Genomic DNA, 57,671 nt, shown 5'->3' with positions numbered 1-57,671 from the left:
TGGTTCAGCATGTAACCGATCAGGTCTGAACTCGCGAATTCCATCGCGTCCCGCGCAGCCTCGACCACCGAGATGCCTTCGTGCTCCAGCACGAGATGCCCCAACTCATGGGCCAGCGTCCGATCGCCGGCTGGAAGGCCTTTCTGCAGCAGAAAGACGTCACGGTCGGCATATTGGCGCCACTGGCCGCAGACACCCGCGGGCAGGTCGGCCATGGTTACCTCGATCGGCCGGCCGCGATCTTCACTGACCGCCTGGACCAGGCGCGCGAGCGAGACTTCCCCTCGTCGTGGAGCGAGATCGAGCACGGCGTTGACCGCACGCGTCACGCGTCGACTTGCGGACATGTCACTCCCCTTTCCACGAAACACTACGACGAATCGCGGTACGCCGCGCCGCATATCGTTCAACTCACAAAGCGAGCTGTGCCACGGCTGCGCACCGCGTGACCGGCTCTGGCCTGTCGATAACCCAGCAATCCCCCGGCCCCGGTCAATACCAGGATGCCGGTGAATCCTGGAACTGCCACAGCCGCGACCTCACCGAGCCCAGCGGTCCGCAGGTAGTCGCCATATCCGGCGCGGAAAGACGGCTCGATGCCGAGATCGTTCCCCGCGGCGAAAGTGTCCGGCGTACGCCGCAGCGGTGGCGGTGGCACCGCCGCGGGCGGCGCCACGCTGGTCGGGCTGTCCCCTGCGCGCTCACCCGTGACCTGCGATACGTCACCGGCCCGATGGTGGCGGTTGCCGACTGCGTCAGACACCCCGACACTCGCCAGCGCCAACCGCACAGCGGCCGTGGCCAATTCGGTGAGCATCTTGACCAGCGGGTCCAGCCGCGAGGCAAGGTCGGCAGGTACGGACGCGAGCTGCATCGGCACCGACTGCAGTCCTGCCGGTATCAACCCCGTCAACGTGACATTCAACGTGGTGATCGGCAGGTGATGCGACCGGATCGGCAACCCGAATCCCGGCTGGCGGTGCTTGTGGTTGCCGCTGCCCGACGAGCCGCAGGAGTCCGGGCCGTCACCGTCACCGTCGTGGTCGTGGTCATGGTGGGCCGGATCGTGCGCAAGACCATCAGGATCCGGTTCGGTCGCAGAGGCGAATGTGACCGGCCTATCATTCGATAAAAATTTGCTGGATCCCCGCTTGCCCGGGGCTACCGGCGCCGGCAACTGGCCAGAATGACGGCCCCGGGTGTTGCTGGTCGGATCGCGCCGGGAACCATTTCCGTGACTTTTCGACGAATCCGACCCAGGGGTGCTCGCGCCATTGTCAAGCGGACTGATACCACCTGATCGGGGCTGGTTTGACTGCGCACCACCGGACCCGATTCGACCACCCGAATGCCCGGCACCTGCACTGGGGCGCGAACCGCCCGGCGAACCGCCCCCTTCGGCACCCGATCGTCCGGTATCCGCAAACGCGGGTGCACTAGCAATACCAGCTGCTAACAGCCCCGATGCTGCAATTGATGCAGCCGCGGCTATTCGCTGACGGGGTATCACAGGGTTACTTTCCGTTGAATGGCACTGATCGCGTACGTCAATTGTTATGAATTGTCGCACAACTACGCATCTCCATTTGCTGGCAGTGCCCTACCTGTCACAAAAGATCCATTAGCCACCCCCTGCCCACGACGACCGCTCGGGCGATAGGGTGGCCTCACCGGCGCACACGACTGCGCCATCGTGCTGCGACGACTCGGAGGTCAGCCGGAATGGGCCTGTTCAAACCACGTAAGAGTCGGGCGACTAGGCGTGCCGAGGCCCGCGCGATCAAGTCGAAGGCCCGGCTCGAAGCTCGGTTGTCGGCGCGAAACGAGCGGCGGCGCGACAAAGCAGATGGCCGACGCCAGACGAAGGCCACCAAGGTCGGCACCAAGGCCCAGCAAGCGCATGACAAGGCCGCGCTGAAGATTGCTGAAACCCAATTGAAAGCCGCCCAGGAGGGCAAGCTGCTGTCCCCGACCAGCATTCGCCGGGTGATGACGGTTTCGCGCTTGCTCGCCCCGGTGGCCGTGCCGCTGGTGTACCGAGCGGCGATCGCCGCGCGCGGCCTGATCGACCAACGTAAGGCGGACCAGCTGGGGGTGCCGCTGAGCCAGATCGGTCAGTTCTCCGGCACGGGTGGAGCGTTGTCGGCGCGCATCGCTGGTGCCGAACGTTCGCTGCAGCAGGTCGCACAAGGCAAGCCGAAGGACGCCGAGACCAAGCAGTTCGTGATCGCCCTCTCTGACCGGCTCAGCGACCTCTCGGCCGCGATCACCGCCGCCGAGAACATGCCGGCTGCCCAACGCCGAACCGCACAGCAGGCGATCGGCCAGCAGCTCGACGGAATCGATGCCGACCTGATGGCCAGACTGAGCGTCGCCTGAACTGAGATAATCGGCCGGTGACCATCGAACCGCGCGCCACCGCCGACCTTGTTGACGAGATCTACCCCGATGTCCGCAGCTGCGATCTGCAATTGCAGAACTATGGGGGGCGGACCGTGTTCGCCGGCCGGATCACCACGGTGAAGTGCTTCCAGGACAACGCCCTGCTGAAGTCGATCCTCTCGACCCCAGGTGACGGTGGTGTGCTGGTGGTCGACGGCGGCGGGTCTCTGCACACCGCACTGGTCGGCGACATCATCGCCGGGCTGGCCCACGACAACGGTTGGTCGGGTGTGGTCGTGAACGGACCGGTTCGCGACGCCGTCACATTGCGCACCATCGACGTCGGCATCAAGGCCCTGGGCACCAATCCCCGCAAGGGCACCAAGACCGGCGAAGGCGAGCGTGACGTGCCGGTCGAGTTCGGTGGGGTGAGGTTCATCCCGGGCGAGATCGCCTACTGCGACGAAGACGGCATCGTGCTCGTTGCCCCGTAACTGCAAGCACACGCAAAACTGCCCCCTTTTCGCATGAAAAGGGGGCAGCTTGTGCCTGTTCGGCAGGAGAAGCTAAACCCCTACAGCCGCACGATGTTTGGTGAACTGCAGCGACTCCTCGTCGACCTTGCCGTACCGGATGGTGCGCATGTCGAAGAAATAGTTCTGCTTGAGCTTCCACGGTGCCTCCGAGCCCGACTTCGGCAGGCTTTCCATGGCACGCCGGAAGTAACCCGGGGTGAAGTCCATGAACGGCTGCTCGTCGACGGCGTCGCCGGGGTGCTGGGGCTCGACCCGGTCAAACCCGTTGTCGTCCATGTAGTTCAGCACGCGGCAGATGAACTCGGAGACCAGGTCGGCCTTCAGCGTCCACGACGCATTGGTGTAACCGAAGGTGATCGCCATGTTCGGCACGCCCGAGAGCATCAGACCCTTGTAGGTCATGCTCTTGGACAGGTCGATCTGCTCGCCATTGCGGTAGCCCACTGCGCCACCGAACAGCTGCATGTTCAAACCCGTTGCGGTGACGATGATGTCGGCCTGCAGTTCTTCGCCGGAGTGCAGCTTGATGCCGGTTGCGGTGAAGGTATCGATGGTGTCGGTGACCACGTCGGCCTTGCCCGAGCGGATCGCCTTGAACAGATCGCCGTTGGGCGCCAAGCAGACTCGCTCGTCCCACGGCTTGTAGCTCGGGCTGAAATGCTTGTCGTAGTCGAAGCCCTCGGGCAGTCGGCGGGTTGCCATCTGCCGCAGCGCCTTCTTGAACACCGCCGGGAACTTTCGGGCGATCTGGTACTGCCCGGTGCTGTAACCGATCTGCTTCCACCGGTTCACGAAGTGCGCCAGGTGCTTTGGCAGATACTTGTTCGCCTGCTTGGCCACCGCGTCCTCCAGCGGCAGCGCGCCGATGTAGGTGGGTGAGCGTTGCAGCATGGTCACGTGCCCGGCTCCACCGTCGACCAGCGACGGGATCAACGTGACAGCCGTTGCGCCGGAACCGATCACGACGATCTTCTTGCCGGCGTAATCCAGGTCCTCCGGCCAATGCTGCGGATGGATGATCTGACCCTTGAAGTCCGCCGCACCCGGGAACTGAGGCGTATAGCCCTCGTCATAGTTGTAGTAGCCGCTGCACACCGACAGGAAAGACGCGGTGATCTGCTCGGCCTGGCCGTTGCGCTCGACGTTGACGGTCCATCGATTGTCGGCGTCCGACCAGTCCACCGAGGTGACCCGGTGTCCGGTACGGATGTGCTTGTCGATGCCGTTCTCGGCAGCGGCCTCGTTGATGTAGTTCCAGATCGACTCACCGTCGGCGATCGACTTGGCCGACTCCCACGGCTTGAACCGGAAGCCCAACGTGAACATGTCGGAGTCCGAGCGGATACCGGGGTACTTGAACAGGTCCCAGGTGCCACCGATGTTCTCGCGCCGCTCCAGGATCACATAGCTCTTGGACGGGCAGCGGTCCTGCAGGTGCCATGCGGTACTGATGCCGGAGATGCCGGCGCCGACGATCACAACGTCGAAATGTTCGGTCATAGAACCGACGGTATCAACACCGTGTCGAGTTGGTCAACGGTGTGTCGATAAATTCGACAAGCTGTTAAGATTCGCCCATGACCACGACCAGCTCAGCCCGGCCGGCCCGCGGGCGTCGAGCTGCCCGGCCGTCAGGCGACGACCGCGAGGCCGCCATCCTGGCGACCGCCACCGATCTGCTGCAGCAGCGTGCCTTCTCCGAGATTTCGGTCGACGACCTGGCCAAAGGCGCCGGGATCTCGCGGCCCACGTTCTACTTCTACTTCCGCTCCAAAGAGGCGGTGCTGCTGTCGCTGCTCGATCCACTGATCAAGCGCGCCGACACCGGATTCGACAACGCACTGGAGGCCATGCCGGCCGATCCGCGCCGCGCCATCCGCCGCGGCATCGAGATCTTCTTCAGTTCCTTCGGATCCCATCCGGCAACCGCCCGCGCCGGCACCGAGGCGCTCAAGATCGTCCCCGAGTTCCGCGAATTCTGGGCCGGCCTGATGCACAAGTGGATCGGACTAACCGCGGCACTGATCACCGTCGAGCGCGACCGCGGCGCCGCGCCGGACACCATTCCCGCAATGGACCTGGCGATCTCGCTGAACCTGATGAACGAGCGCACCATGATGGCGACGCTTGCCGGCGAGCAGACCGCGGTCGACCACGGCGCCGTCGTCGACACCCTCACCCACATCTGGCACACCAGCATCTACGGCATGCCGTCCTGAGTCAGCACCCCAGGTGAGGGCTAACCGGCGGACGCACCGAACAACAGCCCGAGCAGGTAAGTGGTAGCGGCGGCGCCGTAGCCGATAAGCAGTTGGCGCCCAGCAGTTTTCGCCGGCGACACACCGGAAAGCAGGCCGACGATCAGGCCGGTGCCCAACAGCGCGATGCCGACCAGTACAGCGGCGACCACCACGGCGACCGTCCCCTGCAGCCCCAGTAGGTAAGGCAGGATCGGCACCAGCGCACCGGACGCGAAGAACGAAAAACTCGACACCGCAGCCTTTGCGCCGGTACCGACCGCCTCGTGCCCGTCATCGGCGGCTTCATCTACAGCCCCCATCAACCCGGCACCACTGGGGACACTGCCGCGCAGTACGCGGGATGCGCGAGCCGCCGCATCCGCCGCGTCCATCCCCCGGGCCCGGTACACCAGCGCCAGTTCGTTGGTGTCGATGTCCAGGTGCTCCACTGCATCACCTGCGTCGGGGCGGGGCGTGGAGGCGGCCAGCAGCTCGCGTTGGGACCGCACCGATACGTACTCCCCGGCACCCATCGACAGTGCCCCCGCCAACAGGCCGGCGACACCGGCGAGCAGCACGGTGTGGTTTGATACCCCGCTGGCGCTGATTCCGAGAACCAGCGACAAGTTGCTCACCAGGCCGTCGTTGGCGCCGAATACCGCGGCCCGGAACGTGCCCGACAGTCGGCTTCGACCGCGAGCAGCCAACGCACGCACCACTTCCTCGTGGATGTGCTCGTCGGCGGCCATCGCCTCAGTGGCATCGACGTCACGGTCATAGACCGAGCGAGCCTCAGCCCGCTGAGCCAGCGCCAGCACGAACACCGACCCGAAATGGCGCGCCAAGAACGCCAGCAGGCGGCTGCGCACGTCTGGACGGCGCGGTTTTCCAACCTGATCGCCGAGCAACTGCAGCCAGTGCCGTTGATGACGCTCCTCGGCCTGAGCCAAGGCCAGCAGAATGTCGCGGTCTTCACCTGTACGCTGCCCCGCCAAATCGTGGTACACCGCTGCTTCAGCGCGCTCGTCGGCCAAATGCTGACGCCACCGACGGAGGTCGGCAGGTGATGGCCTGCGCTGCTGCTCGCCACCAGCGCCTGGGCCGGCCTGATCCTCGTCGCCGTTCATCAGCAGATCATCGCGATCAATCTCGCCGGTGTCATCCCGAATGGTTGCCGGCGGACAAATGCGCATCGAACATCCGCCGCCGCTCAGCTGGGGTCGCCAGTACATACTGCCGATTTATGCGAACATATGTTCGTGTCGATTGGTGAGCTGGCCGCGATCATGCACGCTGACCTGGACTCCTTCTATGCGTCCGTAGAGCAGCGTGACGACCCAGGCCTGCGCGGACGGCCGGTCATCGTCGGCGGCGGGGTCGTGCTGGCGGCCAGCTACGAGGCCAAGGCCTACGGCGTACACACCGCCATGGGCGGGCACGAGGCCCGCAGCCGATGCCCCGAGGCCGTCGTCGTGCCGCCGCGGATGTCCGCATACTCGGCGGCCAGCAAGGCGGTGTTCGAGGTGTTCCGGGATACCACGCCGCTGGTCGAGCCGCTGTCGGTCGACGAGGCCTTTCTCGACGTCAGCGGGCTGGGCCGGGTCTCCGGAACGCCGGTGCAGATCGGCGCGCAACTGCGCGACGCGGTGCGTGAACGGGTCGGCCTGCCTATCACGGTCGGCATCGCCCGTACCAAGTTCCTGGCCAAGGTAGCCAGTCAGCAGGCCAAACCCGATGGCCTGCTGCTGGTTCCGCCAGATCGCGAATTGGCCTTCCTGCATCCACTGCCGGTACGACGGTTGTGGGGCGTCGGAGCCAAGACCGCCGAGAAGCTGCGCGAGCACGGCGTCGAGACGGTGTCCGACGTCGCCGAGTTGTCCGAATCGGCCTTGGCCGCCATGGTCGGTGAGGGCATGGGCCGCAAACTGTTCGCGTTGTCCCGCAATATCGACAGCCGTCGAGTGAGTACCGAGACCCGGCGTCGCTCGGTCGGTGCGCAGCGGGCCGTCGGCCGCCGCGGAAATACCATGTCCGACAACGAGATCGATGCGATGGTGATCAATCTGGTGGACCGGATCAGCCGGCGGATGCGGGCCGGCGGCAAGACCGGTCGGACGGTGGTGCTGCGGTTGCGGTTCGACGACTACAGCCGCGCCACCCGCTCGCACACCATGTCCCGGTCAACTGCATCAACCGCGGAAATCCTCGGCGCGGCAAGGGGCTTGGTGGCGGCTGCCGGTCCGATGATCGCCGAGCGTGGCCTGACTCTGATCGGGTTCTCGGTATCGGGCACCGACAACGGTGGCAGCGAGCAGCTGGAGTTGCCGTTCGACGGAGCGCCCGACAATGCCACCGTCGACTGCGCCATCGATCTGGTGCGGGAGCGGTTCGGAAACGCCTGCCTGACCCGAGGCGTACTGGTCGGCACGGACCCGGGGCTGGAGATGCCGATGCTGCCCGACTAGACCACGTCGACTCGATACACCCAACCCGCGTCGGCGGCGCACCCCTGGATCGGTACCTTGATGTCGTCGGTCGTGATCAGGTAGTGCTGGCAGTTCGAGTTGCCCGACCACGACAGGTGCAGGTCGCCGGTGTCGTGGAACTCCAGCCAGTGCCGCGGATCCTCGGGGTCCCGCCGCCATTCGACCAACCGGTCCACGGCGTGCACTTCCCGCGCCTCCACGTCCAGGCGCAGATGGACCTGGAAAGTCAGCACCACGGAAAGATCCTCGAGCACTTGCCGCCAATCCGGGTCGTCCGACTTCCACTGGGCGACCAGGTCCACTTCCTCGCCAGCACCGTCGCGGATCAGCCACGGGCGGGCTGGATTGTTCAATCCCAACAATCGATCTCTCAATTCCACGCGCTATCCCAGGTGGCCTGCGACGAAACCGGCGAACAGGACCAGGAACCCACCGACCTCACCGAGGATCAACGCCACCATGCCGGCGTGCAGTCCTGCCCCGGCATGGTCGAACTGGTTCACGGTGTCGCGCCGCAGCCCGTGCTGGATGTACGCCGCAATCGCGACAACGAAGAAGAACACCAAAACCATTGCTGCCGTGAGGTTCACCCACATCGGCCAGACGCTCAGCTGGACGAACACGGCTACCAGCAGCGTCGCAAACGAGTACAGAAGCGCCGCCCGATGTGCGATGTCAACGTAGGGGTGGGCCAGATGGTCGGGGTTGACAGCCATCTGCCGGTACTTCCATACCCCCAGGATCAGCGCCAGCAGGAAGATCAAGCCGGCCGCGAAAAGCGTGACGTTGGTGGCGGTGCTCAGAACCATGGCGGTGACGCTACGCGGCCGCCCACGACAGCAGCCGTGCCACCGGCCAAGTGTTCACGATCCGGTCCGTCGGCACGCCGGCGTCGAGCGCCCGCCCGGCACCATAGCCCAGGAAATCCAGCTGACCTGGCGCGTGCGCGTCGGTGTCGATGGAGAACAGGCAACCCATCTGTAGGGCCAAGTTCAGCAGCCGGGTCGGCGGATCGCGTCGCTCTGGCCGCGAATTGATCTCCACCGCAACACCATTGGCCTCACACGCAGCGAACACCTGTTCGGCATCGAAGGTGGACTCCGGCCGGGTGCCCCGCGATCCCTCGACCAGCCGGCCGGTGCAGTGCCCGAGCACATCGGCGTACCCACCTGACACGGCCCGGACCATCCGCCGCGTCATCGCCGACGCATCCATCGACAGTTTGGAATGCACGCTGGCCACCACCACATCGAGCCGCTCCAACAGCTCGGGCTCCTGATCGAGCGTGCCGTCCTCAAGAATGTCCACCTCGATGCCGGTCAGTATCCGCATGGGGGCGAACCGATCCCGTATCTCGTCGATGACATCGAGCTGCTGGCGCAGACGGTCCGCCGAAAGCCCGTTGGCCACGGTCAGCCGTGGCGAATGGTCGGTGAGCGCACAGTATTCGTGGCCGAGGCGTTGCGCCGTGGCCATCATCTCGCTGATCGGCGCGGAGCCGTCGGACCAGTTCGAGTGCAGGTGCAGGTCGCCCTTCAAGGCAGCGCGCACCGCGCCCCCGCCGAGATCCTTTGCAGCTGAACGTAGTTCGACCAAAGTTTCGGGTTCACGCCCAGCCCATGCCTGGGCGATCACCGCAGCAGTCTTGGGGCCCACGCCTGGCAACGACTGCCAGCCGTTGGCTCGGCCGAGCTTTTCCCGCTGCTCCGAGCTCAATGCCTCGACAACATCGGCGGCCTTGCGATAGGCCATGACCCGTCGGGAATCCTCGCGGGCACGATCCTTGTAGTAGGCGATCTCGCGTAGGGCGGCCACCGGGTCCATGAGACCCAGTCTGCCAAGACAATGAACCAAAAACTCGCAGGAATTATTCGGCCCTGATCAGTAGTTTGAGAAGTCGTGCGATTCGCCTTCAAAACCTCACCGCAGAACACCACCTGGTCGGACATGCTCGCCATCTGGCAGGCCGCCGACAAAATCGACGTCTTCGAGTCCGGCTGGACGTTCGATCACTTCTATCCGATCTTCTCCGACTCCAGCGGCCCCTGTCTGGAGGGCTGGATCACCCTGACTGCGCTGGCGCAGGCCACCCAGCGGTTGCGGGTGGGCGTGCTGGTCACCGGCATCCACTACCGGCACCCGGCGGTACTGGCCAACATGGCCTCCGCGCTGGACATCGTCTCGAACGGCCGTCTGGAACTGGGCATCGGCGCCGGCTGGAACGAGGAGGAGTCCGGTGCCTACGGCATCGAGCTGGGCAGCATCAAGGAGCGGTTCGACCGCTTCGAGGAGGCCTGCGCGGTGCTCAAGGGCTTACTCACCCAGGACACCACCACATTCGACGGTAAGTACTACCAACTCACAGACGCCCGGAATGAACCCAAGGGGCCTCAGCAGCCGCACCCGCCGTTCTGCATCGGCGGCAGCGGCGAAAAGAGGACGCTGAAGATCACCGCCAAGTACGCCGATCACTGGAACTTCGTCGGCGGCCCGCCGGAAGAGTTCGCCCGTAAGCGCGACGTGCTCGCCGCACACTGCGCCGACGTCGGCCGGGACCCCAAGGAGATCACCCTGTCGGCGCACGTGCGTCTGGGCCCAGATCGCAACTACCAGCAGGTGGTCGACGAAGCGGCCGGACTGGCCGCCGAGGGGCTGGATCTGGCGATCATCTACCTGCCGCCGCCGTACGACGTTGCGGTGCTCGAGCCGCTGGCCGAGGCGATCCGCGACTCGGGCCTGCAGACTGCCTGAGCCCGTGGCCGCTGCGGTGCCTCACCTCGCTTTTCTGGAGCCGTTCGTCCAGCCGTGAATCTCGCCGGACAAACGACAACCGCCCGGCCCCTTTAAGGGTCCGGGCGGTTCAGTTCTGCGGCCGCGTCATCAGATCACAATTTGATAACGGCTAGCAAATAATAAGAGCGTATTGACGGCAGCGTTACAAATCTGCCCGATTTTGTCGCTAGACGCCGAAGCGGACGAGCTCCGCAGCAGTGACCAGGCGTTCGTGCTTGGCGGGAAACTCACGGCTCTTGACTGGGTGGCGAAGCAGGGACCAGGCAATACGTCCCATGCGCGAGCGCGATAGCGAGTTGGTGTACATGTGATCACTCCTGCGGTCTGCGATCTGCCGGACCTTGGGGCCACACTATCGCACGACCCCCGCGCTTTCATTAGAACTCCAGGCACCGGCAAACTCCAGCAGGCGCGCCGAGCTAAAATCTGATGTTTCTGATGATGCAAAAGTGACGAATGTGGCGTACGACGCTCTTAATCCCCCCTTAGATTGCGGCCCGAGTCACAGCCGCGGGTGTGACCCACCAGACAATGTGAACTACGCCACCATCGGCGTCAGGCGGGGAGCTGCCCGGGCTTACGGAACACGTCGTTGAGCGTGACCGTCCGCAGCTCGCGGTCCCGGAGCAAATCCACCAACTGCCCGTACACATGCGTCACCGGCAGATGGTTCAGATGCCCGATGACCACGGTCTGCGCGGTGAAGTACTTGGTCGCCATCTTGACGATGTAGTCCTCGGCGACGATGTTCTGATCCTCGAGCGATCCGCTCCACATGGTCGGCATCGAGTAGCCCAACTCGGTGGCGATCGAGTCGACCACCGGATTGTGGCTACCGTAGGGCGGCCGGAAATACGGCCGCGCGTCCACCCCGAACGTCGACTGCAAGAACTTGTGGTTTCGCTCCAGCTGGTCGACCACCTGGTCCTTGGGCAGCGTCGCCAGATCGGGATGCGACCACGTGTGGTTGCCCAATTGGATCTGACCCGACTCGACCAATGGCCGCAGCAGGTCGCGATTCTCGGTCCACGAGCGGTACTTGCCGTTGACGAAGTAGGTCAGCCGCAGACCGGTGTCCTTGGCCAACTGGGTGTAGCCGCGGATGACGTCGGCATTGACCCCGTCATCGAGCGTCAGCGCCAGGGTGTTGCCCGCCGAATCAGGCAGGCTGCTCAGTGCGCCGCCACCGGGCAGGGGCAGCTGCATGCCGGCCGGCTTGGGCTTGATCGGCGGCGCCGCCGCTTGGACCGGAGAGCTGTCGACGGCACAGCGGGCCAAGCCGACGCCGGCCACCACGGAGGCCGACAGCGCAACCATGAAGCGTCGACGACTCAGGGCCGAGCCTGAGCTCAGCGGCGAGTGCAAGGTCGGGTAACGGTTCGTCATCGGGATACTGCCCGGGTAGATCCAACCCGAACCGATCTAGTGTGCAACTCCAGTCACACCAGCAACACCCGACACGCCATACCTAGCAGTGTTAACTATCCCACTCGGTCTATCGCCGTCATCGGCTCTTCGCGCAAGCACTCATCGCTGCGGCGCTGCCGTCGGCCTGATCGGTGCAGGCAGAGCGCTCTGCCCCATCAGGAAGCGGTCCACCCCGGCGGCCGCGGCACGACCCTCGGCGATGGCCCACACGATGAGCGACTGCCCGCGGCCCATGTCACCGGCCACGAACACGCCCGGCACCGTGGTCTGGAAGTCGTTGTCACGAGCCACGTTGCCGCGGTCGGTCAGCTCGACACCCAGCTCGGTAAGGAGTCCGTCGCGTTCTGGACCCACAAAGCCCATGGCCAGGAAGACGACGTCGGCGGGCAGTTCGAAGTCCGAACCTTCGACCCTCTCGAACTTGCCCGCGTTCATGACGACCTCGTGCACCTTCAGTGCCGATACCTTGCCGTCGGTCCCGATGAACTCCTCGGTGTTCACCGAGAACACGCGCTCGCCGCCCTCTTCGTGCGCCGAGGACACCCGGAACATCAGCGGGTAGGTCGGCCACGGGGTCGAGTCGGCGCGCTCCTCCGGCGGGCGCGGCATGATCTCGAACTGATGGATGCTCTCGGCACCCTGCCGGTGTGCGGTGCCCAGGCAGTCCGCGCCGGTGTCACCACCACCGATGATGACGACCTTCTTGCCCTTGGCCGTGATCGGCGGCTCACCGTCCGGTCCCAGCACATCGTCACCGAACTGAACCCGGTTGCCCCACGGCAGGTACTCCATGGCCTGATGGATGCCGTCGAGCTCGCGGCCCGGGATCGGCAGGTCACGCCAGGCGGTGGCACCGCCGGCCAGGACCACCGCGTCGAAGTCGTCCTGCAGCTGCTCGACGGTGATGTCCACGCCGACGTTCACACCGGCGCGGAACTGCGTGCCCTCGGCCGTCATCTGCTCCAGACGACGGTCGATGTGGCGCTTCTCCATCTTGAACTCGGGGATGCCGTAGCGCAGCAGGCCACCGATGCGGTCGGCCCGCTCGAAGACTGTGACGGTGTGGCCGGCACGGGTCAGTTGTTGTGCGGCAGCCAGTCCGGCCGGTCCGGAACCGACCACGGCGACGGTCTTGCCGGTCAGTTCCCCCGGCGGCAGCGGCTTGACCCAGCCCTGCTCGAAGGCGTTGTCGATGAGTTCGACCTCGACCTGCTTGATGGTCACCGCGTCCTGGTTGATGCCCAGCACGCACGACGCCTCACACGGCGCCGGGCACAGCCGCCCGGTGAACTCCGGGAAGTTGTTGGTGGCGTGCAGCCGCTCGATGCCGTCGCGCCAGCGGTCCCGATAGACCAGGTCGTTCCACTCGGGGATCAGGTTCCCCAGCGGACAACCGTTGTGGCAGAACGGGATACCGCAGTCCATGCAGCGCGAGGCCTGCACCTGCAGGGTGGCGTGATCGAAGTCCTCGTAGACCTCTTTCCAGTCCTTGAGGCGCAGGTCGACCGGCCGGCGGACCGGCCCCTGACGATGCGTGTGCTTGAGAAAGCCGTTCGGATCAGCCACGAGCGGCCGCCATGATCGCCTCGCCGACGTCCTCGCCGGCGGCCTCGGCCCCGGCGATCGCATCCAGCACCCGCTTGTAGTCGCGTGGCATCACCTTGATGAACTGCTCCTTCTCACTCTGCCAATCGCTGAGAATCCGCTGTCCCACAGCCGATTCCGTTGCATCGACATGGGCCGTGATCATCTCGTGCAGCCACAGTTCGTCGGTGGCATCCAGAGCATCGAGGTCGACCATATCGCCGTTGATATTGCCCGGCAGGGCATCCTGCGGGTCGTACACGTAGGCCATACCGCCGGACATGCCCGCGGCGAAGTTGCGCCCGGTGGACCCGAGAATGACGACCTTGCCGCCGGTCATGTACTCGCAGCCGTGGTCGCCGACTCCCTCGACAACCGCGTACGCACCCGAGTTACGGACGGCGAACCGTTCGCCCACCACACCGCGCAGGAAGGCCTGGCCACTGGTGGCACCGAACAGGATCACGTTGCCGCCGACGATGTTGTCCTCGGCCACGAAGTCGGCCGGGGCATCCTCCGACGGGCGCACCACGATGCGTCCACCCGAAAGGCCCTTGCCGACATAGTCATTGGCATCGCCGTTGACCCGCAGTGTGATGCCCTTGGGCAGGAAGGCACCGAAGCTGTTACCGGCCGAACCGTCGAACGTGATGTCGATGGTTCCGTCCGGAAGACCTTCACCGCCATGGGCTTTGGTGACCTCGTGGCCCAGCATGGTGCCGACGGTGCGGTTCACGTTGGTGATCTTCAGCGACAGCTGTACCGGGACCTTGGACTCGATGGCCTCACGACACTCGGTGATCAGCTGCTGATCGAGCGCCTTGTCCAGGCCGTGGTCCTGGCTGCTGGTGCAGTACAGGTCCTGCTTCATGAACGCCGACTCGGGCTCGTGCAGCACCGGCGCCAGGTCCAGCTTGTGGGCCTTCCAGTGCGCCGCCGCCTCCGTGCTGTCCAGTGCGCCGACCTGTCCGACCATCTCATTGACGGTGCGGAAACCCAACTGTGCCATGAGTTCCCGGACCTCTTCCGCGATGAAGAGGAAGAAGTTCTCGACGAACTCGGGCTTACCGGTGAACCGCTCACGCAGCACCGGGTTCTGGGTGGCCACACCCACCGGGCAGGTGTCGAGATGGCAGACCCGCATCATGATGCAGCCAGAGACCACCAGCGGTGCGGTGGCGAAGCCGAATTCCTCGGCACCGAGCAGCGCGGCGATCACCACGTCCCGGCCGGTCTTGAGCTGGCCGTCCACCTGCACCACGATGCGGTCCCGAAGACCGTTGAGCAGCAAGGTCTGCTGCGTCTCGGCCAGACCCAACTCCCACGGCGCGCCCGCATGCTTCTGCGAGGTCAGCGGGGTGGCGCCGGTACCGCCGTCGTGGCCGGAGATCAGCACGACGTCGGCGTGGGCCTTGGAAACTCCAGCGGCAACCGTCCCTACGCCGTTCTCCGACACCAGCTTCACGTGGACGCGGGCCTCGGGGTTGGCGTTCTTCAGATCGTGGATCAGCTGCGCCAGGTCCTCGATCGAGTAGATGTCGTGGTGCGGCGGCGGCGAGATCAGGCCGACACCCGGGGTCGAGTGCCGGACCTCGGCCACCCACGGGTACACCTTGTGCCCCGGAAGCTGGCCACCCTCGCCGGGTTTGGCGCCCTGAGCCATCTTGATCTGGATATCGGTGCAGTTCGTCAGGTAGTGCGACGTGACACCGAACCGGGCCGAGGCCACCTGCTTGACGGCACTACGGCGCCAGTCTCCGTTGGGATCCCGGTCGAACCGTTCGACGTTCTCGCCGCCCTCACCCGAGTTCGACCGTCCGCCAAGGCGGTTCATCGCCACGGCCAGGGTCTCGTGAGCTTCGGCCGAGATCGAGCCATAGCTCATCGCACCGGTGGAGAATCGCTTGACGATCTCGCTGGCCGACTCCACCTCGTCGATCGAAATCGACGGGCGCACACCGTCTTTGAACTTCAGCAGGCCACGCAGCGAAGCCATCCGCTCACTCTGGTCGTCGACCAGCTTGGTGTACTCCTTGAATACCGAGTACTGCCCGGTACGGGTGGAGTGCTGCAGCTTGAACACCGTGTCCGGGTTGAACAGGTGATACTCGCCCTCACGTCGCCACTGGTACTCACCACCGACCTCCAGCTCGCGGTGTGCCCACTCGTCGGGGCGGTCCAGGTAGGCCAGCTCATGGCGGGCCGCGACATCGGCGGCGATGTCATCGAGGTCGATACCGCCGGTCGGACAGGAGATTCCGGCGAAGTACTCGTCGAGCACCCGCTGGCTGATACCGACGGCCTGGAACAGCTGGGCACCGGTGTAGGAGGCCAGCGTCGAGATGCCCATCTTGGACATCACCTTCAGCACGCCCTTGCCGGCCGCCTTGACGTAGTTGGCCTTGGCCGCATCACTGCTCAGGCCGGTGATGATGCCGCGGTCGACCAGGTCCTCGACGGTCTCGAAGGCCATGTAGGGGTTGATCGCGGCGGCACCGAAGCCGACCAGCATCGCCATGTGATGCACCTCGCGGGCGTCACCGGTCTCGACCACCAGGCCGACCTGGGTACGGGTGCGTTCCCGGACCAGGTGGTGGTGGACCGCGGAGACGGACAGCAGAGACGGGATCGGCGCCAGCCATTCGGTGGACTCGCGGTCGGACAGCACGATGATCCGTGCGCCGTTGCGGATGGCCTGCGAAACCTTGTTGCGCACCTCTTCCAGCGCACGCTTGAGCCCATCACCGCCGTCGGCGACCGGGTACAGGCAGCGGACCACCGCGGCCCGCATACCGTGCTTACGGCCGCGGATCTCGTGATCGGGGTCGACACAGATCAGCTTGGACAGATCGGCGTTACGCAGGATCGGCTGCGGCAGCACGATCTGCCGGCAGGAGTTCTCGTCCGGGTTGAGCAGATCGCCCTCGGGGCCGACAACGCCCGAGAGGCTGGTGACCACCTCTTCCCGGATGGCATCCAGCGGCGGGTTGGTGACCTGCGCGAACAACTGCTGGAAGTAGTCGTAGAACATCCGCGGCCGCTGCGAGAGCACGGCGATCGGAGTGTCGGTACCCATCGAGCCCAGCGCCTCGGCGCCGGTTCGCGCCATCGGTGCGATCAGCTGGGTGACCTCTTCGTTGGTGTAACCGAAGGCCTGCTGTCGCAGCACCACGCGGTGGTGCGGCATCTTGACGTAGTCGCCCGGAGGCAGGTCATCGATGTGGAACTGACCGTTGTCGAGCCACTCCTGGTACGGGTGCTCGGCGGCCAGCGCGTCCTTGATCTCGCCGTCGTCGACGATCCGGCCCTGCTCCATGTCGACGAGGAACATGCGGCCGGGCTGCAGGCGCATCTTCTTGACCACGGTCGACGGGTCCAGGTCCAACACGCCGGCTTCGGAGGCCATGACGACCAGGCCGTCGTTGGTGATCCAGATACGGGAGGGACGCAGGCCGTTGCGGTCCAGTACAGCGCCGACCATGGTGCCATCGGTGAAGCAGATCGACGCCGGGCCGTCCCACGGCTCCATGAGCGCGGAGTGGTATTGGTAGAACGCCCGCCGGGCGGGGTCCATCGACTCGCTGCGCTCCCAGGCCTCGGGGATCATCATCAACACCGCGTGATGCAGCGGACGGCCACCCAGGTGGAGGAGTTCGAGAGCCTCGTCGAACCGGGCGGTGTCCGAGGCCCCCGGGGTACACACCGGGAAGATCTTGTTCAGGTCGTTGTGGTACCCGAAGACGTCGGTGTGGATGAGCGCCTCACGGGCCCGCATCCAGTTCTCGTTGCCGTTGACGGTGTTGATCTCACCGTTGTGCGCGACCCGGCGGAACGGGTGCGCCAGCGGCCAGGACGGGAACGTGTTGGTCGAGAACCGCGAGTGCACGATGCCCAGCGCACTGGTCATCCGCTCGTCCTGCAGGTCCAGGTAGAACGCCTTGAGCTGCGGGGTGGTGAGCATGCCCTTGTAGACGATGGTCTTGCCGGACAGGCTCGGGAAGTACACGGTCTCGCGGCCGGGGCCGTCCTGGCCCGGACCCTTGGTGCCCAGCTCGTGCTCGGCACGCTTGCGGATGACGAAGACCCGGCGCTCGAGGTCCATGTCGGAGGCGCCGCCGATGAAGATCTGACGCAGCGTCGGCATGGCGTCACGCGCCAGTGCGCCCAGCGAGGAGTCGTCGGAGGGCACATCGCGCCAGCCCAGGACCTGCAGGCCCTCGGCCTCGACGATCTTCTCCACCGCTTCGCAGGCCAGCTTGGCATCGCGGGAGGACTGCGGCAGGAACGCGATGCCGGTGGCGTAACTGCCCTCGGCGGGCAGCTCGAAGTCCACCACAGCACGCAGGAACGCGTCGGGAACCTGCAGCAGGATGCCCGCACCGTCGCCGGTGTTCGGCTCCGCACCTGCGGCTCCGCGGTGCTCCAGGTTCAGCAGTGCGGTGATCGCCTTATCGACGATGTCCCGGCTGCGACGTCCGTGGATATCCGCGACCATGGCGACGCCACAGGCGTCATGCTCGTACGCGGGGTTGTACAGCCCGACCTTGCTGGGCCCGCCGTGCTGCGGCGTCATTCGCACCTAACCCTTCACATCTTCATTACGAAGCATCGCCCTGACTGCCGCCTCAGCGACGTCAGCGGACCGAGCGACGAGCATGCCAGCGTGCAGCACTGAACGACGGGCTTTCCCGCTCGCCACAAGTTGAGACAAAACGATATGACAAACCCGGCCTGACATGCCAACTTAGGCAGACCTAAATGGGGTTGCTGCCGCACTGCCTCGCAACCCCATGGATACATCCGTTGGTGCGGCTAATTCTATTGAAGCCCTTGAGCTTTCGCCAATCGATTGGCCCCGCTACCCACAGATGCTCACCTGCACCACTGGCCACAACCAGGGTCAATCATTTGCCATGATACATATTCGCACACGTAACGGCGACTTTTTGATTTGCCGAAAGCTTGCTCAGATTCTTAAAGAAGTGCCGAACACCACCGATTCAGCCCCTCGATCGACGGTCCGATCTACGTCTCCACCACCGTCTCCGCCGCCGGATCCGGCCGCTTCGGACGCGGACCGTAACCCACTGCCTGGCAGAGTTTTTGACACATCGCGGCTGGCGTCGCCGACCCCGCCCTCGCCCGCGCTCGACCCGGTCGCCACCCCGGCCTCCGGTCGGGCAGCTTTTGCATACCCCTACTGGGTATATTCAGACCTCGCCATTGTCAGGCTGGGATGCGATGCGTCACCCGCTGAATTCCCCGATCGGCCGCTTCGGTATCGACACCCTCGATCTGTCCGACGAGCGGTGCGTCTCCAGCATCGCCGTCCACGGCCTGACCAACCCGCTGACCGGGATGCCCACGCTCGCCACCTTGACCGTGCTGGTCGACCACGCGTGCGGGCTGGTCAATCACCACCGCCGCGAGCCCGACGAGTGGACCGTCTCCACCGAGTTGGCCCTGGAATTGAGCCCTGAAGCGGCAGCGACCGTCGCCGCACGGCCCGATATCCGGGTGGTCGCCACCGCGTGGCCAACCGGAGAGAAGGGCGACACCGCACTCGGCCGCTGCCGGCTGAGCCACGGATCCACGGTGATCGGCGTCGGCACGGTCCGCTCAGTGCATCTGCACGCACCCGAAGCTGCTGCCCGCGACTTGAACAGGATGACCAACCCACCGACCGACCCGTCACCACACACCGGGCTCGCCGACCTGATGGCGGTCACCGTGCCGGCTCCCGGCAAGGCGGTGCTGCTGCAGCATCCCGATCCCGTGCTGAACAACACCCTGGGCATCATTCACGGCGGAATCGCCTCGGCCGGACTGGAATTGGTCGGGACCGCGGCGCTGAACGCGGATCGCGGCAGCGACCCGCTCAGCACCGCCTCGGTCCGCGTCAACTTTCTGCGCCAGTTCTTCGCGGGTAACGAATCGCATTACACCGCAACAGTTCTGCGCGCGGGACGGCGTAGTGGAGTGGCCGACGCCCAAGCCATCGGCAACGACGGCAAGGTCGCCCTGATCGCGCGCGTCACCGGATACCGCTGAATCACGCAACGTCTCTGTTGAGCAAACATTCGGCAACAACGGGCAAGCCTGTGAGTCAGCAGTGAGACGCTCGAACGGCATTGCCCCTGTCCGCTTTTCGTGATTCGAATGGAGGTTGCAGCAATGAGTGCTCCCAGCATGGGTCGTCGGCTCACGGCCGAGGCCATCGGTACATTTTGGCTGGTCCTCGGCGGATGTGGCGCCGCGGTGTTCGCAGCCAACCCCACTGAGCACAGTTCGGTGGGCATCGGATTCCTCGGCGTCGCAATAGCGTTCGGCCTGACTGTGCTGACCGGCGTCTATGCGTTCGGCAGCATTTCCGGCGGACACTTCAACCCGGCGGTGACCTTGGGCGCGGCGCTGGCCCGGCGGATCGAGTGGAAAGCACTGCCGGCCTATTGGGTGGCGCAGGTGATCGGCGGCCTGATCGCCGGTGGGCTGATCTACTGGATCGGTAGTGGACAAAAGGGGTGGGCAGCCACCGGGAGCATGGCCGCGAACGGGTTCGGCGACCATTCGCCCGAGCACTTCAATCTGACGTCCGTGATCATCGCCGAGGTGGTGCTGACCGCGGTGTTCTTGCTGGTGATTCTGGGGTCCACCGACGCCCGGGCACCGAAGGGTTTCGCCGGATTGTCAATCGGCCTGTCTCTGACCCTGATCCACCTGATCTCGATCCCGATCTCCAATACCTCGGTGAACCCCGCTCGCTCCACCGCGGTGGCATTCTTCAACGGTGATGGCGCGCCATCGCAGCTGTGGGTGTTCTGGTTGGCACCGCTCGTGGGCGCCGCAATCGCCGGGGCGGCTTACCCGTTGCTGTTCGGCAACGGGGATTCCGACTAGATATCACGCAGGACCGGAATTGCCTGGCGCGCACCGAATCTCGGATTGCGCGCCAGGCCGCTGGCCTCCAGGATCCGAACCGCGCGATGGCGGTGCGGGCGCAGGGGCTCCAGGATCTCGACCATCGCGGCGTCATCGATCGGGTGCCCCAACAGCGTCCAACCGATCATCTTGGCCAAGTGGTAGTCACCCACCGACAGCGCGTCGGCATCGCCGAACGCCCGCTGTGCGGCCTCCGCCGCAGTCCACTCACCGATGCCCGGCAACGACGTCAGCGCCCGACGCGCGGTCACCGCGCTCAATCGCTCCAAGGAGTCCGCACGCTGGGCACATCCGACGATGGTGCGGGCACGGCTCGGATCGACATTGGCACGGTGGAACTCCCACGACGGAATGCGACGCCAGACATCTGCGCTCGGTGGCACCCGCATTCCGGCCGGCGCGGGGCCCGGTGCGGGCGCCCCGAACCGGGTGACCAGTCGTCGCCACGCCGTCCACGCATCCATGCCGGCCACTCGCTGCTCGACGACTGCCGGGATCAGCGCCTCCAGCACCCGCCCGGTGCGGCACAGTCGCAGCTGCGGTACCCGCCGGAGCGCTTCGGCAATGGTCGGTTCGGTCGGATGAAATCCGCTGGCATCGTCCTCGGCGCCAACCAGTGCCGGCAGTCGATCGATGAATTCGGCCGCACCGTCACCCCACACCTCGCACTCCGCGGTGTCCGCACGGGCGCCCAACCGAGCGGTGACCGAGCCGGTTTGCATCAGGCTGGTCCGCCAGATCACGCCGGAGACGGTCCGGAAGGTCGGGTCCTGCCCGCCACGACGCAGCGGTGACAGCGTCTGGCTCAGGCCGGCCGGCCCGTCCAATACGACGCTCGCAGTGGGCACTGCTTCAGCGTAGGTGTCGGCGGCATTTCAGCTCAGCGCGATATCGGCCTTGTCCGGGTAGAACGCAACGTGCCCGGCGATCTGGCCGACCGCGTCATAGGGCAGCCGGTACGTCCAGATGACGTCGGGAACACCGAGCACGTCGAAGTAGTTGGCTTCGCCCTTGTACGGGCAATACGTCGTGGTGACACTCTCGGTCAGTGCCGCCTGGTCGACGTCGGAGAGCGGAATATATTGGACCGCTGGATAATTCGATTCCTGCAAAGTCAACGCAGCGTCGGTTTCGGCAACGACGCGGCCGTCGACACGGACCGTGACATGGCCCACGGTGGCCGTGATGGTGATGGGATGTTCGGTGCTGGGTAGGAGAACGGGGCGTTCGGTCATATTGGTTGAACACTTATCCGGTGATCGCCATTTCCACAGGCGCCCGCCAATAGCCGAAGCCTGCCGTCGGCGCGTCCACTTTGCGGGGACACGACCGACGACAGGCTCGGGCTGACGGCAACTATGTACGGTTTACAGCGGGATCCAGATTCCGAAGAGCCAGATTCCCCAGGCGTTGAAGCCCGGGTCCCACACCGGCATCTGGTTGAAGCCCCAGTAGTTCACCGGGCCTCCGTTCCAAACCCCACCCGGAGGCGGGAATGGACCACCCCAGCCGACCCGCGGCGGCGCGCCCCAACCCCAAGGGGCCGGTCCATCGCCCCACGGGGCGTTGTGCCACCCACCGAAGGCATCGGGAGGCCTTGGACCCCAGTCACGCGGCCCACCGGGGCCGCCCGGACCGCCCGGGTGCCAATCAGGACCGCCGGGACCGCCTGGGCCACCCGGGTGCCAATCGGGACCACCAGGACCACCCGGACCACCCGGGTGCCAATCGGGACCGCCAGGACCACCGGGGCCGCCTGGGCCACCCGGGTGCCAATCGGGACCGCCAGGACCACCCGGGCCAGGACCACCGGGGCCACCCGGTCCCGGGTGCCAACCACCAGGTCCACCAGGACCGCCTGGCCCTCCGGGTCCGCCCGGGCCTCCGGGTCCACCGTGCGGGCCACCCCCGCCGCCCGGACCGCCGGGTCCACAGGGCGCACCCGGCGGGCACGGACCGCCGGGCTGTGCATTCGCAACGCCGATACCTGCACCGGCAAAGGCCGCACCGGTAAGAGCCACGGTTGCGACCAACTTCTTAAAGCTCATCACTCACTCCTTCATGGAAGGTGCCGTCACACGTCATATCGCGCGATGACGTGTCAACCGTTACGCGGCAACATAAGAATGAGCTGTACTGGCACTGTGCAGTTCTTCTGCCCGCCACCAGTCACCGCAATGTTTTTCACCAACACTGACAACGAAATTGACGCGCGCGACATTCACTACGTCGCCCGATCGGCCCAGCATCACCTCAGATCTTGACCAGTCCCCTACGATCCCAGCATGAGCGCTCCAGGCCCCGCAGCCGTCACTGAATCCATTGCGATCGCGGCCGATCCAGCCGCCGTGTACGCCTTGATCACCGACCTACAGACGATGGCATCGTTGGCCGAGGAGACACACGCCATGCAATGGCAGAAGGGCTCGTCAGCGACACCCGGCGCGGTGTTCAAGGGACACAACCGCAACGGGACGAAGACCTGGACCACCACGTGCACGGTGACCGATGCCGTGCCCTCCCAGGTCTTCGGATTCAAGGTCACGTCGTTCGCGGTCCCGATCGCACAGTGGCGTTACGACATCGCCGCGACCGAAAAGGGCTGCCAGGTAACAGAATCCACCTGGGATGACCGCCCATGGTGGTTCAAAGGAATCGGCGGGCTGGCCACCGGGATCAGCGACCGCGAATCGGCGAACGCCGAGCACATCCGGTTGACCCTGGAGCGTCTGAAGGCCCGCGCCGAGAGCTAAGGCTGCCGGCCTCGTCAGGAAGCGGCCACACTCCTCAGCCGAACGAATATCGGTGGTACTGCGACATATAACGTGCGCCGGGAATCATCCGCATCGCCGCTGCGGCAAACCGGAGGGCGGCCGGCAGTCGCTCGTAGCCACTGGCGTCGAAGGCTGACGTCCACGACATCAGCCGCAACCCTGGCACCGCCGACAACACGTCGTCCGGTGTGTCCATGGCCCACTCCAACGTCGCCCCCGAGCGCCGTACCACGCCGTTGGTCCACTGCAGTTTTACGCCCAACCTGCTGAACGCATCGAATTGGATTTCCCCGCAAGCGAAGTGGTCCACGATCCGCCGCAACAACGCCTGCCCGTCCGCCTCGGACAGATACATCGTGAGGCCTTCGGCCAGCATCAGCACCGGGCGGTCCGTGGGTATTTCGGCCAGCCACGCAGGATCGGTCACCGACGCCGCGACCAGCTGATTGTGCTCGCGAGCAGGGTACAACTGACGCCGTAGGTCGATCACCGCCGGGTAGTCGATGTCGTACCAGTCCACGCCCGGGCCCGGATCCAACCGGTAGTACCGGCTGTCCAGACCGCAACCGAGATGCAGCACAACAGCTTCCGGATGTACTGCCAGAAACTGGCGGGCCCATTTATCGAAGTGCGCGGACCGCAGCGTCACACCGGGCGAGTTGGCCGCAGTGATGGTGGTGCGCGACCAGTCGTAGTCGAGCCGAGCCACCACATCGCGGGCATAGGTGTCATGCAAGACCGAATGCGGCAGATCGGCATCGACTGCCTTGCCGTACAGCGTCGCCAGCATCGTCTGCGGCGCGCCCGTCAGATCCACCTGCAGCTTGTCCGTCATGACTCCGACGCTAGCCTGATCAACACTTGGCGGACAACGACTTAACGCTGCACGGCGCGTTGTTCAGCCGACCTGCTTCTTGGCCGCCCGCCGCGCCGCACGCACGCCTACCCAGAACCTGGCCGCGTCCCGCACCGCATCTTCGACAGGACCGGGCTGCCAACCCAATTCACGCTTGGCCTTGGTGCAGTCCACCGGCGCCTCGGCCCGCATCAACCGCAGCGATGCGAGCGACATGTGCTCATCGGTGCCCTTGAGCCGGCCCTTGACGGTGCCCACGGTGGCCAGCGCGTAGGTCACCGGCAGCGGCAGCGACTTGGTCGGCGCCGGCACCCCGGCTTCGGCGGCGGCAATTCGGGCCACCTCCGCGTTGCTGATCATCTTGGCCGAAATCAGGTAGCGCTCACCCCGAGTTCCCTTGGCAGCGGCCAGAATCAGCGCCCGCGCCGCGTCGTCGACACCAACGGCCTCCAGTTCGATCCCGCTCATCACGAACGGCAGCTTGCCGTAAGCCGCACCGGCGATGATCGCGCCGTGCGGGGTCCGTCCCCAGTCCCGCCCGCCGTACGTGGTGGACACACACATCGCCACCGCCGGCAGACCACGCTCGGCGGCATACTGCAGCACCAGGTTCTCGGCCTGTACCCGAGAACGGACGTACGGGGTCAAACCCCTGTTCGAGATGATGTCCTGCTCGGTGGCCACCCGGCCACGCTTGCGGCCAACCGTGGCATAACTGCTGGTGAAAACGAATTTCTTGAGACCCGAAAGGATCTCGGGTTCCACTGCGACATCGAGGACATTGCGGGTGCCTTCGACGTTGGTGCGGAACAGCGGCGACGGATCACGCAGCCAGCCCCGGGTGTCCACCACGCAGTAGTAGACGACGTCCGCACCGGTCATCGCTGCGCGGATCGTGTCGTTGTCCCAGATGTCGCCCTCGAATCTGGTGACGTTCAAATCATCGATGCCGATGGTGTCGGCGCCCTTGCGAACCATCACCCGGACGTCCTCGCCGGCCTCCACCAGCTGCCGGGTGACGTGCGAGCCGAGGTAGCCATTGGCTCCGATGACCAGGGCGCTCACGGCCGTCCTCCACCGCCGAACTTGCGCATCCACTCGTCGGCTTCCTCGGGCAGCGTGCCCAGCTCCCGGGCCTTCTTGCACCACTTCACGGTGGCCTCGACGAACTTCATCGGGTTGTAGATGTCCTCCTGCCGGCTCCACAGCCCGTCCCCGGCGTAGGTCACGATCGAGATGTTGGTGGCGCCGATGATGGTGCCGTCGCCGGGATCGCGCATCGGATTGTCCAGCTCGCAGATCACCCGGCCGGTCGCCTCGTCGTACACCTTCCACAACGACGGGAAGGCCGTCATGTAGCTACCCGGGAAGGACTCCATGGTATTCCAGATCCACGGCCGCACCTCCTCGCGGCCGTGCATGGTGCCCATGGCGTGCTCGATGTACAGCACGTCCTCGGCGTAGTGGTTCGTCCACGGATCCCAGTCGCGGGTCTGTGCGGCTCGATCCACGGTCTGCTCGAAGACTTCGAATGCGGCGACCAGCTCGTCGCGGCTGAAGGTGTTGCCCGTCACAGAAAAACTAGAACACGTTCTACCGAGGTTTGTCGAGAGCCTCACACTTGCGCATCGGTACAGACTCGGCTTCTCTGGATGACATGAGTGACACCGCAACCGCGATCCTGGCCGGCGGCTGCTTCTGGGGAATGCAAGACCTGATCCGTAAGCAGCCGGGCGTGCTGACCACGCGGGTCGGGTACACCGGCGGCCAGAATGACCACCCCACCTACCGCAACCACCCGGGCCACGCAGAGGCCGTCGAGATCGTCTACGACCCGGCGAAGACCGACTTCCGCACACTGCTGGAGTTCTTCTTCCAGATCCACGATCCGTCCACCCGTAACCGGCAGGGCAACGACGTCGGCACCAGCTACCGCTCGGCCATCTTCTACCTGGACGACGAGCAGAAGCGGGTGGCCGAGGACACCATCGCCGATGTGGACGCGTCCAAGCTCTGGCCGGGCAAGGTGGTCACCGAAGTGACGCCGGCCCCGGATTTCTGGGAGGCCGAGCCCGAACACCAGGACTACCTGGAGCGCATTCCCAACGGCTACACCTGCCATTTCCCACGGCCGGGCTGGAAACTGCCCAAACGCGTCAGCTAGCCGGTGGCGGTGCGCTCGAGGATGGCCTGAGCGACGCGGTCGGGGTGCCGGTCGGGCAGCCAGTGATCGGCCCCCTCGACGATTTCGAACGTGTAGGGCGCGTGTACGTAACGCTCGGTCAACAGCGCACCCTTGCGGCCCAGCGCGATGTCGTCATCACTCCAGATGTACGTGGTCGGGCGGGTTACCGGTTTGGACGCCGATCCGGGTGAGGTGAAGGGCAATGCCCGATACCAGTTGAGCGCGGTGGTCAGCGATCCGCCGTCGAGCACATCGGCACGGGAGATGGCCAGCGCCTCCTGCGGCATGCCGCTGCGCGGCATGGCAAGGCGCGCAAACCATTCCCCCACCCGAGGCAGCTGGAAGATGCCCATGTAGTACGAGTGCAGCGCCTGGCTGCCGACCACCATCGCTTTGAGGAAGGCGCCCGGGTGCGGCACCGACACCGCGGTGAGGGTGCGCACCAGTTCCGGCCGGGTGGCGGTCAGGGACCAGGCCACGGCAGCACCCCAATCGTGTCCGGCCACGTGCACCGGACCACCGGTGAGTTCGATCAGCGCCACCACATCACCCACGAGTTTGTCGGAGGTGTATTGCCGCCGGCCGGCCGGCCGCGCGCCCGCAGAGTAGCCGCGCTGATTGGGTGCCAGCGTACGGAAACCCTTGGCATTCAACAGTTCCGCTACCGTCGACCACGACTGCGCGGTCTGCGGAAAGCCGTGCAGCAGGACCACCACGTCACCGTCGATGGGGCCGGAGTCGATGACGTCGAAGGTCAATCCATCGTTGCGGTATTGCGAAATCCGTTCGGTCACAGCACAAACCTACAACTGAGTGCTGCGCCGGCGCAGCACTACGCGACCACCGCCCTTGGGGGTGTACGCCACGCCGCGGGCATGCACCCGCTCTCCCGGAGAGCTGGTTGTCGCGATGGCGAAATGGCGCAATACCGTGCGCAGCACGACATCCATCTCCACGTTGGCGAACACCGCTCCGACGCAGCGGCGGGTGCCGCCACCGAACGGCAAGAACGCCAGGGGCGGCCGATTGCCGACGAACCGCTCCGGATCGAAGCGCTGCGGATCAGCGAATTCTGTTGCGCTCTCATGCATCTGGTCGATCGCCACGATCACCGAGAAGCCGCGCGGGATCACCCATTCGCCGAGCTGGAAGGTCGGCGCGTAGACGTGCCGACCAGCGAAGTCGATGATGGTGCGCACGCGCTGCACTTCCAGGATCACGGCCTGGCGGTATTCGTCCGACCCGTCGGCCACTTCGTCCTCGAGGCGGCGCAGCACCTCGGGGTGCCGGGAGATTCGTTCGAAGGCCCAGGCCAGGGTGGCCGCCGTGGTCTCATGACCGGCTGCCAGCAGGGTCAGCAACTCATCGGCGATGTCGCTGCGTGACATCGCCGTGCCGTCTTCGTAGGTGCTGCGCAGCAGCAGCGCCAGCACGTCGTCGCGGCTGTCCAGGTCGGGGTCGGCGCGGACCTCGTCGATCAGGCGACCGACGACCTCGTCGTACTGACGCCGATACTCGGCCAACCGGCCCCACGGCGTGTACCGGCCATAGGTGCGGGCCGGCATGGGCAGCACCGCAACCCGGGAGCCGAGCGTCACCCAGGGCGGGATGATCCGTCGGAGTTCGTCCAGGTGCTCACCGTCGGCTCCGAATACCGCCCGCAGGATTGCGTTGAGCGTGATGCGCATCATCGGCTCGAGAGTGCCGAAAGCCTGCCCCTGCGGCCAGGACTCGGCCTCGCGCAGCGTCTCTTCTTCGAAGATGCGCTCGTAGTTCTTGACACTCTTGCCGTGAAACGGCGGAGTGAGCAGCTTGCGGCGCAATCGGTGCTCGGTGCCGTCGAGCGCGAACACCGACCCATTGCCGAGCACCCGGGACAGGTTGGGCTGGATGTTGCCGACCGCGTCGGTGTTCGCTGCGAACAGCTGCTTGGCCAGTTGGGCGTCGGCCACCAGCACCGTGTGGCCGAATACCGGTGCGTTGCAGGTGAATACCGGGCCCAGCCGCGGCACCATGAGCTGGACGAATTTGCGCCGGTTGAACCCGAACGCCAGCCCCTGGATCAGTTTGGGTAGCCAGGTCGCCGGCGGCAGGTTGATCGCCGGTACCCGGGCAACCGGGTCAGCGGTGGCAGTTTCACTCATGGCAGGCTCCAAGACCACTTTTTGCGGTACCACGCCGTACCGCGGGACTGCGTTGCACGGTACCGGCTAGTACCAGCGATAAGCAAGGGTCTTGGGTTTCGGTCGTCGCGACGCCTAGGTTCCCAGCGGAACCGGTCGCCGCCGCATCGTCACCCGCGCCCCATCCTTGGGCGGGTTGGCGATGCCGCGGGAGCGGATCTTCTCACCAGGTGCATCAGTGGGTTCAATCGCAAAGTGGCGCAATATGGTTCGCAGGATGACATCCATCTCGACAACCGCGAACGCCGAACCCGCACAACGCCGTAGCCCGCCGCCGAACGGCATGAACGCCGCGGGCGGACGCTCACCGAGGAAGCGCTGCGGATCGAAGGTGTGCGGATCGTCGAACTCGTCGGCGCGGACGTGCACCTGGTCGACAGCGACGACCACCGTACTTCCGCCAGGGATGACCCATTGGCCGAGTTGGAATTTCGGCGCATAGACGTGGCGTCCGGCGAGATCGATGACGGCCCGCGTGCGCTGCACCTCCATGCAGGTCGCCTGCCGGTAGGCGTTGTCATCGGTGGCCGCCTCGGCCTCCAACCGGGTCAGCACATCCGGGTGTCGCGATATCCGTTCCAGCGCCCAGGCCAATGTGGTCGCCGTCGTCTCGTGCCCCGCCGCCAGCAAGGTCAGCAGTTCGTCGGCAATATCCCGGCGGGACATCGCGGTTCCGTCCTCGTAGCTACTGCGCAGCAGCAGGCTCAGGATGTCGTCGCGATTCTCGAAATCCGGGTCGGCCGTGGCGTTGTCGATCAATTGATCGACCAACACGTCGAATTCCCTGCGGTATTGCGCCAGCCGTCCCCATGGCGAGTACCGGCCGTAGGTGCGCGACGGCATGGGCAACGGGGCCAGCTGACAGCCCAGCACCACCCACGACGGCATGAGGCTGCGCAGCTGGTCGAACTGCTCACCCGCGGCACCGAATACCGCACGCAGCATCACGTTGAGCGTTATCCGCATCAGCGGCTCGACGGATTGAAATGCCTGGTCGTCGGGCCAGTGGGCGGATTCGAGAAGCGTCTCCTCCACGAATATCCGCTCGTAGTTCTTGACGCTCTTACCGTGGAACGGTGGCGTGAGCAGTTTGCGCCGAGCCCGATGCTCGGCACCTTCGAGCCCGAAAAGTGAACCGGGACCGAGCAATCGAGAAAGGTTGGGCTGGGTGTTGCCGACATCTTCGGGGTCGGCCGCGAACAACTGCTTGGCCAGCCGCGGGTCGGCGATCATGACGGTGCGGCCGAAGACCGGGACGTTCACGGTGAAGACGTCGCCGTAACGCTTCCACAGGTGTGCGCCCATGTGCTGACGGGCCGTGGCGAACCACAGGCCGAGGAGAGCCTTCGGAAGCCGGGGTCCGGGCGGCAGATTGATCGCCAGGGCCTCCGGTCGCGCAGTCGCCACTGTATTGACCTCGGCGATAATTTCGCCCATGGCGCCCTCCGTGCCCGAAAATTTGCGGAACCCACGATTCCCGCACGAAACTGTAGTACGGTACCGGTTGGTACCAGAGCGCTGAAATGGCGCACAGGGCACAGGCAGGGGACATGGGAACGGCGCCGAGCGCAGCACATACCGCGCCGGCCGGTGCCGCCACCGACTTCCGGGTACGACTCTTGGGCGGCCTCGCCGCGTCGATCGCGACGCGTGGCTATCGCGACACCACCGTTGCTGACATCGTCCGGAACGCCAAGACTTCCAAACGCACCTTTTACGACCGATTCGCCACCAAAGAAGAATGCTTCATCGAGCTGCTCCGCACCAACAACGAGGCACTCATCGCCCGGATCCGCGGCAACGTCGATCCACACGCCGAGTGGGACGCCCAGATCCGCTGTGCAGTCGAGGCTTACGTGGCGCACATCGACTCCAACCGGCCCATCACGCTGAGTTGGATCCGGGAGGCACCGGCCCTCGGCACCGCCGCGCTCCGGCTCCACCGGGTGGCCATGGAGCATCTGACCGCGATGGTCGTCGACATCACCGGCAACCCCGGATTTCAACGCGTAGGACTGCCCCCGGTCAGCCCGGCACTGGCGCTCATCCTGCTCGGCGGCCTGCGCGAGCTGACCGCGTTGATCGTCGAAGACGACCGCGATATCGACGAGCTGATGGCCCCAGCGGTCACCGCCGCGACGGCACTGATGAGCGGCCCGTCAACCCAGCATCAGACGCGCTGACTTCTCCAATCGCGCGGCGATCTCCTCGTATGAGGCGTACCCCATCCCGGCACGCACCAAGGCGCCCGAATAGAGCATCTCCAGCGAGTCGATGACATCGGCGTCGATGTCCGAGCCAAGGGCCGCGGCCAGCCGATCCCGGATCTCGCGGCCGATCCGTTGCCGCAGCACCTCCACGTCCGGATCGCGGCCCAGCAGCGCGTTGGTCACCGCGCCGGCGAATTCCGGTTCGTCGGCAACCAATAAGGCGATGTGCCGGAGCACCTCGGTGACCCGGGTCGCCTGGTCGTCGGATTGGTGCGGAGCCGGCGGCGCGGAGACCAACCGGCGCCAGAACACCTCGGCGACAAGGTGTTCCTTGGAGGAGAAGTAGGTGTAGGCGGTCGCCGCGCCGACGCCCGCTTCGGCGGCAACCCGGCGTACCGTCAGGCCGGCGAATCCCTCGCGGCGCAGCAAGTCCAGCGCCGCTCGGCTGAGGCGATCAACGGTATCGGCCTGTTTGGCCGACAACCGGCGCCGAGTCGGTTCCAGCGCCTGTTCGGACACGTGTCCAGACGCTACTACAACAGGGGCTGACCAGCAACGGTATGTTGACGTCATGAGCACCACCGAGGCCGCCCTGCCGCCGGATGCCGTCCGCCTTTTCAGCTACGCCGAGACGGTCACCGGCTTCATGCCGGCCGACGAAGGCCGCGCCCTCTACGACGTCGCGGTGCGCTATCTGGGTGACGGCGCAGGCGTCGAAATCGGTACGTACTGCGGTAAGTCCACGGTGCTGCTCGGTGCCGCGGCCCGCCAGACCGGCGGCGTGCTCTACACCGTCGATCACCACCACGGCTCCGAGGAGCACCAGGTCGGTTGGGAGTACCACGACAGCTCGATGGTCGACCCGGTGACCGGCCTGTTCGACACCCTGCCGACATTGCGGCACACGCTGGACGCGGCCGGCCTGGACGAGAACGTGGTCGCCGTAGTCGGCAGGTCGACGGTAGTGGCCCGGTCGTGGCGAACCCCGTTGCGGTTCTTGTTCATCGACGGCGGCCATACCGAGGAAGCCGCCCAACGCGACTTCGACGGCTGGGCCCGCTGGGTCGAGGTCGGTGGTGCGCTGGTGATCCACGACGTCTTCCCGAATCCAGAGGACGGCGGCCAAGCGCCGTTTCACATCTACCAAAGGGCGCTGGCCACAGGCGATTTCACCGAAGTCGCGACCCACGGGTCGATGCGGATCCTGGAGCGACGCTCCGGGACGCCGGGCGCAGCGCTCTAGCGGGTCGCGCAGGCGCAGTCGAAGGCGCCTTCGAGGCCGCGCGGCAGATCCTCGCCGCGGAAGATTCCATTGCCCGGGGTCGTTCTCGACAAGGCGTCCGCCGCCAGCACCATCGCCGCGCCGGTCCAGGTGCTGCGCTCCACCGGCCACCGCTTACCGTCCGCGTACACCAGGCCGGTCCAGTACGATCCGTCGACCTCGCGCAGGTGTTGCATGTTGGCGAATTGCTCATAGGCCCTTGCCGATTCGCCTATCGCGTCCAGCGTCATCACCAGCTCGCAGGTCTCCGCCCCGGTCACCCACGGTCGGTGATCGACGCACCGGATACCCAGCCGCGGCACCACGAATTCATCCCAGCGGGCCTGGATACGCGCCTGCGCGGCAACCCCGCGGATCGCGCCACCGAGCACTGGGTAGTACCACTCCATGGCGTGAGTGTCCTTGGCATTGAAAGCTTCTGGATGCGAAGCGATCACGTGTCCGAGCCGGCCCAGCGCAACCTCCCATTCCGGCTGGGATTCGCCGAGGTAGTTCGCCAGGGCCAGCGCACACCTGATGGCGTGATAGATGCTGGCGCATCCGGTCAGCAGCGCCTCTTCGAGGATTCCGTGAGGGCTTGCCGCCCAGGCAATTTCGCCGTCACCGAACTGCATGGTCAGCACCAGCTCGATGGCCCGGAACACCACGGGCCACATCTGCACGGCGAACTGACGGTCGTCGGTCACCAGCACGTGGTGCCACACCCCGGTGGCCACGTAGGCGCAGAAGTTACTGTCGATGTTGGCGTCCTCGATGACGCCCCGCCGAATCTGGATCGGCCAGGATCCGTCCGCACGCTGGGTATTACGACACCAGTCGAAAGCGCCGCGCGCGGGCTCGATCAAGCCGGCGACCGTCAACGCCATCGCATTCTCGATGTGGTCCCACGGGTCGGTATGCCCGCCGTCGAACCACGGGAGAGCGCCGTCGGACTCCTGGGTGGCGGCAATCGACTCGGCCGTTTGCAGGCACTGCGCCGGCGTCAGAACCCCTGCGACGCCGGGAATTTTGTGCCGCCGCACCGGTCAGGCCGCCGGCTTCTGAAAGTACAGAGCGACGCTCTTGCCGATCAGCGGGTTGAGCGCATCTTCGGCGACCCGCGTCAGCCAGGGCTTGCTCATCATGTCCCAGACCAACAGCTTGTGATACGCCTCGACTGCCGGATGCGTCGGTTTGTCCACACCCACAGCACATTTCAGCCACCAGAACGGCGAATGCAAGGCGTGGGCATGGTGCCGGTGCTGGAAGACCATGCCACGATCGGCGATCTTGTCCAACAGCTCATCGGCACGGTAGATCCTGATGTGCCCGCCCTCGTTGGCGTGGTACTCATCGGACAGCAGCCAGCAGATCTTCTCCGGCATCCAGCGCGGGACCGTCACAGCCAACAAGCCGCCGGGCTTGAGCACCCGCACCAGCTCATCGATGGCCCGGTCGTCCTGCGGCACGTGCTCCAGGATCTCCGAGGCGATGACACAGTCGAATTCGCCATCTGCGTATGGCAGGGCCAGCGCGTCGCCGGTGACCACTTCGGCCTTGGCGCCGGCCGGTGCCTCGCCCTCCTGCGCCATCGCCTGCAGCATGATGTCGACGTTGGCCAGCTCATCGGCATCCTGATCGAAGGCCACCACATCGGCGCCCCGGCGGAACGCTTCGAACGCATGCCGACCGGCACCACAGCCGACGTCGATGACGGTGGTTCCAGACCTGATCTGGAGCCGGTCAAAGTCAACGGTCAGCATATCGCCCTCTCGTACACCGAAACAGTCTGTGCAGCAACGGACTCCCAGCTGAATACAGCCTCGGCGCGGCGACGCCCATTGGCGCCGAGCCGGGCCAGTTCCGTTGGCGAGTCCAACAGCTCACCGAGCACGCGGGACAGTTCGCCGACATCACCCGGTGCCACCAGACGCGCACAATCCCCGTCTGGACCCAGTACCTCGGGCAACGCCCCCGCCCGACTGGCCACGATCGGTGTCCCGCTTGCCATGGCTTCGACGGCCGGCAGGGAGAACCCCTCGTACAGCGAAGGGATACAAGCGATTTCGGCCGATGCCAGCAATGCGGCCAATTCGGAATCCGTCAGCCCGCTGGAGATGTTGACGATGTCGGAGATGCCGAGCTCGGCGATGAGTTTCTCGGTCGGCCCGTTGGGCTCCAGCTTGGACACCAATTGCACGTCCAGGTCGTGTTCCGCGCGTAACCGCGCGACCGCGTGCAGCAGGTGGTTGACACCCTTGAGCGGGACGTCGGCACTGGCGATCGCGATGATTCGCCCACGCACCCGGTGCGGCGATGGGCTGAACAGCTCGGTGTCGACGCCCAGCGGCACCACCTGCAGCTGGCTCGGCAGCACCCCGAAGTCCGCGGCGATATCGGCGGCCGAGGCCGAAGACACGGTCAGCAGTTCCGGAATGCGGCGGGCGACCCGCTTCTGCATCTCGGCGAACCCATACCAGCGGTGCACCAACGGCTTTCGCCACCACTTCGCGGCGGCGATCTCCAGCACCCGGTCCCGGGTGATCGGGTGGTGCACAGTGGCCACCACCGGAATCCCGTCGCGACGCAGTTTCAGCAGCGCCGAGCCGAGGCTCTGGTTGTCGTGGATGACGTCGAACTCGTCTCGACGCGCCCGCAACTCACGCACGACGCGCATGCAGAACGTCCGGGGCTCGGGAAAACCCGCGGTCCACATGGTGAACAACTCCAGCAGGTCGACGTGGTCACGGATCTCGTGGATATGTGGCACCCGGAACGGATCCGGCTCGCGATACAGGTCCAGGCTCGGGATCTTGGTGAGCTTGACCCGGGTATCGAGGCCTTCCGGATAGGGCTGGCCGGAGAACACCTCGACCTCATGGCCGAGTTCGACCAGACCACGGCTGAGGTGACGGACGTAGACGCCCTGGCCCCCGCAGTGCGTCTTGCTGCGATAGGACAGCAGGGCGATACGCATGATCAGTTCACCATCGACTCAGGGCAGACGGAGTCACGACGGACTCCTGGACATGTGTCCAGACTATAGTTTGGTCGTCTATCTTGTGCAATGCCGACCGCGCGGCACCATATGTGCCCCCTGCGTGCTGACCACCCTGATGGCACCAGCGAAAATAGCCGGTCATGAGCACCCTGAACCTGCGCACCGTCGGTATCGCAGTAACCGCCGCGCTCCTGACCGCGGGTTGCGGTACCCAGTCGGGCAATGCACCCGTCACCCCGGCACCGACCTCTTCTGGCACGCCGCAGATGTCCGATCAGCAGGCCCCGCCACAGCGGCTGGTCATCGACGCCACCATCAAGGGCGGGCAGGTCATCCCCACCGGCAAGCAGCTGAAGGCCACCGTCGACGAGACCATCGTGGTTCGGATCAGCAGCGACGCCGACGACGAACTGCACGTGAACTCCACTCCCGAACACAAGTTCACCGTCACCGCCAAGCCCAACCAGTCGTTCCAGTTTTCGATCGGCACCGCCGGCAAGGTCGACATCACCCTCAAGACACTGAACAAGACCATCGCCACGGTCGACGTGCAGTAGTTACCGTGGAGACCATGCGCGCACTGATCGTGGTCGATGTGCAGAACGACTTCTGCGAGGGCGGGTCGTTGGCGGTAGCCGGCGGCGCCGATGTGGCACGCGCGCTCACCGAGCTGCTGCGGCGGCACGACTACGACCACGTCGTGGCCACCGCCGACCACCACATCGACCCAGGCGCACACTTCTCGGACCACCCTGACTTCCAGGAGTCGTGGCCGCCGCATTGCGTCGCGGGCACCGTGGGCGCCGAGTTTCACCCGGACTTCGATCCATCGGGAGTCGAGGCGGTGTTCCGCAAAGGACATCATTCGGCCGCCTACAGCGGGTTCGAGGGGATGACCGATGACGGCATCGAGCTCGCAGATTGGTTGCGGTCCAAAGGCGTTGACGAAGTCGACGTCGTCGGCATCGCCACCGACTACTGCGTCAAGGCCACGGCCCTCGATGCCGCACGCGCAGGGTTCAGGACTCACGTCCTACTGGACTACACGGCCGGGGTGGCGCCCGGCAGTTCAGCCGATGCCATTGCCACCCTGCGAGATTCGGGCGTCACAGTCACCGGCTGACGGACGTCAGCACGTCGGATCCACCGGGCGGCCGGTCCACTGCGGCCTGCGGCCCGCCAAAAATGCCCGGACGCCTTCCTTGGCGTCATCGTGCGCCATCACCACTCGGTGAATCTCAGTCTCTCGCTCCCCCACCTCGGCACGCGAAAGCTCGAACGAGTCCCACAACAGTCGCTTACTGGCTGCCACCGACATCGGCGCGGTGTTGTCGGCGATGTCGTGCGCCAGTTCCAGTGCCGTAGGGACGACATCGGACGCCGGGAGCGACCGGGTCCCCAGGCCTAGCTCGACGGCCCTGTGGCCGTCGAAAATGCCTCCAACCAACAGGATTTCGGCAGCCCGGGCGATGCCCACGAGGCGGGGTAACGCCCAGTGCGAATACGCGTCGCCGACCACTCCCCTGCGGACCTGCACCACTCCGTACTTCCCGTCGGCGGCGAAGATGCGGATATCGCATTGCAGTGCGAGCGTCAGACCCAGTCCGATCGCATGACCGTTGATCGCGGCGATCACCGGTTTGCTCAACGACCACGCCGGCACCGCGATACCGGCGGCACTGAATTCGGGACCGGGTTCGGCGAAGGTGTGATCGCCGTCGGCCAGGTCAGCACCGGCGCAAAAGGCCGGCGGGGTACCGGTGAGCACGACGGCGCGTATCTCATCGGCGGCATCGCACCGGGTGTAGGCGTCGGCGAGCTCTTCCCGCATGCCACCGCCGAAGGCATTGCGCCGGGCCGGCCGGTTCAGCGTCAGGGTCAGCACGCCGCGTTCGAAATCCGTGAGCAGCGTGCGATATTCGGGGAACATGCGGGGCACCGAGCGAGTAAACCACGTGGGTACATCAATCTTGCAGGAATCCGACAGGTAATTACCTCTGCAACAGAGGTAATGTGGGGATGTGCCAACCCGCACCGATCTGACCGCCGACTTGTTCAACACGGTCGGCCGTTTCCGGCGTCAACTACGCCGGACCGCCGGCCGCGCCTTCGGTGGCACCGTCACCGAGTCCCAGGCCGAACTGCTACGCCTGGTCGGCCGCAACCCCGGAATCTCCATCCGGGCGGCCGCCGACGAACTCGGTCTGGCGCCCAACACCGCCTCCACACTGGTGTCCAAGCTGGCCGCCGACGAACTGCTGGTCCGCACCGCTGACCCCGCTGACCGCCGGATCGGCCGATTGCAGCTGACCGAGCCGGCGCAACAGCTCGCCGACCAGACCCGGGCTGCCCGGCGTGCGACCCTCAAAACGGTCCTGGAGCGGCTCGACGACAGTCAGATCGACAGCCTGACAAAGGGTTTGGCAGTACTGGCCGATATGACGCGAATGTTGCAGGAGGACCAATGACTCCCGCCATCGACTGCCGGCACGTCACCCATCGCTACGGCGACTTCACCGCGGTCGACGATCTGAATCTGACCGTAGCCGTCGGCGAGACCATGGGACTACTCGGTCCCAACGGTGCCGGCAAGACCACGCTGGTGCGGGTGCTGACCACACTCACCCCGGTCCAACACGGGCAAGTGCGCATCTTCGGCCTGGACGCCGGCCGCGACACCATGGATGTCCGCCACAACATCGGCTATGTGCCCCAACAACTTTCCATCGAAGCGGCACTGACCGGGCGGCAAAATGTGGATCTGTTCGCCCGGCTGTACGACGTCCCCCGCCGGCAGCGCCGGGCCCGGGTCGACGAAGCCTTGGCGGCGATGCACCTGCTCGACGTCGCCGACAATCCCGCCAAAACCTACTCCGGCGGCATGGTGCGGCGCCTGGAACTGGCGCAGGCGCTGGTGAACCGGCCGTCGCTGCTGATCCTCGACGAGCCGACCGTCGGGCTGGATCCCATCGCCCGCGACAGCGTCTGGACCCAGGTGGCCCGGATGCAAGAGGAATACGGCATGACGGTGCTGCTCACCACGCACTACATGGAGGAGGCCGACGCCCTGTGCGACCGGGTGGCATTGATGCACCACGGCGTCCTGCAAACCGTCGGCACCCCAACGGTTCTCAAGGCGGCACTGGGCGCCACGGCGACGCTCGAGGACGTCTTCCGACACCATGCAGGTTCCGACCTGACCGACGATGACGACCACCAGACCCTCAAGCAGGTCCGCGCCACCAGAAGGACGGCCCGACGTGTCGGTTGACCTGCAAACCCACCTGGTCCGAGCCCCGCGCGGGGCGGGGCGCATCCTCGGGCTACTGCGCCGGATCGGTGCCTTCTCGCTCGTCGAGCTGCAGAAGCTGCGCTACGACCGCACCGAGCTGTTCACCCGGATGGTGCAGCCCGCGCTGTGGCTGCTGATCTTCGGCCAGACGTTCTCCCGCCTGCACGTGATCAACACCGGTGGCGTGCCCTACCTGAGCTTTCTGGCACCGGGCATCATCGCCCAGTCGGCACTTTTCATCTCGATCTTCTACGGCATCCAGATCGTCTGGGACCGTGACGCGGGCATCCTGGACAAGTTGATGGTGACACCGGCGCCGGCGTCGGCCTTGATCACCGGCAAGGCATTCGCCGCCGGCGTGCGGTCGGTGGCCCAGGTGGTCGGCGTGCTGATCATCGCGTATCTGATGGGTATCCAGTTGACCTTCAACCCGTTACGCATCCTGGCGGCAATGGGCGTGGTGGTGCTCGGCTCGGCGTTCTTCGCCTGTCTGTCCATGACGCTGGCCGGGCTGGTGCGCAACCGGGACCGGCTGATGGGTATCGGCCAGGCCATCACCATGCCATTGTTCTTCGCCTCCAACGCTTTATATCCGGTCGACATCATGCCGGGCTGGCTGCACGTGCTCTCGGCGGTCAACCCGCTGTCCTACGAGGTCAACGCGCTGCGGGCACTGTTACTGGGCATTCCCGGCAACACTGCGGTCGACATCGCCGTGCTGGCTGCGGCGGCACTGCTCGGTATCGCGGCGGCCTCCGCCCTGCTCCGCCGTCTCGTCCGCTGAACGGTTCCGGCCGTTCCGGGTGCCATCGGCCCTCAAGCACCGAAATCACGTATCCCAGTCCTAGCCATGACTCATCTGGCACTTAGCCAGCGGGCGTTGACTCGATGTCATGAAGAAAAGCATCGTCGCGGTGGTCCTGGACGCCGGTTCGGACAACGGCCTGGCCACCGCCCTCAGCCTGCTGGCCCACGGCTACCGCGTCGTGGTGACCGACCGGCACGCCGGTTCCCTGGTTCGTATCACCCACGGTCAACCCGCCGACCGGATCTATGCGATCGCCGCCGACACCCATGATCGGGCTCAGCTCGACCAGTTGCTGGCCCGGGTACGTGCCCGCTTCGGCCGGGTGGACATGATCGTCAATCCCGATCTGTACAGCGCCGTCATGCCGCTTTCCGCTTGAGCGCTAAGGCTTTCCAGCTGACAGGTCGTAGACGGTGACGTCGCCGACCTTGGTCGCCGGGAAATTGGCCGCCACCCACTCGACGATGTCGTTGTGGTCATGCCTGCCGAATTGCGGGCCACGGCCGTGCAGGCCCGGCTTGAGGAAATAGCCGATCCGGTGTGCGGCCACGTAATCCTGAAACTCCTGAAGCGTCGGCGCTGGGTCGGCACCGCCGAAGCCACCGATGGCCATCACAGACGTCTCGGTCTTCAACTCCAACGTCGCGGCATACGAGGATCTTTCGATCGCTGCCGACCATTCGTTGTGCGTCGCTTTGAGCATGTCGTCCAGCTCAGTGCTGTCGATGCCCTTGGTCCAGCTGTTGTAGTTGCTGTCCGGGCCCACCGTAGGGCCACCACCGACATGGGAGACGTTGATGGTGGCCAGTGAGTAGGCCGTGGACCCCAGCATCGCGCCGACAAGTGAAACACCCAGCGCCACAACGGCCCCGCGGGACCGTACGTTGCCCCGCCAGATCAGCGCCACCGCACCGATGGCGGTGCCGACCAGAATGATCCACCGCAGCGCCGGCAGCCACGCCGAATGGCTGTTCAGCTGCCAGAAACTCCAGACCGCGGTGCCGAGCAGCATCACCGCCAAAGCGATTCGGGCCCATAACTTTTCTCGCAACACCCACATCTGCTGCACCCCGATCGCGAACACCGCGGCCACCGCCGGCGCGATCGACATCGAGTAATACGCGTGGATGAAGCCCTTCATGAAGCTCAGCACCAGACCGTCACTGAGCAGCCAACCGCCGAACAACAACACCGCCGCCCGAACCAGGTCCGTGCGCGGCTTTCCGTGGCGCGCAACCAGAACCACGATGATCGCCACCAGCGCAGCAGGCAGTAGCCAACTGATCTCGTAGCCGAATTCGCCGCTGAACAGGCGCATGACGCCTTCGGTCTGCGAACCGAATGGGCCGTGCGAACCGATATGCACCTGGGTGCCGGCCAGGGTTCCGACCTCAGCGGTCGGCGGAGCGAAGACCTTCTTGTTGTCGCCCAGCACCCGGCCGAAGCCGTTGTAGCCCAGGACCAGATTCATGAAGTTGTTGTCGGTGGAACCGGCAAGATAGGGCCGCGCCGAGGCCGGCCACAGCAGCGTCAGCACCACGAACCAACCGGATGCCGCCAGCGTGCCCAGTACCGCCCAGCCGATGTGGATCAGACGTTGCCGCCAACTCACCTGCGCGGCAACCAGATACGCCAGCGCGATCGACGGCGCCACCATGATGCCCTCGAGCATCTTGGCCAGAAAGGCGAAGCCCATTACGACACCGGCGAGCGCCATCCAGCGTGATCCATTGCCTTGCAGAGCCCGCACCCCGCAGTACGCCCCGGCGATCATCAGCAGCACCATCGCGGCATCCGGATTGTTGAACCGGAACATCAACACCGTCACCGGCGTCAGCGCCAGTGCCGTGCCGGCCAGCAGCCCGGTCCACGGCCCGGCCACCCGCTTGACCGTCGCATACAGCAGCGCCACCGAGCCGACCGCCATCAGCGCTTCCGGCACCAACATGCTCGCGCTGCTGAAGCCGAAGATCTGGCCGGACAGGCCCATCACCCACTGCGACAGCGGTGGCTTGTCAACGGTGATGAAGTTGGCCGGGTCCAGCGAGCCGAACAGCAGCGCTTCCCAATTCTTCGATCCCGCCCAGGCTGCCGCGGCATAGAAGTCGTTGCCCATCCCGTTGACCGTGATGTTCCACAGATAGAGCACTGCCGTGCCGATCAGCAGGACCGCCAGCGCCACCCGGTGGCCACGGGAGGCTGATTCGGGAGCGGATTCTTCGTCGACGACCTCGTCGGGCGCTTCGAGTTGGGTGCTCACTGAACCAGTTATCCATTACTAACCTGTTACTACCTGTGAATTAGCAGCGAACGCTGGGGGTGGGTCTACCTAACCCTGAGCATCCTCGCTGGTCACGCCGCGTCGCCGAGCTCCTGGGCCATCGCAGCTGGAACACGAACTGGGAGCAAGACCACAGCTCTCAGACCTAGTCGGCCAGCAGCCTCGCGATGGAGCGCAGCGGCAGATCCAACCATCCGGGGCGATGCCGGGCTTCGTAACCCGCCTCGTAGACCGCCTTGTCGAGCTCGTAGGCCGCCAACACCTCGGTCTCCACTCGGGGGTCGGACCCGACCACTTCGGCATAGCCGTCGCAGAATGCCGATCGGTTGCGTTCGGCCCACTCCCTGGCCCGCGTCGCCAATTGCTTGTCCGCTCGGCTGTTGCCGTCTCCCTCGATCACCCGCTGATACGCCGCGTAGTGGTAGGAGCGCAGTACGCCCGCGACGTCGCGTAGCGGGGAATCCGGCGCCCGGCGCTGCTCCAGTGGTTGCCCGGGCTCGCCTTCGAAGTCGATGAGCAACCAGGTCTCCGGGGTGCGCAGCACCTGACCGAGGTGCAGGTCCCCGTGAATGCGCTGGACGGTCATCGGGTGACCGTCCAGTTCGCGGTAGCGATGCTCGATCTGGGTGGCGTGCTCGCCGAGCGCAGGCACCGCGGCGACCACCGCGGACAACCGGTCGAGCATGGCCGCAGCCGAGAACCTCGCGGCGACGGCGCCGAGTTCGGCGGCCAACGTTGCGTGCACCTGGGCGACAGCGCTGCCCAGCCGGTGCGATTCGGCCGCGAAGTCCCCACCCACCTCGTCGGCATGCAGGTCACCTTCGGCGAACAAATCCCGGGTGCTCGCGGTGGCCATGTCCCAACCTTCGGCCGCGTTGGCGGCGAACGTGGTGACCATGCCCAAAGCCACTGAATCTGCTGCCGCCGAACCCTTTTCGCTCAGGTGGAACTCGCCCAGCAGCGGCGCTACATGTGGGCTGCCGGCGCGGGCCAGCACCCCGGTCAGCTCGATGTCGGGGTTCACCCCGGGTATCAGGCGGCGGAACATCTTGAGTATCGCGGTGTCGCCGAACACCACGCTGGTGTTGCTCTGTTCGGCCCCGATCACCCGTGCCGGCGCCCCCGTAGGCAACAGGCCGCCCGGCTCGGCGACAAAGACCGCCTCACCCACGACGGCCGACCTGCCGATCAGGGACAGCAGATACTCCGCGGCTTCGGGGTCGAACAAGCCGTCGATGACGGCCGTCGAACCGTCATTGCCGATGGTGGCCAGGTCGGCGTATTCGGGCGGCGCGCCCTCTCCGCGGCGCACCAGCACCTGGTAGCGCTCGGCCGGGCCATCGGCATAGACGGCGTCCAGCAGCACCAGGTCGAGATCGGCACGCAGTGCGATGACGGTGGCCGGCTGCGCACCGGTCAAGGTCCGGGAGCGACCCGCGTACCAGCGTTGCCGGGTCAGCCATTCGGCGTATTGCACATCCATCACCGCTCCTCACCGTCTGGCGCGCGCAAGGCGAACCAATAGAACCCGTGGCCGGGCAGCGTCAATTGGTATGGCAGTAGCCCGATTCGGGGAAATTCCACATGCCCGGTCATCTCGACCGGCGTGTAGTCCGCCCAGCTCTGCAGGTTCAACTCGATGGGCTGCGGAAACCGGGACAGGTTGTTGACGCACAACACGGCCGCCCCGTCGACTTCCCGAACGTAAACCAGCACCGAAGGATTCGACCCGCTCAGTTCCCGGAACGTACCGACCGCGAACGCGTCATGGCGCCGGCGCACCGCGAGCATGGTGCGGGTCCAGTTCAACAGTGAATTCGAACTGTCGCGCTGCGCTTCGACATTCACCGCTTGATAGCCGTAGACCGGATCCTGGTTCGGCGGCAGGTACAACCGCCCCGGGTTCGCAGTGGAGAATCCGGCGTTGCGATCCGGGGTCCACTGCATGGGCGTGCGCACACCGTCGCGGTCACCCAGCCAGATGATGTCGCCCATACCGATTTCATCGCCGTAATACAGCACCGGCGAGCCGGGCAGGGACAGCAGCAATGCAGTGAACAGTTCGATCTGGTTGCGGTCGTTCTCCAACAGCGGGGCCAGCCGACGACGGATCCCGACATTGGCCTTCATCCGCGGGTCCTTGGCGTACTCGGCGTACATGTAGTCACGCTCTTCGTCGGTGACCATCTCCAGCGTCAGCTCGTCGTGGTTGCGCAGGAAGATGCCCCACTGGGCGCACTCCGGGATCGGTGGCGTCTGGGCCAGGATCTCCGAGATCGGGAAGCGTGATTCGCGCCGAACCGCCATGAAAATCCTTGGCATCAGCGGGAAGTGGAATGCCATATGACATTCGTCGCCGCCGGTGGCCGGGTCCCCGAAGTAGGACACCACGTCGGCGGGCCACTGATTGGCCTCGGCCAACAGCACCCGGCCCGGGAATTCATCGTCGACGACTTTGCGGCAGCGCTTCAGAAAGGCGTGGGTCTCGGGCAGATTTTCGCAGTTGGTCCCGTCCCGCTCGAACAAGTAGGGCACCGCGTCCAGGCGGAAGCCGTCGATGCCCAGGCGCAGCCAGAACCGCAGCACGTCGAGCATCGCGTCCTGCACCGCCGGGTTGTCGTAGTTCAGGTCGGGCTGGTGGGAGAAGAACCGGTGCCAATAGAACTGCCGGCGCACCGGATCGAAGGTCCAGTTCGACTCCTCGGTATCGACGAAGATGACCCTGGCCTGCGGGTACCGGTCGCTGCTGTCGCTCCAGACGTAAAAGTCGCCGTACGGACCGTCGGGGTGGCGCCGCGACTCCTGGAACCACGCGTGGGCGTCGGAGGTGTGGTTCATCACCAGGTCGGTGATGACCCGGATCCCGCGCCGGTGCGCCGCGTCCAGCAGGGCCACGAAGTCGTCGACGGTGCCGAATTCGGGCAGTACCTGGTAGAAGTCGCGAATGTCGTAGCCGCCGTCGCGAAGCGGCGAGTCGTAGAAAGGCGGCAGCCAGATGCAGTCGACACCAAGCCATTTCAGGTAGTCGAGCCGCTCGGTGAGACCGCGCAGATCGCCTGATCCGTCAGCGTCGGAGTCGTAAAAGGCACGGACCAACACCTCGTAGAAGACCGCGCTCTTGAACCATGTGCGGTCCTCCGGGAGAACGCGCGCATGGCCGTAGTCGTCGGCGCTCGGGTGGTCCACGCCACCGTGGGGGGCGTCCATCAGCCTCCAACGTACCGATAGCCCGGTAGGGTCGCAGCCGTGGCGACACGCGATCACGGTGACCCCGGGGATGCCCCGACGATTCCGCCCCCGCTGGCCGAGATCGTCAACCCGACGCGCCCGACGGCGGCCGAGGAATCCCGCACCATCGCGGCGTCGACCAATACCGGCACCCTGGCCACCCTGACCGCGGACGGCGATCCGTGGGCGTCGATGGTGACCTACGGCCTGTTGGGCGGGAACCCGGTGTTGTGCGTGTCGACCCTGGCCGAGCACGGGCGCAACCTGGCGGGCGATCAGCGGGCCAGCATCTCCATCATCGCCGCGACCACCGACAAGGACCCGCTGGCCGGTGGCCGGGTCACCTTGGCAGGCCGGGTGTACCAACCCGAAGGAGACCAGCGCGACGCCGCCCGGGCCGCTCACCTGGCCGCCGTGGCGGCCGTGGCGGCCGCCAAGTACTACATCGACTACACCGACTTCGCGCTGTGGGTGCTGCGGGTCGAGCGAGTGCGATGGGTCGGCGGCTACGGCCGGATGGATTCGGCCACCGGTGCGGATTACGCTGCGGCCCAACCTGACCCGGTGACCCCGTCGGCCGCCGGGGCAATCGCCCACCTGAATGCCGACCACGCCGACGCCCTGGCCGCGATGGCCCGAGTGCTCGGCGGCTATCCTGACACGTCGTCGGCGACCTGTACGGGCGTCGACCGCTACGGCCTGGATCTGCGGGTCGACACCGCCCGCGGAATGGCCTACACCCGCGTGGGTTATGCCCAGCCACTGAACTCCGTCGACGAGTTGCGTTCGGCCACTGTGGAATTGGCGCAGCGCTCCCGGTAGCGCGGGCGGAGCTTCCCACGTGCAATAGCATCACGGTATGTCTGCTGCTGATCGCCCGAAATCCTGGGACGCCGCCTTCGAACTGATCCGCACCCGCGGCTACGAGCGCCGCGAGGAGCCGTTCCGGCTGGCCAGCGGGCAGCTCAGCCACGACTACATCGACGGCAAGTTCGCCATCGACAACGGCAAGAACCTGACCCTGGTGAGCCAGGCCGTGGCCGAGTTGGCGGCGCTGCGCGGTATCGAATTCGATGCCGTCGGCGGCCTGACCATGGGTGCCGACCCGCTGGCCCACGGAGTCGCGATGGTCACCGGTAAGGCGTGGTTCTCGGTGCGCAAGGAGCAGAAGTCGCGCGGCCGGGAGCAGTGGATCGAGGGCACCCGCATCGAGCCCGGCACCCGGGTGCTGCTTGTCGACGACGTGATCAGTACCGGTGGATCGACCGAGATCGCGTACGAACGCGTCACCTCGGTGGGGGCCGTCGTCACCGGTGTCATCCCGATGGTCGACCGCGGCGATATCGCCACGGAACGCTTCGCCAGGCGCGGCGTGCCGTTCGCGGCACTGGTCACCTACCAAGATCTGGGTATCGAGCCCGTCAAGGACGTCTGAGCCCGTCGAACTCCGACAACCGGACACGCGCCTCAACTCTCACAGCTATCACAGGTTCGGGCACGGCGCCGCCTACCATCTGGAAGGTGTCCGACAGTGACCCCGATACCGACCGGTTTGCCACCGTCGGCCCCGGCCCGTTCCGGTCGCCGGTCACCGGCCCGTTCGCCATTCCCGAACCCGAGCCCGCTCCCGATACTTTCGACCCCTTCGACACCAACACCTGGCACTTCAAGGCGCCACCCGCGCCGTGGTATCGGTCCGGCCGGACCAGGTTGCTACTGACCTTGGTCGCGGGCGCGGCCGTCGCGCTGGTGATCTCGATGGTCCTGCTTGCCACCCGCAAAGAACCTGCCGACGACTCACCGGCCCCCACCCCGTCCACGACCACCACTGCGCCGTCCACCACAACCACCGCAACTGCCCCCACCTCGGCGCCCCCTCCACCGCCACCGTCCCCACCGGCACCGCCACCGGCGCCATCTCCGCCGGCGCCGGCCGCCCCGGCCGCCCCGGCACCGGCGGTTGCCGAGCCGCCAGCGACCCACCCGAGCACCACGACCAAGAGCCCCGAGATCAATGTGACCCGATTACCGATGAGTGCCGCGCCGGCGCACCCGCGTTGGAGACAATGAGTCATGACCGCTCCAGCTTTCGACGGGCCCGCGCAGTTTGCCGCGGCACCACTGGCGGTCCTGGCGACCGCGGCACCGGACGGACAGCCCCACCTGATTCCGGTCGTGTTCGCCGTCAGTCACGACGTGCTGTATACCGCCGTCGACGCAAAACGTAAGTCCACCCAGCACCTCCGGCGGCTGGCCAACATCGCGGCCAACCCGAAGGTCAGTCTGCTGGTGGAGCACTACAGCGACGACTGGAATCAGCTGTGGTGGGTCCGAGCCGACGGCCACGCCACCCTGCACGACAGCGGCGACGAGATGGCCATCGGATACTCGCTGTTGCGCGCCAAGTACCCGCAGTACGACCGGGTCGCACTGGACGGTCCGGTCGTGACCGTGTCGATCGCCCTGTGGCGTTCCTGGCAGGCCTGAGTGTTTGCGAAAGTGACCATTCCTGACGAGTGACATCACGCGATGTCATATGTTGGGCGCGGAACACGCTCGGCTGCGACAACCGCGGCCCCAATGTCAAGGGGGACATTGATGACGCTGCATGGCCGACGCAACACCAAGCGGATGTCTCGCCGTTATCGTCTGGCAGCGGTTGCTGTCGGCATCGGTATCGCAGCAGCCGGCCATGACGTCGCCTGGGCCGAGACCGGCCACCCCGATTCGGGCAACTCTGCGGGCCATACGTCTGCCGCCGCCTCCGCGTCGCCCGGTCCGGCCAAACCCGTTACGCACCCGGGTACGACAGCCCCGGCACCGCAGAAGAAGGGCAAGAAAGCCGCAGCGGATACCAGCCAGCCGCCCGACACCGCCACACCGAGTGCAGCTGGATCGGATTCACCTGTACCACAGCATAATTCAGCAAAGAACTCAGATGCTGGTGCAGCCAAACGCGCCGCGAAGACCAAGAACCCTGTCGCCCCGACCGCCGCCACCAAGGCGCAGACGGCCGTCACGACCCCGCGGGTCTCCGCGCAACCACCCGCACCCGCACATACCCCGGTCGCGGCCGCCGCGGTAGCCGCGACCTCCACCGGCGCCGTCAGTCTCAAGCCCACCGCGTCGAGCAGTTCCCCGACGAACACCACGACGGTGCCGACGCCGGCACCCCTGTCGCCGATAGCGCAGCTCATAGCGCTCCCCGGCCGCATCATCAACACGGTGCTGCAGGTCCTGGACCTGACCGTCTCGCAGAGCGGCCCCAAGAGCCCCTTCAACTGGTCCCCCATCGACGAAGCCTTGTTCGCGGCGTTCCGCGGATTCGAAAATGTGTTGGGGCTCAACAAAACTCCGGCCAACCAGCCGAAGGTGCCGACCCTGACCTACACCGGCCCGACAAATGATCAGACCCCGACGGTCGCCCAGTTCCTCGACGCCGCTGCCGGCGCGTACGTGCTCGGCGGCCAGCCCGGCGGCCTGAAGCCGTTCACCGTCAACGGTTTTCAGATGCAGACCTTCAATCCGTTGTCCGGCGCCGTGGGCAAGGCGTGGGTGACCCCGCAAGGGCAGATCGTCATCGCCTACCAAGGCACCACCGGCGGCACCAATCTGCTGTTCCATCCGCTGATCGCGATCACCCAGTTCATCACCGACTTCCAGATCATCTTCACCCACACCACTCCGCAGGCGTTCTACGATTCGTTGGCGTTTGAGCGGGCGGTCCAGGCTGCCGCGACCGCGCAGGGCTACAGCACCGGCGACATCTACCTGACCGGGCACTCGCTGGGCGGCTGGGAAGCGCAGTACGTCGCGCAACAGACGGGTTTGGGCGGCATCGGTTTCGAGGGTCCAGGTCTGAACACCTCCGTTGCGGGCAATGGCGTCAACTCGAACTTCGTCAATATCGAGACCTACGGAGACACCGCCGCATACTTCTCCACCGATCTACCCGGGTTGCAGCCACTGATGCCCGCTTACGTACCCGGCGGCGGCAGTAAGCCGCACTACGGCGACATCGTGATGATCGGCAACCCCAGCGCAGTGAACCCGCTGTTCAACGACGCGGCACTGCTGGGCCTGAACCCGATCAACGACATCGTTGCCGTGGTCGATGCGCTGGGCAATTTCCTCGAGCACCATCTGCCCGGCATGCAGGCCTACAACCTGGGCGTCGCGCCCGATCCGGGCGTGGTGCCTTGGCTTGGTGCCAAGATGGGTCCGATCAACAACTGGGGCGGTTTGACGATCGGCCAGCTGCAGCAGGCCGCCTCGGACGCCGGGGTGCTGATCGCCCCGTAGTTCCACGCGATGTGGGCGCGTTTCGTATCGCACAGTGATACGAAACGCGCCCACTTCACCGGGTTACAGCAGGCCCAGCAGCTGCAGGTCGGTGATGTACTTGACGATCACCGGCGCGGTCACGTGCGGAATGTCCTTGTCCGGACCGATCTTTGCTTCCTGCACGGCCTCACGGAACACCACCACCGGCGCGATCGACCCGTTGTGCGGGTGCTCGGGCTTCTGGTAGTTGTGGATCAGCGGCAGCAGCGAAGCGTTGCGCTGCCGGTCTGGCAGGGCCCGCAGCGTGGTCTCGAAACGAGCTAGCCACTCGGCGTAATCCGGCACGCGCGCAATGGAATACCCGGCTTCGATCAGCCAGTCCACGTACTCGTCCATGCCGATACCGTCCGCGTGCGGGTTCATCACGTGGTAGGTGGCGAATCCGCCCGCCGGCTGCACACCGAGGGTATCGATGGCCTCCGCGATGAACTCGACCGGCAGTCCGTCGTAATGCGCGGCCTGCCGCTTGCCCTCGGCGTCGAGCTCGTAGAACGAGTACGGGGCGATACCCGCGGCCACCAGCGAGAACATCATCCGGGTGAACATGTCCGGCAGGTTGAGCTGGCCGGCGTACGAGGTGTCAGCCAGGATCATGTCGCAACGGAACACCGAAACCGGCAGGCCACAAAGATCATTGGCCTCGCGCAGCAGCACCTCACCGGCCCACTTGCTATTGCCGTAACCGTTCGCGTAACCGTCGTGCACAGCACGCACCGAGCTCATCACCCGGACGTCGGCGTCCTCGACGAACTTGCCGGGCTCGATCTGGTCGCCCACACCGATGGTCGAGACGTAGATGTACGGCTTCTGCTTGGTGGTCAGCGCGATCCGGATCAGCTCGGCGGTACCCAGGGCGTTGGGGCCGAACAGCTCGCTGTAGGGCAGCACGTGGTTCACCAGCGCGGCCGGGTCGACGATCACGTCGACGGTGTCGGCCAGCCGCTGCCAAACCTCCTGCGGTAAACCGAGATTGGCCTCGCCCTTGTCACCGGCGATGACCTCCAGGTGATCGGCCAGCGACTGATAGTGCGCGAGCAGCTTCGGGTCGCCACTGTCGAACGTCGCATCGAGGCGGGCCCGCGCCTCCTCATCGGACTTGGCGCGCACCAAGGCGATCACCTTGCCGTCGACCAGATCCATCCGCTCCAGCCACTCCAGGGCCAGGTAGCGGCCGAGGAATCCGGTTGCGCCGGTGAGTAATACCGTGCGCACCTCGGAAGCCGGGCCCGGCAGAGACGGCGCCGCCGCCAGGGTCGCGGCGTCGATGAACTTGTCCAGCGTCAGATCCGCGGCCCGCACCTCGACGGCGTTCTTGCCGTGGACGGAGGTGAAGCTGGGCCGCTTGGCGCCGCCATTGCGCACGTTCTCGATGTAGGAAGCCAGGGCCGCCATATCAGTGGCCGGGCTGACGATGATGCCGACCTGCACCTCGACGCCGAAGATCTCTTCGAGCAGGTTGCCGAACGTCAACGCGGACAACGAGTCTCCACCGAGATCGGTGAAGTGAGCGTCGGCCGAGACCTCACCCGACGCACCGAGCAGCGCACTGGCGGCGCGAATGACGGTCGGCAGGGCGGGTCCGTCGGCACCGTTCTGTCGCAGCGCACGCAGCTCGTCCGCCTGTCCAGCAGCAAGATTCGCGTACAACTCTTCCAGCACCGGGCCGTAGTGGGCCTTGAGCTTGGGCCAGGCCAGCTTGCGGATACCGGTCAGCAGACCGTTCTCCAACGAGAACGGCTCGGTCTCCACGATGAAGTCGCGCGGGATCTCGTAGGACTGCAGCTCGGCTGCCTTGGCGACCTCCTGCAGCGAGTCGCTGATCTGCCGCTTCAGCTCGGCCGAATCCCAACGCGCCAACGCGTCTTCGGTGGGCACCACGACAGCCAGCAGGTACGGCTGAGCGCTGTTGCCGTAGACGTAGATCTGCCGGACCAGCGGGCTGTTGTTGCTGAATGCCGCCTCCACCTTTGCCAGCGTGACGAACTCGCCCTGGGCCAGCTTCAGCACGTTGTTGCGCCGGTCGACGTACATGATCTGGTCCGGGCCCAGCTCGGCGACCACGTCGCCGGTGCGGTAGAAGCCGTCCTCGTCGAACACGCTCGCGGTGACGTCGGGCCGCTTGTAGTAACCCGGGAACAGGTTTTGGGTCTTCACCAGCAGCTCACCACGCGGGTACGGCTGATCGGTCAGGAAGTAGCCCAGATCGGGCACGTCGACCAGCTTGTAGTCCAGAGTCGTCGGCCGCTGGATCACGCCGTCGAAGAAGACCATGCCGGCTTCTGTGGAGCCGTAGCCCTCCAGCAGGTGGATGCCGAGGAACTTCTCGACCCAGGCCTTGAGTTCATCGGTGATCGGCGCCGAGCCGGTCATCGCCTTGATGTACCGGTCGCCCAGCAGGTTCTGCCGCATGTCGGCCATGACCTGCTGCTCGATTTCGTCACGCTCGGCTGCACCGGCCTCGGCCGGCACCAGCTTGTCGGCCCGGCTCTGGAATTCTAGGTACAGCATCTCCCACACCCGGGGTACCAGGTTCAGCTCCGTGGGGCGAGCAAGCGCGAAATCTTCGAGAAGAGTGGACAAGTCGCTCTTCGCGGCGAAGTAGACGATGCCACCGTTGGCCAAGCTGGAGTACAGGATGCCGCGGCCCATGACGTGGCTCATCGGCATGAAGGCGAGGTTGATCGACGCTTGACTCGGCCCGAACCATGCCGAGCTGGCGCTGCGCCAGAAGCTCGTCATGTTGCTCTCGGGGTACATCGCGCCCTTGGGGGCGCCGGTGGACCCGGAGGTGTAGATCAGCAGGGTCAGCGGATCCTCGTCGGCGAAAACCGGCGCCGGAGCGTCCGGCAGGCCCGTGCCGCGATCGAGCACCTCACCGAACGTCTCGACGACCACGTTCAGTCCGGCATCGGCCAGCGCGGCACGCGCCGCGTCGATGGCGTCGCGTTCGTCATCGACCTGGGTGTGGTGATCGAACACCACGACGCGGGCCGGAGCGGGACCGCCGATGGCGAGCTCGACGGCGTCGGCGACATACGTGGCGCTCACCGCCATCAGCACCGGTTCTGTCTCGGCGATGATCGGTAGCAGCGATGACGCGGACGAGCTGGTCTGTAGGGGCACCGACACGGCGCCGATCTGGCCGAGGGCGGTGTCGATGACGGTGTAGTCGGTGCTGGTGAAGCCGAGGATGGCAACGCAGTCTCCGGCCTTCACGCCGTCGGCGTGCAGTGCGGCAGCGACGGAGCGGACCCGCTCCCACAACTCGCCATAGGTGATGGTGTCGTACTGGGGCAGCAGCTTGGCCACAGTACGGCCGTTCTCGGTGACGAACTCGACGGCGCGCTGTCCGAGCGCGGTCCGGTCGGCATAGCTCTTCAGCACGGTCTGCACGATCTCCGGCAGTCGCAGGCCCGGCTTCTCGACGGCCTGGGCCACCGCCTCGATGGGCAAGGCAGCGGCGAACTGCGGGTCATTGGCGGACAATTCGGCGATCCGGCGAGCGAGCCGTTCGTCAGCGATGTCAATCGACATAAGAAAACCTCACGAGTATTTCGGAAGATGAGGTAGGCAGCGCCTCTTCGCGCCCCCACCTCTCTTAATTACGCCGGTCGAGCCGGCTTTGTTCCAGTCTCGGCCTGCCAATTCCCTGTGCGATTTGTGCGCCCCGAGGGTGCGCTGAGCACCCCGAAATCGTGCACAAATCAGCGGGCGGTCAGAGCAGGCCGAGCAGTTGCAGGTCGGTGATGTACTTGACGATCACCGGCGCGCAGATGTGCGGAATATCTTTGTCCGCACCAACTTTCGCGTCCTGCACGGCGGATCGGAAGTGGTCCACCGGAGCAATGGAGCCGTTGAACGGCTGGCCGGGCTGCTGGTAGTTGTGCAGGAGCGGTAGCAGCGAGGCGTTGCGCTGACGGTCCGGCAAGCCACGCAGACCGGTCTCGAAGCGAGTCAGCCAGTCAGCGTAATCATCCACGCGGGCAACGGAATACCCGGCTTCGATCAGCCAGTCCACGTACTCGTCCATGCCGACGCCGTCGTCGTACGGGTTCATCACGTGGTACGTCTCGAATGTCGTGTCGGTCTCACCCGCGGCGACCTTCTCGGTCAGCGTCGAGATGGCTTCGGCGACGAACTCGACCGGCAGGCCGTCATAGTGCGCCCGTTGGCGGTTGCCGTCAGCTCCCAACTGGTAGAACGACTTCGGCGCTATGCCGGTGGCCACCAGGGAGAACATCATCCGGGTGAACATGTCCGGCAGGTTGAGCTGACCGGCATAGGACGTGTCGGCCAAGATCATGTCGCAACGGAACACCGAAACCGGCAGGCCACAAAGATCATTGGCCTCGCGCAGCAGCACCTCACCGGCCCACTTGCTATTGCCGTAACCATTGGCATAGCTGTCGTCCACCGCGCGCTCCGCGCTCATCACCCGAACATCGGCCTCTTCGACGAACTTGCCGGGCTCGATGCCCGAGCCTACGGCGATGGTTGAGACGTAGGCGAACGGCTTGATCCGGGTGGTCAGCGCGATCCTGATCAGCTCGGCGGTACCCAGCGCGTTGGGGCCGAACAGCTCGCTGTAGGGCAGCACGTGGTTCACCAGCGCGGCCGGGTCGACGATCACGTCGACGGTGTCGGCCAGCCGCTGCCAAACCTCCTGCGGCAAACCGAGATTGGCCTCGCCCTTGTCACCGGCGATGACCTCGAGATGATCGGACAGGTCCCGGTAGTGCGCCAAGAGCTTGGGGTCGCCACTGTCGAACGTGGCATCGAGGCGGGCCCTGGCATCGGCGTCGGACTTACCGCGGACCAAGCAGATCACCTTGCCGTCGACCAGGTCCATCCGTTCCAGCCAATCCAGGGCCAGGTAGCGCCCGAGGAATCCGGTTGCGCCGGTGAGCAATACCGTGCGCACCTCGGCTGCCGGGCCCGGCAGAGACGGCGCCGCCGCCAGGGTCGCGGCGTCGATGAACTTGTCCAGCGTCAGATCCGCGGCCCGCGCCACGGTGGAGCCCTTGCCGTGGACCGTGGAGAACGTCGGCCGCTGGCCGCCGGCCGCCCGTTCACCTTCGATGTACGCGGCCACACCGGCGAGGTCGGTAGCCGGGCTGACGATCACGCCGACCGGTACCTCGACGTCGAAGATCTCTTCCAGAAGTGAGCCAAAGGTCAACGCCGACAACGAGTCTCCACCCAGGTCGGTGAAGTGGGCATCGGGTGCGACTTCCGAGGCACCGGCACCCAACAAGGCCCGCGCGGCTCGGCTGACGGTCTCCAGCACCGGCGCATCCGCACCGGACTGACGCAGCGCCCGCAGCTCACTGGCCTGTCCGTCGGCGAGGTCGGTGTAGAGCTGTTCGAGTGCGGGGCCGTATTGCGCCTTGAGCTTGGGCCAGGCCAGCTTGCGCACGCCGGTCAACAGACCGTTCTCCAACGTGAACGGCGTCGGCTCGATGATGAAGTCGCGCGGGATCTCGTAGGACTGCAGGTGCGCCTCGCGGGCCACGGACTGCAGGGCCTCGGCCAGCTGCGGCCGCAGCTCCTCGCCACAGGACACCCCGGCGAGCGCTTCCGCCGACGGCACGATGACCGCGAGCAGATACGCCCGAGAACTGTTGCCGTACACATAGATCTGACGGATCAGGCTGCTGGTGCCGTAGGCGGCCTCCAGCTTGGACAAGGTGACGAACTCGCCTTGTGCCAACTTGAGCACGTTGTTGCGCCGGTCCAGGTACTTGAGGTGGTCCGGCCCCAGCTCGGCCATGATGTCACCGGTCCGGTAGAAGCCGTCCGCGTCGAACACCTCTGCAGTGGTCTCGGGCCGCTTGTAGTAGCCCGGGATCAAGTCAGCCGACTTGATCAGCAGTTCACCGCGCGGGTAGGGCCGGTCGGTCAGCAGGTAACCCAGTTCGGGCACATCGACCAGTTTGTAGTCGGTCACCATCGGACGCGCGATACGGCCACTGACCATGACGCCGCCGGCTTCGGTAGAGCCGTAGCCTTCGAGCAGCTCGAGGCCGACGAAGTTCTGTACCCAGGTTTTGAGTTCCGGAGAGATCGGTGCGGATCCGGTCAGGGCGACGACCTGGCGGCCACCGAGCAGGCTCTGCCGACGCTCGGCGAGCACCTGCTCTTCGGTGACACCGTCCACCGCGCGCCGATCGACTTCGCTCTGGACTTCTTGGTGGATCATCTCCCAGACCCGCGGGACGAAGTTCATCTGCGTCGGCCGCACCAGCGAGATGTCCTCGAGCAATGTGGACAGGTCACTACGGGCGGCGAAGTTCACGGTGCCGCCGCTGGCCAGGGCCCGGTAGACCACACCGCGGCCCATCATGTGGCTCATCGGCAGGAAGCTCAGCACGATCGCGGGAACGGCGGTCTGCTGTCCCCAGCCGGCCCGCACCGAGGCCCGCCACATGCCGGCAACCAGTCGTTCCGGGTACATCGCGCCCTTGGGGGTGCCGGTGCTGCCCGAGGTGTAGATGAGTACCCGCAGCGGGTCCGGGTCGGCGTCGATGTACGGCGCCACGGTCGGCAATGCCGCACCGCGGTCGGTCAAGTCGGTCAGCGTCTCGACGACGACGCCCAGCGGGGTGAGCGCATCGGTCGCCTTCTTCAGGGATTCACGGTGGGCGTCGACCTGCGGTCGGTACTCGAACACCACCACCCGCTGCGGCACATGCCCTCCCCGCACCAGCTCGACGGCATCGTCCAGGAAATCGGCGTCGGCGAACAGCACGGTGGGTTCGGTCTCGGTCAGGATCGGCTGCAGTTGCTCGGCCGGTGCGCTGGTCTGTAGCGGTACCGCGACGGCGCCGGCCACGGCCAGCGCGGTGTCGATGACGGTGTACTCGACGCTGGTGAAGCCGAGCATGGCGACGCGGTCTCCGGGGACGACGCCGGCCTCGGCGAGGGCGGCGACGACGGCCTGGATGCGGCTCCACGCTTCGGCATAGGTGATGGTCACGTAACGCGGCAGGAACGCCGCAGTCGTGCGGCCCGTGGCATCGGTGACGTATTCGACGGCCCGGCCACCAAGCGCCGGACGGTCGCCATAAGCCTCCATGATGGTCCGGATGATCTGGGGCAGGCGCAGGCTCGGCTCGTCCACCGAAGCGCTGACCTCATCGTTGGGACGCGCGGCGGCGAACTGGGGATCGTTGGCGTACAGCTCGGCAACGCGGCGAGCGAAGTGCTCGTCTACGGCGATTCCGGTGTTCTCGTTCGACATGACTACCTCTGCGTGAATTCGTTCGCGTGGCCTGTGGGCCTCTCACCAAGAAACAACGTTAGCAAAACTAAAGATATGCCTCGAGGGCCTGTGAGAAACTGCACTCACTAAGCGTGCGGCCCGACGCGGCGAACCGCAGTCTGACGCTCCAACTCAGCCTCGTATGCACCCTCACCCCGGCCCAGCGCGATGGTCGCGGCGGCCATCGCGCCGATCGCCACCACCAGCGCCACGGCCTCGTATCCGGTGGTCTCCAGCGCCTCCCCCAGCACCAGGGCCCCGATCATCACGGCCACCACGGGCTCTAGCACCAACATGGTGGGAACCGAGGTCTGCAGGGCACCGGCATGGAACGCCGACTGCTGCAGCAGCGTCGCCACTATGCCCAGCACGATCAGGATGTACGGCGCCGGCGTCGACAGCGAGCCCACCAGTCCGCGTTCCTCGACGACATGCATGAAGATCTTGGTGACCACTGCGACGACGCCGAAGAGCACACCAACCCCGCCGGCGAGCAGTACCGCTCGCGCCCAGCCCCTACACCGCACGGCCAAGACAATGCTGCCGATGATCACCGCCCCGGCAACCGTCGCGACCGCGGCGGCAACTGCGACGGTCGCCGGTTCCTCCTGCCGTCCGGGCCGGGCGAGCAACACGAAGACCCCCAGGCCGAGGGTCAGCAACCCGGCCCAAAGCCATTCCCCGCGAGTGACATGACGATTGGCCTGCCGCGCGCTCAGCGGCAGCGCAAAAAGCAGCGCCGAGACCAGCAGCGGCTGCACCACCAGCAGCGACCCGTGTTCGAGTGCAAGCGCCTGGAATGCGTAGCCGGCAACCGCCGCACCGGTGCCGGCCCACCACAGCCGGCGACGCAGCAGGGTCCGCAACATGACCGTGCTGACCCCGTACTCCGGCGGAACGTCGATGGTGGCGCGCTGTCGCACCACGATGCCGATGGCCGCGCACACTGCAGCACAGAGCGCGAACAGGACAACAAGCCCGTGTGCGATCAACAGCGGTGTCCTGTCAGCGCCGTCTCCCCCACCCCGGAATCCACGCCCAAAGGGTAATCGAGGCCTGGCCCGTGCCTGGCCTCGAAGCCGTCAGCGCTGCCCGACGGCGGTCAGTTTGTGATCTGAGCAGTATGTCCGGCGGAACGTGGGCGTCCTGGTCACCTGGCAAATGCCGGCATGGTGTCCCAGCCGCGCACCGTGGAAGTCGGTGACAGCGAGGCGTTTTCCAGGTCGACCTCCCACTCCGGGAACCGCTTGAGCAGTTCCTCCAGGGCGATGCGGCCTTCCAGACGAGCCAGCGCCGAGCCCAGGCAGTAGTGGGTGCCCACGCTGAACGCCAGGTGCTGACGCTGCTCGCGGTGGATGTCGAAGACGTCGCCGTCCGGCGGGAACTGCCGGTGATCGCGGGTGGCCGCGCCGAGCAGCATCATCATGACGCTGCCCTCGGGCACCTGCTGGCCGTAGTATTCGACATCGCGGGTGACGTAGCGCGCGACGTGCGGCGCCGGCGGCTCGAAGCGCAGCAGTTCCTCGATGGCCTGCGGGATCAGCGCGGGATTCTCGACGAGTTCCCGACGCTGATCCGGGTGTTCGGCCAAAACCTTTG

General features: G+C 65.7%; 53 protein-coding genes (2 of these 53 running past the window's edge). 22 read left to right on the top strand and 31 right to left on the bottom strand.

Features of this window, described 5'->3' with window-relative positions; all coding sequences use genetic code 11:
* Both ABIA30_RS18585 and ABIA30_RS18580 read right to left on the bottom strand, forming a co-directional pair.
* A protein-coding gene (locus ABIA30_RS18585) for an ImmA/IrrE family metallo-endopeptidase (protein ID WP_370068178.1) crosses the window boundary here: on the bottom strand, window positions 1-347 show its 5' portion. Its footprint begins 145 nt before the window's first position; the window shows 347 of its 492 coding nt (coding positions 1-347); its start codon is at window positions 345-347; the stop codon falls past the left edge of the window.
* A 59-nt stretch (window positions 348-406) separates the two neighbouring features.
* Window positions 407-874 carry a hypothetical protein gene (locus ABIA30_RS18580; protein WP_370067999.1) on the bottom strand — a complete coding sequence of 156 codons (468 nt, stop codon included), beginning with the start codon at window positions 872-874 and terminating at the stop codon, window positions 407-409.
* Window positions 875-1,722: 848 nt separating this feature from the next.
* Between ABIA30_RS18580 and ABIA30_RS18575 the strand changes: the two genes are divergently transcribed.
* Window positions 1,723-2,379: a DUF6474 family protein gene (locus tag ABIA30_RS18575; RefSeq protein ID WP_370067997.1), complete on the top strand. Its 657-nt coding sequence runs from the start codon at window positions 1,723-1,725 to the stop codon at window positions 2,377-2,379.
* 17 nt (window positions 2,380-2,396) lie between these two features.
* Window positions 2,397-2,876: a ribonuclease E activity regulator RraA gene (gene rraA, locus ABIA30_RS18570; protein WP_370067995.1), complete on the top strand. Its 480-nt coding sequence runs from the start codon at window positions 2,397-2,399 to the stop codon at window positions 2,874-2,876.
* Between the two features lie 72 nt (window positions 2,877-2,948).
* On the opposite strand, the gene ABIA30_RS18565 is transcribed toward rraA, so the two are convergent.
* Complete coding sequence (locus ABIA30_RS18565) at window positions 2,949-4,418, bottom strand: flavin-containing monooxygenase (RefSeq protein WP_370067993.1); 1,470 nt, start codon at window positions 4,416-4,418, stop codon at window positions 2,949-2,951.
* 77 nt (window positions 4,419-4,495) lie between these two features.
* Between ABIA30_RS18565 and ABIA30_RS18560 the strand changes: the two genes are divergently transcribed.
* The gene (locus tag ABIA30_RS18560) at window positions 4,496-5,137 is read left to right on the top strand and encodes a TetR/AcrR family transcriptional regulator (RefSeq protein ID WP_370067991.1); all 642 of its coding nucleotides are present in this window, start codon (window positions 4,496-4,498) and stop codon (window positions 5,135-5,137) included.
* A gap of 20 nt (window positions 5,138-5,157) precedes the next feature.
* Here the strand turns inward: ABIA30_RS18560 and ABIA30_RS18555 are convergent, their stop codons facing one another.
* On the bottom strand, window positions 5,158-6,285 hold the full coding sequence (locus ABIA30_RS18555) for a VIT1/CCC1 family protein (protein ID WP_370068176.1): 1,128 nt from the start codon (window positions 6,283-6,285) through the stop codon (window positions 5,158-5,160).
* A gap of 126 nt (window positions 6,286-6,411) precedes the next feature.
* Between ABIA30_RS18555 and dinB the strand changes: the two genes are divergently transcribed.
* The gene (dinB, locus tag ABIA30_RS18550) at window positions 6,412-7,623 is read left to right on the top strand and encodes a DNA polymerase IV (RefSeq protein WP_370067989.1); all 1,212 of its coding nucleotides are present in this window, start codon (window positions 6,412-6,414) and stop codon (window positions 7,621-7,623) included.
* Here the strand turns inward: dinB and ABIA30_RS18545 are convergent.
* The 3 genes from ABIA30_RS18545 to ABIA30_RS18535 are packed head-to-tail and all read right to left on the bottom strand — an operon-like array spanning window position 7,620 to window position 9,468.
* A complete protein-coding gene (locus tag ABIA30_RS18545) occupies window positions 7,620-8,024 on the bottom strand; it encodes a hypothetical protein (protein WP_370067987.1) in 405 nt (134 codons plus the stop codon). The two genes, dinB and ABIA30_RS18545, sit on opposite strands and share 4 nt — an antisense overlap.
* A gap of 3 nt (window positions 8,025-8,027) precedes the next feature.
* A complete protein-coding gene (locus tag ABIA30_RS18540) occupies window positions 8,028-8,453 on the bottom strand; it encodes a hypothetical protein (RefSeq protein WP_370067985.1) in 426 nt (141 codons plus the stop codon).
* A gap of 10 nt (window positions 8,454-8,463) precedes the next feature.
* Complete coding sequence (locus ABIA30_RS18535; protein WP_370067983.1) at window positions 8,464-9,468, bottom strand: PHP domain-containing protein; 1,005 nt, start codon at window positions 9,466-9,468, stop codon at window positions 8,464-8,466.
* A gap of 75 nt (window positions 9,469-9,543) precedes the next feature.
* Between ABIA30_RS18535 and ABIA30_RS18530 the strand changes: the two genes are divergently transcribed.
* The gene (locus ABIA30_RS18530) at window positions 9,544-10,395 is read left to right on the top strand and encodes an LLM class F420-dependent oxidoreductase (protein ID WP_370067981.1); all 852 of its coding nucleotides are present in this window, start codon (window positions 9,544-9,546) and stop codon (window positions 10,393-10,395) included.
* A 597-nt stretch (window positions 10,396-10,992) separates the two neighbouring features.
* Here ABIA30_RS18530 and ABIA30_RS18525 read toward each other — a convergent pair.
* The 3 genes from ABIA30_RS18525 to gltB form a co-directional block, all read right to left on the bottom strand.
* Window positions 10,993-11,772, bottom strand: coding sequence for a polysaccharide deacetylase family protein (locus ABIA30_RS18525; RefSeq protein WP_370068174.1), 780 nt, complete (start codon window positions 11,770-11,772; stop codon window positions 10,993-10,995).
* A gap of 192 nt (window positions 11,773-11,964) precedes the next feature.
* Window positions 11,965-13,431: a glutamate synthase subunit beta gene (locus ABIA30_RS18520; protein WP_370067979.1), complete on the bottom strand. Its 1,467-nt coding sequence runs from the start codon at window positions 13,429-13,431 to the stop codon at window positions 11,965-11,967.
* A complete protein-coding gene (gltB, locus tag ABIA30_RS18515) occupies window positions 13,424-18,022 on the bottom strand; it encodes a glutamate synthase large subunit (RefSeq protein ID WP_370067977.1) in 4,599 nt (1,532 codons plus the stop codon). Before gltB ends, ABIA30_RS18520 begins: the two co-directional genes overlap by 8 nt.
* Before the next feature lie 668 nt (window positions 18,023-18,690).
* Here gltB and ABIA30_RS18510 point away from each other — a divergent pair.
* A complete protein-coding gene (locus ABIA30_RS18510) occupies window positions 18,691-19,500 on the top strand; it encodes a PaaI family thioesterase (protein WP_370067976.1) in 810 nt (269 codons plus the stop codon).
* Window positions 19,501-19,623: 123 nt separating this feature from the next.
* The gene (gene aqpZ / locus ABIA30_RS18505; RefSeq protein WP_370067975.1) at window positions 19,624-20,346 is read left to right on the top strand and encodes an aquaporin Z; all 723 of its coding nucleotides are present in this window, start codon (window positions 19,624-19,626) and stop codon (window positions 20,344-20,346) included.
* On the opposite strand, the gene ABIA30_RS18500 is transcribed toward aqpZ, so the two are convergent.
* The 3 genes from ABIA30_RS18500 to ABIA30_RS18490 form a co-directional block, all read right to left on the bottom strand.
* On the bottom strand, window positions 20,343-21,236 hold the full coding sequence (locus tag ABIA30_RS18500) for a DNA-3-methyladenine glycosylase (protein ID WP_370067974.1): 894 nt from the start codon (window positions 21,234-21,236) through the stop codon (window positions 20,343-20,345). The genes aqpZ and ABIA30_RS18500 overlap by 4 nt on opposite strands.
* A 27-nt stretch (window positions 21,237-21,263) precedes the next feature.
* Window positions 21,264-21,623 carry a DUF427 domain-containing protein gene (locus ABIA30_RS18495; RefSeq protein WP_370067973.1) on the bottom strand — a complete coding sequence of 120 codons (360 nt, stop codon included), beginning with the start codon at window positions 21,621-21,623 and terminating at the stop codon, window positions 21,264-21,266.
* A 132-nt stretch (window positions 21,624-21,755) separates the two neighbouring features.
* Window positions 21,756-22,436: a chitin-binding protein gene (locus ABIA30_RS18490; protein WP_370067971.1), complete on the bottom strand. Its 681-nt coding sequence runs from the start codon at window positions 22,434-22,436 to the stop codon at window positions 21,756-21,758.
* A gap of 237 nt (window positions 22,437-22,673) precedes the next feature.
* On the opposite strand from ABIA30_RS18490, the gene ABIA30_RS18485 reads away from it, so the two are divergent.
* A complete protein-coding gene (locus ABIA30_RS18485) occupies window positions 22,674-23,141 on the top strand; it encodes an SRPBCC family protein (protein WP_370067969.1) in 468 nt (155 codons plus the stop codon).
* 34 nt (window positions 23,142-23,175) lie between these two features.
* Here the strand turns inward: ABIA30_RS18485 and ABIA30_RS18480 are convergent, their stop codons facing one another.
* From ABIA30_RS18480 to ABIA30_RS18470, 3 genes are all read right to left on the bottom strand, one after another.
* On the bottom strand, window positions 23,176-23,997 hold the full coding sequence (locus ABIA30_RS18480) for a class I SAM-dependent methyltransferase (protein WP_370067967.1): 822 nt from the start codon (window positions 23,995-23,997) through the stop codon (window positions 23,176-23,178).
* A 63-nt stretch (window positions 23,998-24,060) separates the two neighbouring features.
* Window positions 24,061-25,083 (bottom strand): NAD-dependent epimerase/dehydratase family protein, encoded by a 1,023-nt coding sequence (locus ABIA30_RS18475; RefSeq protein ID WP_370067965.1) that lies wholly within the window; start codon window positions 25,081-25,083, stop codon window positions 24,061-24,063.
* A complete protein-coding gene (locus ABIA30_RS18470) occupies window positions 25,080-25,592 on the bottom strand; it encodes a nuclear transport factor 2 family protein (protein WP_370067963.1) in 513 nt (170 codons plus the stop codon). Before ABIA30_RS18470 ends, ABIA30_RS18475 begins: the two co-directional genes overlap by 4 nt.
* 83 nt (window positions 25,593-25,675) lie before the next feature.
* On the opposite strand from ABIA30_RS18470, the gene msrA reads away from it, so the two are divergent.
* A complete protein-coding gene (gene msrA, locus ABIA30_RS18465; protein WP_370067961.1) occupies window positions 25,676-26,182 on the top strand; it encodes a peptide-methionine (S)-S-oxide reductase MsrA in 507 nt (168 codons plus the stop codon).
* Here msrA and ABIA30_RS18460 read toward each other — a convergent pair.
* The 3 genes from ABIA30_RS18460 to ABIA30_RS18450 form a co-directional block, all read right to left on the bottom strand.
* Complete coding sequence (locus ABIA30_RS18460; protein ID WP_370067959.1) at window positions 26,179-26,997, bottom strand: alpha/beta fold hydrolase; 819 nt, start codon at window positions 26,995-26,997, stop codon at window positions 26,179-26,181. The two genes, msrA and ABIA30_RS18460, sit on opposite strands and share 4 nt — an antisense overlap.
* Window positions 26,998-27,006: 9 nt before the next feature.
* Complete coding sequence (locus ABIA30_RS18455; RefSeq protein ID WP_370067957.1) at window positions 27,007-28,347, bottom strand: cytochrome P450; 1,341 nt, start codon at window positions 28,345-28,347, stop codon at window positions 27,007-27,009.
* 114 nt (window positions 28,348-28,461) lie between these two features.
* Window positions 28,462-29,823, bottom strand: coding sequence for a cytochrome P450 (locus ABIA30_RS18450; RefSeq protein ID WP_370067955.1), 1,362 nt, complete (start codon window positions 29,821-29,823; stop codon window positions 28,462-28,464).
* Between the two features lie 113 nt (window positions 29,824-29,936).
* On the opposite strand from ABIA30_RS18450, the gene ABIA30_RS18445 reads away from it, so the two are divergent.
* Window positions 29,937-30,569, top strand: a complete 633-nt coding sequence (locus ABIA30_RS18445; protein WP_370067953.1) for a TetR/AcrR family transcriptional regulator — start codon at window positions 29,937-29,939, stop codon at window positions 30,567-30,569.
* On the opposite strand, the gene ABIA30_RS18440 is transcribed toward ABIA30_RS18445, so the two are convergent.
* On the bottom strand, window positions 30,546-31,115 hold the full coding sequence (locus tag ABIA30_RS18440; protein ID WP_370067951.1) for a TetR/AcrR family transcriptional regulator: 570 nt from the start codon (window positions 31,113-31,115) through the stop codon (window positions 30,546-30,548). The two genes, ABIA30_RS18445 and ABIA30_RS18440, sit on opposite strands and share 24 nt — an antisense overlap.
* Before the next feature lie 52 nt (window positions 31,116-31,167).
* On the opposite strand from ABIA30_RS18440, the gene ABIA30_RS18435 reads away from it, so the two are divergent.
* The gene (locus ABIA30_RS18435) at window positions 31,168-31,839 is read left to right on the top strand and encodes a class I SAM-dependent methyltransferase (protein WP_370067949.1); all 672 of its coding nucleotides are present in this window, start codon (window positions 31,168-31,170) and stop codon (window positions 31,837-31,839) included.
* On the opposite strand, the gene ABIA30_RS18430 is transcribed toward ABIA30_RS18435, so the two are convergent.
* The 3 genes from ABIA30_RS18430 to ABIA30_RS18420 are packed head-to-tail and all read right to left on the bottom strand — an operon-like array spanning window position 31,836 to window position 34,834.
* Complete coding sequence (locus tag ABIA30_RS18430; RefSeq protein WP_370067947.1) at window positions 31,836-32,900, bottom strand: prenyltransferase; 1,065 nt, start codon at window positions 32,898-32,900, stop codon at window positions 31,836-31,838. The two genes, ABIA30_RS18435 and ABIA30_RS18430, sit on opposite strands and share 4 nt — an antisense overlap.
* A 3-nt stretch (window positions 32,901-32,903) precedes the next feature.
* Window positions 32,904-33,620: a methyltransferase domain-containing protein gene (locus ABIA30_RS18425; protein WP_370067945.1), complete on the bottom strand. Its 717-nt coding sequence runs from the start codon at window positions 33,618-33,620 to the stop codon at window positions 32,904-32,906.
* The gene (locus ABIA30_RS18420; protein ID WP_370067943.1) at window positions 33,614-34,834 is read right to left on the bottom strand and encodes a glycosyltransferase family 4 protein; all 1,221 of its coding nucleotides are present in this window, start codon (window positions 34,832-34,834) and stop codon (window positions 33,614-33,616) included. Before ABIA30_RS18420 ends, ABIA30_RS18425 begins: the two co-directional genes overlap by 7 nt.
* 164 nt (window positions 34,835-34,998) lie before the next feature.
* Here ABIA30_RS18420 and ABIA30_RS18415 point away from each other — a divergent pair, with 164 nt between their 5' ends.
* Both ABIA30_RS18415 and ABIA30_RS18410 read left to right on the top strand, forming a co-directional pair.
* A complete protein-coding gene (locus ABIA30_RS18415; RefSeq protein ID WP_370067941.1) occupies window positions 34,999-35,415 on the top strand; it encodes a hypothetical protein in 417 nt (138 codons plus the stop codon).
* Window positions 35,416-35,429: 14 nt separating this feature from the next.
* A complete protein-coding gene (locus ABIA30_RS18410; protein WP_370067939.1) occupies window positions 35,430-35,981 on the top strand; it encodes a nicotinamidase in 552 nt (183 codons plus the stop codon).
* A gap of 6 nt (window positions 35,982-35,987) precedes the next feature.
* Here ABIA30_RS18410 and ABIA30_RS18405 read toward each other — a convergent pair whose 3' ends face one another.
* Complete coding sequence (locus tag ABIA30_RS18405; RefSeq protein ID WP_370068172.1) at window positions 35,988-36,788, bottom strand: enoyl-CoA hydratase/isomerase family protein; 801 nt, start codon at window positions 36,786-36,788, stop codon at window positions 35,988-35,990.
* A 91-nt stretch (window positions 36,789-36,879) separates the two neighbouring features.
* Here ABIA30_RS18405 and ABIA30_RS18400 point away from each other — a divergent pair, with 91 nt between their 5' ends.
* From ABIA30_RS18400 to ABIA30_RS18385, 4 genes are all read left to right on the top strand, one after another.
* Window positions 36,880-37,326: a MarR family winged helix-turn-helix transcriptional regulator gene (locus tag ABIA30_RS18400; protein ID WP_370067937.1), complete on the top strand. Its 447-nt coding sequence runs from the start codon at window positions 36,880-36,882 to the stop codon at window positions 37,324-37,326.
* The gene (locus tag ABIA30_RS18395; protein ID WP_370067935.1) at window positions 37,323-38,129 is read left to right on the top strand and encodes an ATP-binding cassette domain-containing protein; all 807 of its coding nucleotides are present in this window, start codon (window positions 37,323-37,325) and stop codon (window positions 38,127-38,129) included. The genes ABIA30_RS18400 and ABIA30_RS18395 overlap by 4 nt, the downstream gene beginning before the upstream one ends.
* A gap of 64 nt (window positions 38,130-38,193) precedes the next feature.
* Window positions 38,194-38,934: an ABC transporter permease gene (locus tag ABIA30_RS18390; protein ID WP_370068170.1), complete on the top strand. Its 741-nt coding sequence runs from the start codon at window positions 38,194-38,196 to the stop codon at window positions 38,932-38,934.
* Between the two features lie 109 nt (window positions 38,935-39,043).
* Complete coding sequence (locus ABIA30_RS18385; RefSeq protein ID WP_370067933.1) at window positions 39,044-39,337, top strand: SDR family NAD(P)-dependent oxidoreductase; 294 nt, start codon at window positions 39,044-39,046, stop codon at window positions 39,335-39,337.
* A gap of 3 nt (window positions 39,338-39,340) precedes the next feature.
* On the opposite strand, the gene ABIA30_RS18380 is transcribed toward ABIA30_RS18385, so the two are convergent.
* From ABIA30_RS18380 to treS, 3 genes are all read right to left on the bottom strand, one after another.
* Entirely contained in the window at window positions 39,341-41,218 is a 1,878-nt protein-coding gene (locus ABIA30_RS18380) for an ArnT family glycosyltransferase (RefSeq protein ID WP_370067931.1), read from the bottom strand.
* A 166-nt stretch (window positions 41,219-41,384) separates the two neighbouring features.
* Window positions 41,385-42,722, bottom strand: a complete 1,338-nt coding sequence (locus tag ABIA30_RS18375) for a maltokinase (RefSeq protein WP_370067929.1) — start codon at window positions 42,720-42,722, stop codon at window positions 41,385-41,387.
* A complete protein-coding gene (gene treS, locus ABIA30_RS18370; RefSeq protein ID WP_370067927.1) occupies window positions 42,722-44,446 on the bottom strand; it encodes a maltose alpha-D-glucosyltransferase in 1,725 nt (574 codons plus the stop codon). Before treS ends, ABIA30_RS18375 begins: the two co-directional genes overlap by 1 nt.
* 39 nt (window positions 44,447-44,485) lie before the next feature.
* Between treS and ABIA30_RS18365 the strand changes: the two genes are divergently transcribed.
* The 5 genes from ABIA30_RS18365 to ABIA30_RS18345 all read left to right on the top strand — a co-directional run bounded on the left by ABIA30_RS18365 (window position 44,486) and on the right by ABIA30_RS18345 (window position 48,769).
* Window positions 44,486-45,289 (top strand): HugZ family protein, encoded by an 804-nt coding sequence (locus ABIA30_RS18365; protein ID WP_370067925.1) that lies wholly within the window; start codon window positions 44,486-44,488, stop codon window positions 45,287-45,289.
* Between the two features lie 37 nt (window positions 45,290-45,326).
* Window positions 45,327-45,902 (top strand): orotate phosphoribosyltransferase, encoded by a 576-nt coding sequence (gene pyrE / locus ABIA30_RS18360; protein ID WP_370067923.1) that lies wholly within the window; start codon window positions 45,327-45,329, stop codon window positions 45,900-45,902.
* 86 nt (window positions 45,903-45,988) lie between these two features.
* The gene (locus tag ABIA30_RS18355) at window positions 45,989-46,537 is read left to right on the top strand and encodes a hypothetical protein (protein ID WP_370067921.1); all 549 of its coding nucleotides are present in this window, start codon (window positions 45,989-45,991) and stop codon (window positions 46,535-46,537) included.
* A gap of 3 nt (window positions 46,538-46,540) precedes the next feature.
* The gene (locus ABIA30_RS18350; protein WP_370067919.1) at window positions 46,541-46,954 is read left to right on the top strand and encodes a TIGR03668 family PPOX class F420-dependent oxidoreductase; all 414 of its coding nucleotides are present in this window, start codon (window positions 46,541-46,543) and stop codon (window positions 46,952-46,954) included.
* A 111-nt stretch (window positions 46,955-47,065) separates the two neighbouring features.
* Entirely contained in the window at window positions 47,066-48,769 is a 1,704-nt protein-coding gene (locus ABIA30_RS18345; protein WP_370067917.1) for a hypothetical protein, read from the top strand.
* 63 nt (window positions 48,770-48,832) lie between these two features.
* On the opposite strand, the gene car (ABIA30_RS18340) is transcribed toward ABIA30_RS18345, so the two are convergent.
* The 4 genes from car (ABIA30_RS18340) to ABIA30_RS18325 all read right to left on the bottom strand — a co-directional run.
* Window positions 48,833-52,345, bottom strand: a complete 3,513-nt coding sequence (gene car / locus ABIA30_RS18340) for a carboxylic acid reductase (protein WP_370067915.1) — start codon at window positions 52,343-52,345, stop codon at window positions 48,833-48,835.
* 181 nt (window positions 52,346-52,526) lie between these two features.
* Window positions 52,527-56,051 (bottom strand): carboxylic acid reductase, encoded by a 3,525-nt coding sequence (gene car / locus ABIA30_RS18335; RefSeq protein ID WP_370067914.1) that lies wholly within the window; start codon window positions 56,049-56,051, stop codon window positions 52,527-52,529.
* Window positions 56,052-56,158: 107 nt separating this feature from the next.
* Window positions 56,159-57,064 (bottom strand): DMT family transporter, encoded by a 906-nt coding sequence (locus ABIA30_RS18330; RefSeq protein ID WP_370067912.1) that lies wholly within the window; start codon window positions 57,062-57,064, stop codon window positions 56,159-56,161.
* A 158-nt stretch (window positions 57,065-57,222) separates the two neighbouring features.
* Window positions 57,223-57,671, bottom strand: the final stretch of a protein-coding gene (locus ABIA30_RS18325; RefSeq protein WP_370067910.1) for a cytochrome P450. The gene runs 754 nt beyond the window's last position; the window shows 449 of its 1,203 coding nt (coding positions 755-1,203); its start codon lies off the right edge, out of view; the stop codon is at window positions 57,223-57,225.

It is taken from the genome of Mycobacterium sp. MAA66, assembly GCF_041261665.1.
Lineage (GTDB): Bacteria > Actinomycetota > Actinomycetes > Mycobacteriales > Mycobacteriaceae > Mycobacterium.
The sequence above is the reverse complement of the archived record's forward strand: the minus strand, read 5'-3'. Positions and strand labels throughout refer to the sequence as shown.

Excerpts from the sequence above, each read along its gene's own strand:
- dinB (WP_370067989.1), top strand. The coding sequence starts at position 6,412 with ATGTTCGTGTCGATTGGTGAGCTGGCCGCGATCATGCACGCTGACCTG.
- gltB (WP_370067977.1), bottom strand. The coding sequence starts at position 18,022 with ATGACGCCGCAGCACGGCGGGCCCAGCAAGGTCGGGCTGTACAACCCC.
- ABIA30_RS18555 (WP_370068176.1), bottom strand. The coding sequence starts at position 6,285 with ATGAACGGCGACGAGGATCAGGCCGGCCCAGGCGCTGGTGGCGAGCAG.
- msrA (WP_370067961.1), top strand. The coding sequence starts at position 25,676 with ATGAGTGACACCGCAACCGCGATCCTGGCCGGCGGCTGCTTCTGGGGA.
- car (WP_370067915.1), bottom strand. The coding sequence starts at position 52,345 with ATGTCGATTGACATCGCTGACGAACGGCTCGCTCGCCGGATCGCCGAA.
- ABIA30_RS18455 (WP_370067957.1), bottom strand. The coding sequence starts at position 28,347 with ATGAGTGAAACTGCCACCGCTGACCCGGTTGCCCGGGTACCGGCGATC.
- car (WP_370067914.1), bottom strand. The coding sequence starts at position 56,051 with ATGTCGAACGAGAACACCGGAATCGCCGTAGACGAGCACTTCGCTCGC.
- ABIA30_RS18420 (WP_370067943.1), bottom strand. The coding sequence starts at position 34,834 with ATGCGTATCGCCCTGCTGTCCTATCGCAGCAAGACGCACTGCGGGGGC.
- ABIA30_RS18415 (WP_370067941.1), top strand. The coding sequence starts at position 34,999 with ATGAGCACCCTGAACCTGCGCACCGTCGGTATCGCAGTAACCGCCGCG.
- ABIA30_RS18425 (WP_370067945.1), bottom strand. The coding sequence starts at position 33,620 with ATGCTGACCGTTGACTTTGACCGGCTCCAGATCAGGTCTGGAACCACC.
- treS (WP_370067927.1), bottom strand. The coding sequence starts at position 44,446 with ATGGACGCCCCCCACGGTGGCGTGGACCACCCGAGCGCCGACGACTAC.
- ABIA30_RS18345 (WP_370067917.1), top strand. The coding sequence starts at position 47,066 with ATGACGCTGCATGGCCGACGCAACACCAAGCGGATGTCTCGCCGTTAT.
- ABIA30_RS18480 (WP_370067967.1), bottom strand. The coding sequence starts at position 23,997 with ATGACGGACAAGCTGCAGGTGGATCTGACGGGCGCGCCGCAGACGATG.
- ABIA30_RS18510 (WP_370067976.1), top strand. The coding sequence starts at position 18,691 with ATGCGTCACCCGCTGAATTCCCCGATCGGCCGCTTCGGTATCGACACC.
- pyrE (WP_370067923.1), top strand. The coding sequence starts at position 45,327 with ATGTCTGCTGCTGATCGCCCGAAATCCTGGGACGCCGCCTTCGAACTG.
- ABIA30_RS18575 (WP_370067997.1), top strand. The coding sequence starts at position 1,723 with ATGGGCCTGTTCAAACCACGTAAGAGTCGGGCGACTAGGCGTGCCGAG.
- ABIA30_RS18405 (WP_370068172.1), bottom strand. The coding sequence starts at position 36,788 with ATGTTCCCCGAATATCGCACGCTGCTCACGGATTTCGAACGCGGCGTG.
- ABIA30_RS18540 (WP_370067985.1), bottom strand. The coding sequence starts at position 8,453 with ATGGTTCTGAGCACCGCCACCAACGTCACGCTTTTCGCGGCCGGCTTG.
- ABIA30_RS18350 (WP_370067919.1), top strand. The coding sequence starts at position 46,541 with ATGACCGCTCCAGCTTTCGACGGGCCCGCGCAGTTTGCCGCGGCACCA.
- ABIA30_RS18445 (WP_370067953.1), top strand. The coding sequence starts at position 29,937 with ATGGGAACGGCGCCGAGCGCAGCACATACCGCGCCGGCCGGTGCCGCC.
- ABIA30_RS18485 (WP_370067969.1), top strand. The coding sequence starts at position 22,674 with ATGAGCGCTCCAGGCCCCGCAGCCGTCACTGAATCCATTGCGATCGCG.
- ABIA30_RS18580 (WP_370067999.1), bottom strand. The coding sequence starts at position 874 with ATGCAGCTCGCGTCCGTACCTGCCGACCTTGCCTCGCGGCTGGACCCG.
- ABIA30_RS18495 (WP_370067973.1), bottom strand. The coding sequence starts at position 21,623 with ATGACCGAACGCCCCGTTCTCCTACCCAGCACCGAACATCCCATCACC.
- aqpZ (WP_370067975.1), top strand. The coding sequence starts at position 19,624 with ATGAGTGCTCCCAGCATGGGTCGTCGGCTCACGGCCGAGGCCATCGGT.
- ABIA30_RS18410 (WP_370067939.1), top strand. The coding sequence starts at position 35,430 with ATGCGCGCACTGATCGTGGTCGATGTGCAGAACGACTTCTGCGAGGGC.
- ABIA30_RS18395 (WP_370067935.1), top strand. The coding sequence starts at position 37,323 with ATGACTCCCGCCATCGACTGCCGGCACGTCACCCATCGCTACGGCGAC.
- ABIA30_RS18490 (WP_370067971.1), bottom strand. The coding sequence starts at position 22,436 with ATGAGCTTTAAGAAGTTGGTCGCAACCGTGGCTCTTACCGGTGCGGCC.
- ABIA30_RS18385 (WP_370067933.1), top strand. The coding sequence starts at position 39,044 with ATGAAGAAAAGCATCGTCGCGGTGGTCCTGGACGCCGGTTCGGACAAC.
- ABIA30_RS18375 (WP_370067929.1), bottom strand. The coding sequence starts at position 42,722 with ATGGATGTGCAATACGCCGAATGGCTGACCCGGCAACGCTGGTACGCG.
- ABIA30_RS18535 (WP_370067983.1), bottom strand. The coding sequence starts at position 9,468 with ATGGACCCGGTGGCCGCCCTACGCGAGATCGCCTACTACAAGGATCGT.
- ABIA30_RS18435 (WP_370067949.1), top strand. The coding sequence starts at position 31,168 with ATGAGCACCACCGAGGCCGCCCTGCCGCCGGATGCCGTCCGCCTTTTC.
- ABIA30_RS18450 (WP_370067955.1), bottom strand. The coding sequence starts at position 29,823 with ATGGGCGAAATTATCGCCGAGGTCAATACAGTGGCGACTGCGCGACCG.
- ABIA30_RS18565 (WP_370067993.1), bottom strand. The coding sequence starts at position 4,418 with ATGACCGAACATTTCGACGTTGTGATCGTCGGCGCCGGCATCTCCGGC.
- ABIA30_RS18560 (WP_370067991.1), top strand. The coding sequence starts at position 4,496 with ATGACCACGACCAGCTCAGCCCGGCCGGCCCGCGGGCGTCGAGCTGCC.